Source organism: Hydrogenispora ethanolica (assembly GCF_004340685.1).
Classification (GTDB): domain Bacteria; phylum Bacillota; class UBA4882; order UBA8346; family UBA8346; genus Hydrogenispora; species Hydrogenispora ethanolica.
In genome coordinates this window covers 1-57,671 of sequence record NZ_SLUN01000036.1, presented here as the reverse complement: position 1 = coordinate 57,671, position 57,671 = coordinate 1, and the positions used below count along the sequence as shown (strand labels likewise).

General features: G+C 45.9%; 57 protein-coding genes, 1 other RNA gene and 1 other annotated feature (1 of these 59 running past the window's edge). Of the genes, 36 read left to right on the top strand and 22 right to left on the bottom strand.

Annotation, left to right across the window (positions count from 1 at the left end; all coding sequences use genetic code 11):
* The 3 genes from EDC14_RS21720 to queF form a co-directional block, all read left to right on the top strand.
* On the top strand, positions 1 to 26 hold the 3' portion of the coding sequence (locus EDC14_RS21720) for a DegV family protein (RefSeq protein ID WP_132016422.1). Its footprint begins 826 nt before the window's first position; the window shows 26 of its 852 coding nt (coding positions 827-852); its start codon lies beyond the left edge, outside the window; its stop codon occupies positions 24 to 26.
* Positions 27 to 190: 164 nt separating this feature from the next.
* Positions 191 to 892: a queuosine precursor transporter gene (locus EDC14_RS21715; protein ID WP_132016421.1), complete on the top strand. Its 702-nt coding sequence runs from the start codon at positions 191 to 193 to the stop codon at positions 890 to 892.
* The gene (gene queF, locus EDC14_RS21710) at positions 882 to 1,283 is read left to right on the top strand and encodes a preQ(1) synthase (protein WP_132016420.1); all 402 of its coding nucleotides are present in this window, start codon (positions 882 to 884) and stop codon (positions 1,281 to 1,283) included. The genes EDC14_RS21715 and queF overlap by 11 nt, the downstream gene beginning before the upstream one ends.
* A gap of 185 nt (positions 1,284 to 1,468) precedes the next feature.
* Here the strand turns inward: queF and EDC14_RS21705 are convergent, their stop codons facing one another.
* Both EDC14_RS21705 and EDC14_RS21700 read right to left on the bottom strand, forming a co-directional pair.
* Complete coding sequence (locus tag EDC14_RS21705) at positions 1,469 to 1,807, bottom strand: thioredoxin family protein (RefSeq protein ID WP_132016419.1); 339 nt, start codon at positions 1,805 to 1,807, stop codon at positions 1,469 to 1,471.
* Between the two features lie 240 nt (positions 1,808 to 2,047).
* Positions 2,048 to 2,647: a cell wall hydrolase gene (locus tag EDC14_RS21700; RefSeq protein WP_132016418.1), complete on the bottom strand. Its 600-nt coding sequence runs from the start codon at positions 2,645 to 2,647 to the stop codon at positions 2,048 to 2,050.
* A gap of 381 nt (positions 2,648 to 3,028) precedes the next feature.
* Here EDC14_RS21700 and ssrS point away from each other — a divergent pair.
* Both ssrS and EDC14_RS21690 read left to right on the top strand, forming a co-directional pair.
* A non-coding RNA gene (gene ssrS / locus EDC14_RS21695) (6S RNA) lies at positions 3,029 to 3,205 on the top strand.
* A gap of 260 nt (positions 3,206 to 3,465) precedes the next feature.
* The gene (locus tag EDC14_RS21690) at positions 3,466 to 4,527 is read left to right on the top strand and encodes an acyltransferase family protein (RefSeq protein WP_132016417.1); all 1,062 of its coding nucleotides are present in this window, start codon (positions 3,466 to 3,468) and stop codon (positions 4,525 to 4,527) included.
* 187 nt (positions 4,528 to 4,714) lie between these two features.
* Here the strand turns inward: EDC14_RS21690 and EDC14_RS21685 are convergent, their stop codons facing one another.
* Positions 4,715 to 5,614 (bottom strand): outer membrane protein, encoded by a 900-nt coding sequence (locus EDC14_RS21685; RefSeq protein WP_132016416.1) that lies wholly within the window; start codon positions 5,612 to 5,614, stop codon positions 4,715 to 4,717.
* A gap of 382 nt (positions 5,615 to 5,996) precedes the next feature.
* Here EDC14_RS21685 and EDC14_RS21680 point away from each other — a divergent pair, with 382 nt between their 5' ends.
* Positions 5,997 to 6,554, top strand: a complete 558-nt coding sequence (locus tag EDC14_RS21680) for a hypothetical protein (protein ID WP_132016415.1) — start codon at positions 5,997 to 5,999, stop codon at positions 6,552 to 6,554.
* A 15-nt stretch (positions 6,555 to 6,569) separates the two neighbouring features.
* Positions 6,570 to 6,704, top strand: coding sequence for a hypothetical protein (locus EDC14_RS27600; RefSeq protein WP_279388787.1), 135 nt, complete (start codon positions 6,570 to 6,572; stop codon positions 6,702 to 6,704).
* Positions 6,705 to 6,785: 81 nt separating this feature from the next.
* Here the strand turns inward: EDC14_RS27600 and EDC14_RS21675 are convergent, their stop codons facing one another.
* The gene (locus EDC14_RS21675) at positions 6,786 to 7,511 is read right to left on the bottom strand and encodes a PilZ domain-containing protein (RefSeq protein ID WP_132016414.1); all 726 of its coding nucleotides are present in this window, start codon (positions 7,509 to 7,511) and stop codon (positions 6,786 to 6,788) included.
* Between the two features lie 68 nt (positions 7,512 to 7,579).
* Between EDC14_RS21675 and EDC14_RS21670 the strand changes: the two genes are divergently transcribed.
* The 7 genes from EDC14_RS21670 (at position 7,580) to EDC14_RS21640 (ending at position 13,773) form a co-directional block, all read left to right on the top strand.
* Complete coding sequence (locus tag EDC14_RS21670; RefSeq protein WP_132016413.1) at positions 7,580 to 7,903, top strand: hypothetical protein; 324 nt, start codon at positions 7,580 to 7,582, stop codon at positions 7,901 to 7,903.
* 67 nt (positions 7,904 to 7,970) lie between these two features.
* Positions 7,971 to 8,333, top strand: coding sequence for a hypothetical protein (locus tag EDC14_RS21665; RefSeq protein ID WP_132016412.1), 363 nt, complete (start codon positions 7,971 to 7,973; stop codon positions 8,331 to 8,333).
* Positions 8,326 to 8,730 carry an acyl-CoA thioesterase gene (locus EDC14_RS21660; protein ID WP_132016411.1) on the top strand — a complete coding sequence of 135 codons (405 nt, stop codon included), beginning with the start codon at positions 8,326 to 8,328 and terminating at the stop codon, positions 8,728 to 8,730. The genes EDC14_RS21665 and EDC14_RS21660 overlap by 8 nt, the downstream gene beginning before the upstream one ends.
* Positions 8,731 to 8,907: 177 nt before the next feature.
* Positions 8,908 to 9,165: a response regulator transcription factor gene (locus EDC14_RS21655; RefSeq protein WP_132016410.1), complete on the top strand. Its 258-nt coding sequence runs from the start codon at positions 8,908 to 8,910 to the stop codon at positions 9,163 to 9,165.
* A gap of 221 nt (positions 9,166 to 9,386) precedes the next feature.
* A complete protein-coding gene (locus EDC14_RS21650) occupies positions 9,387 to 9,998 on the top strand; it encodes a CAP domain-containing protein (RefSeq protein WP_132016409.1) in 612 nt (203 codons plus the stop codon).
* Between the two features lie 164 nt (positions 9,999 to 10,162).
* Positions 10,163 to 12,688, top strand: coding sequence for a DUF3794 domain-containing protein (locus EDC14_RS21645; protein ID WP_132016408.1), 2,526 nt, complete (start codon positions 10,163 to 10,165; stop codon positions 12,686 to 12,688).
* A 140-nt stretch (positions 12,689 to 12,828) separates the two neighbouring features.
* The gene (locus EDC14_RS21640) at positions 12,829 to 13,773 is read left to right on the top strand and encodes an NAD-dependent epimerase/dehydratase family protein (protein WP_132016407.1); all 945 of its coding nucleotides are present in this window, start codon (positions 12,829 to 12,831) and stop codon (positions 13,771 to 13,773) included.
* Positions 13,774 to 14,444: 671 nt separating this feature from the next.
* Here the strand turns inward: EDC14_RS21640 and EDC14_RS21635 are convergent.
* From EDC14_RS21635 to EDC14_RS21620, 4 genes are all read right to left on the bottom strand, one after another.
* Positions 14,445 to 15,161 (bottom strand): glycosyltransferase, encoded by a 717-nt coding sequence (locus tag EDC14_RS21635; protein ID WP_132016406.1) that lies wholly within the window; start codon positions 15,159 to 15,161, stop codon positions 14,445 to 14,447.
* A 142-nt stretch (positions 15,162 to 15,303) separates the two neighbouring features.
* The gene (locus tag EDC14_RS21630) at positions 15,304 to 15,645 is read right to left on the bottom strand and encodes a polysaccharide biosynthesis C-terminal domain-containing protein (protein ID WP_165908216.1); all 342 of its coding nucleotides are present in this window, start codon (positions 15,643 to 15,645) and stop codon (positions 15,304 to 15,306) included.
* Positions 15,611 to 16,549 (bottom strand): SDR family oxidoreductase, encoded by a 939-nt coding sequence (locus EDC14_RS21625; RefSeq protein WP_132016404.1) that lies wholly within the window; start codon positions 16,547 to 16,549, stop codon positions 15,611 to 15,613. Before EDC14_RS21625 ends, EDC14_RS21630 begins: the two co-directional genes overlap by 35 nt.
* Positions 16,524 to 17,537: a polysaccharide biosynthesis protein gene (locus EDC14_RS21620; protein WP_165908215.1), complete on the bottom strand. Its 1,014-nt coding sequence runs from the start codon at positions 17,535 to 17,537 to the stop codon at positions 16,524 to 16,526. Before EDC14_RS21620 ends, EDC14_RS21625 begins: the two co-directional genes overlap by 26 nt.
* Positions 17,538 to 17,711: 174 nt before the next feature.
* On the opposite strand from EDC14_RS21620, the gene EDC14_RS21615 reads away from it, so the two are divergent.
* Both EDC14_RS21615 and EDC14_RS21610 read left to right on the top strand, forming a co-directional pair.
* Positions 17,712 to 18,590: a glycosyltransferase family protein gene (locus EDC14_RS21615; RefSeq protein ID WP_132016402.1), complete on the top strand. Its 879-nt coding sequence runs from the start codon at positions 17,712 to 17,714 to the stop codon at positions 18,588 to 18,590.
* An 80-nt stretch (positions 18,591 to 18,670) separates the two neighbouring features.
* Positions 18,671 to 19,531 (top strand): glycosyltransferase family protein, encoded by an 861-nt coding sequence (locus EDC14_RS21610; RefSeq protein ID WP_132016401.1) that lies wholly within the window; start codon positions 18,671 to 18,673, stop codon positions 19,529 to 19,531.
* Here EDC14_RS21610 and EDC14_RS21605 read toward each other — a convergent pair.
* The 4 genes from EDC14_RS21605 to EDC14_RS21590 all read right to left on the bottom strand — a co-directional run bounded on the left by EDC14_RS21605 (position 19,520) and on the right by EDC14_RS21590 (position 23,116).
* On the bottom strand, positions 19,520 to 20,422 hold the full coding sequence (locus tag EDC14_RS21605; protein WP_132016400.1) for a glycosyltransferase family protein: 903 nt from the start codon (positions 20,420 to 20,422) through the stop codon (positions 19,520 to 19,522). The two genes, EDC14_RS21610 and EDC14_RS21605, sit on opposite strands and share 12 nt — an antisense overlap.
* 47 nt (positions 20,423 to 20,469) lie before the next feature.
* Positions 20,470 to 21,219, bottom strand: coding sequence for a glycosyltransferase (locus EDC14_RS21600; protein ID WP_132016399.1), 750 nt, complete (start codon positions 21,217 to 21,219; stop codon positions 20,470 to 20,472).
* Positions 21,220 to 21,222: 3 nt separating this feature from the next.
* Positions 21,223 to 22,428 (bottom strand): glycosyltransferase family 4 protein, encoded by a 1,206-nt coding sequence (locus EDC14_RS21595; protein WP_132016398.1) that lies wholly within the window; start codon positions 22,426 to 22,428, stop codon positions 21,223 to 21,225.
* A 130-nt stretch (positions 22,429 to 22,558) separates the two neighbouring features.
* Positions 22,559 to 23,116, bottom strand: a complete 558-nt coding sequence (locus tag EDC14_RS21590) for a GNAT family N-acetyltransferase (protein WP_132016397.1) — start codon at positions 23,114 to 23,116, stop codon at positions 22,559 to 22,561.
* Between the two features lie 218 nt (positions 23,117 to 23,334).
* Between EDC14_RS21590 and EDC14_RS21585 the strand changes: the two genes are divergently transcribed.
* Positions 23,335 to 23,973 (top strand): acetyltransferase, encoded by a 639-nt coding sequence (locus EDC14_RS21585; protein WP_132016396.1) that lies wholly within the window; start codon positions 23,335 to 23,337, stop codon positions 23,971 to 23,973.
* 60 nt (positions 23,974 to 24,033) lie between these two features.
* Complete coding sequence (gene neuC, locus EDC14_RS21580; RefSeq protein ID WP_132016395.1) at positions 24,034 to 25,167, top strand: UDP-N-acetylglucosamine 2-epimerase; 1,134 nt, start codon at positions 24,034 to 24,036, stop codon at positions 25,165 to 25,167.
* A 143-nt stretch (positions 25,168 to 25,310) separates the two neighbouring features.
* Here the strand turns inward: neuC and EDC14_RS21575 are convergent, their stop codons facing one another.
* Together EDC14_RS21575 and EDC14_RS21570 are read right to left on the bottom strand one after the other, a co-directional pair.
* Complete coding sequence (locus EDC14_RS21575; protein WP_132016394.1) at positions 25,311 to 26,435, bottom strand: DegT/DnrJ/EryC1/StrS family aminotransferase; 1,125 nt, start codon at positions 26,433 to 26,435, stop codon at positions 25,311 to 25,313.
* 51 nt (positions 26,436 to 26,486) lie between these two features.
* Entirely contained in the window at positions 26,487 to 27,611 is a 1,125-nt protein-coding gene (locus EDC14_RS21570; RefSeq protein WP_132016393.1) for a DegT/DnrJ/EryC1/StrS family aminotransferase, read from the bottom strand.
* Positions 27,612 to 28,120: 509 nt separating this feature from the next.
* Here EDC14_RS21570 and EDC14_RS21565 point away from each other — a divergent pair.
* Entirely contained in the window at positions 28,121 to 28,858 is a 738-nt protein-coding gene (locus tag EDC14_RS21565) for a 3D domain-containing protein (RefSeq protein WP_243663065.1), read from the top strand.
* 33 nt (positions 28,859 to 28,891) lie between these two features.
* Here EDC14_RS21565 and EDC14_RS21560 read toward each other — a convergent pair whose 3' ends face one another.
* From EDC14_RS21560 to EDC14_RS21545, 4 genes are all read right to left on the bottom strand, one after another.
* Positions 28,892 to 29,857, bottom strand: a complete 966-nt coding sequence (locus EDC14_RS21560; RefSeq protein WP_165908214.1) for a glycosyltransferase family protein — start codon at positions 29,855 to 29,857, stop codon at positions 28,892 to 28,894.
* Between the two features lie 138 nt (positions 29,858 to 29,995).
* Entirely contained in the window at positions 29,996 to 30,970 is a 975-nt protein-coding gene (locus EDC14_RS21555) for a glycosyltransferase family protein (protein WP_132016390.1), read from the bottom strand.
* A 538-nt stretch (positions 30,971 to 31,508) separates the two neighbouring features.
* Complete coding sequence (locus EDC14_RS21550; protein WP_243663067.1) at positions 31,509 to 32,183, bottom strand: GT-D fold domain-containing protein; 675 nt, start codon at positions 32,181 to 32,183, stop codon at positions 31,509 to 31,511.
* Between the two features lie 30 nt (positions 32,184 to 32,213).
* The gene (locus tag EDC14_RS21545) at positions 32,214 to 33,218 is read right to left on the bottom strand and encodes a glycosyltransferase (RefSeq protein ID WP_132016388.1); all 1,005 of its coding nucleotides are present in this window, start codon (positions 33,216 to 33,218) and stop codon (positions 32,214 to 32,216) included.
* A gap of 261 nt (positions 33,219 to 33,479) precedes the next feature.
* Here EDC14_RS21545 and EDC14_RS21540 point away from each other — a divergent pair, with 261 nt between their 5' ends.
* From EDC14_RS21540 to EDC14_RS21530, 4 genes are all read left to right on the top strand, one after another.
* Positions 33,480 to 33,683 carry a hypothetical protein gene (locus EDC14_RS21540; protein WP_132016387.1) on the top strand — a complete coding sequence of 68 codons (204 nt, stop codon included), beginning with the start codon at positions 33,480 to 33,482 and terminating at the stop codon, positions 33,681 to 33,683.
* A 93-nt stretch (positions 33,684 to 33,776) separates the two neighbouring features.
* Positions 33,777 to 35,027 carry a DUF3794 domain-containing protein gene (locus tag EDC14_RS21535; protein WP_165908213.1) on the top strand — a complete coding sequence of 417 codons (1,251 nt, stop codon included), beginning with the start codon at positions 33,777 to 33,779 and terminating at the stop codon, positions 35,025 to 35,027.
* A 230-nt stretch (positions 35,028 to 35,257) separates the two neighbouring features.
* Entirely contained in the window at positions 35,258 to 37,492 is a 2,235-nt protein-coding gene (locus tag EDC14_RS26905; protein ID WP_165908212.1) for a hypothetical protein, read from the top strand.
* 13 nt (positions 37,493 to 37,505) lie between these two features.
* On the top strand, positions 37,506 to 38,387 hold the full coding sequence (locus EDC14_RS21530; RefSeq protein WP_165908211.1) for a glycosyltransferase family 4 protein: 882 nt from the start codon (positions 37,506 to 37,508) through the stop codon (positions 38,385 to 38,387).
* 48 nt (positions 38,388 to 38,435) lie between these two features.
* Here EDC14_RS21530 and EDC14_RS21525 read toward each other — a convergent pair whose 3' ends face one another.
* Positions 38,436 to 38,879, bottom strand: coding sequence for a hypothetical protein (locus EDC14_RS21525; RefSeq protein WP_132016384.1), 444 nt, complete (start codon positions 38,877 to 38,879; stop codon positions 38,436 to 38,438).
* 507 nt (positions 38,880 to 39,386) lie between these two features.
* Here EDC14_RS21525 and EDC14_RS21520 point away from each other — a divergent pair.
* The 3 genes from EDC14_RS21520 (at position 39,387) to EDC14_RS21515 (ending at position 43,901) form a co-directional block, all read left to right on the top strand.
* Positions 39,387 to 40,223: an HAD family hydrolase gene (locus EDC14_RS21520; protein WP_132016383.1), complete on the top strand. Its 837-nt coding sequence runs from the start codon at positions 39,387 to 39,389 to the stop codon at positions 40,221 to 40,223.
* 462 nt (positions 40,224 to 40,685) lie between these two features.
* Complete coding sequence (locus tag EDC14_RS26900) at positions 40,686 to 40,853, top strand: hypothetical protein (RefSeq protein ID WP_165908210.1); 168 nt, start codon at positions 40,686 to 40,688, stop codon at positions 40,851 to 40,853.
* A 104-nt stretch (positions 40,854 to 40,957) separates the two neighbouring features.
* Positions 40,958 to 41,163: a binding site (T-box leader), on the top strand.
* 32 nt (positions 41,164 to 41,195) lie between these two features.
* On the top strand, positions 41,196 to 43,901 hold the full coding sequence (locus tag EDC14_RS21515) for a valine--tRNA ligase (RefSeq protein WP_424337425.1): 2,706 nt from the start codon (positions 41,196 to 41,198) through the stop codon (positions 43,899 to 43,901).
* A 463-nt stretch (positions 43,902 to 44,364) separates the two neighbouring features.
* Here EDC14_RS21515 and EDC14_RS21510 read toward each other — a convergent pair whose 3' ends face one another.
* Positions 44,365 to 45,357 (bottom strand): inorganic phosphate transporter, encoded by a 993-nt coding sequence (locus EDC14_RS21510; RefSeq protein ID WP_132016381.1) that lies wholly within the window; start codon positions 45,355 to 45,357, stop codon positions 44,365 to 44,367.
* Between the two features lie 15 nt (positions 45,358 to 45,372).
* The gene (locus EDC14_RS21505) at positions 45,373 to 45,990 is read right to left on the bottom strand and encodes a DUF47 domain-containing protein (RefSeq protein WP_132016380.1); all 618 of its coding nucleotides are present in this window, start codon (positions 45,988 to 45,990) and stop codon (positions 45,373 to 45,375) included.
* Between the two features lie 373 nt (positions 45,991 to 46,363).
* Here EDC14_RS21505 and mutS point away from each other — a divergent pair, with 373 nt between their 5' ends.
* The 10 genes from mutS (at position 46,364) to EDC14_RS21455 (ending at position 57,364) form a co-directional block, all read left to right on the top strand.
* The gene (gene mutS, locus EDC14_RS21500) at positions 46,364 to 48,988 is read left to right on the top strand and encodes a DNA mismatch repair protein MutS (protein WP_132016379.1); all 2,625 of its coding nucleotides are present in this window, start codon (positions 46,364 to 46,366) and stop codon (positions 48,986 to 48,988) included.
* Between the two features lie 49 nt (positions 48,989 to 49,037).
* Positions 49,038 to 50,840, top strand: a complete 1,803-nt coding sequence (gene mutL / locus EDC14_RS21495) for a DNA mismatch repair endonuclease MutL (RefSeq protein ID WP_165908209.1) — start codon at positions 49,038 to 49,040, stop codon at positions 50,838 to 50,840.
* Between the two features lie 2 nt (positions 50,841 to 50,842).
* The gene (gene miaA, locus EDC14_RS21490) at positions 50,843 to 51,769 is read left to right on the top strand and encodes a tRNA (adenosine(37)-N6)-dimethylallyltransferase MiaA (RefSeq protein WP_243663064.1); all 927 of its coding nucleotides are present in this window, start codon (positions 50,843 to 50,845) and stop codon (positions 51,767 to 51,769) included.
* A 47-nt stretch (positions 51,770 to 51,816) separates the two neighbouring features.
* A complete protein-coding gene (hfq, locus tag EDC14_RS21485; RefSeq protein ID WP_132016425.1) occupies positions 51,817 to 52,062 on the top strand; it encodes an RNA chaperone Hfq in 246 nt (81 codons plus the stop codon).
* Between the two features lie 189 nt (positions 52,063 to 52,251).
* Entirely contained in the window at positions 52,252 to 53,124 is an 873-nt protein-coding gene (locus tag EDC14_RS21480) for a prephenate dehydratase (protein ID WP_165908208.1), read from the top strand.
* A complete protein-coding gene (locus tag EDC14_RS21475) occupies positions 53,105 to 54,367 on the top strand; it encodes a methionine gamma-lyase family protein (protein WP_132016375.1) in 1,263 nt (420 codons plus the stop codon). Before EDC14_RS21480 ends, EDC14_RS21475 begins: the two co-directional genes overlap by 20 nt.
* Before the next feature lie 149 nt (positions 54,368 to 54,516).
* Positions 54,517 to 54,897 carry a hypothetical protein gene (locus EDC14_RS21470; RefSeq protein ID WP_132016374.1) on the top strand — a complete coding sequence of 127 codons (381 nt, stop codon included), beginning with the start codon at positions 54,517 to 54,519 and terminating at the stop codon, positions 54,895 to 54,897.
* Positions 54,898 to 54,929: 32 nt separating this feature from the next.
* Positions 54,930 to 55,817 (top strand): HEAT repeat domain-containing protein, encoded by an 888-nt coding sequence (locus EDC14_RS21465; RefSeq protein WP_207930770.1) that lies wholly within the window; start codon positions 54,930 to 54,932, stop codon positions 55,815 to 55,817.
* A 172-nt stretch (positions 55,818 to 55,989) separates the two neighbouring features.
* Positions 55,990 to 56,754 carry a 5'/3'-nucleotidase SurE gene (gene surE, locus EDC14_RS21460; RefSeq protein ID WP_132016372.1) on the top strand — a complete coding sequence of 255 codons (765 nt, stop codon included), beginning with the start codon at positions 55,990 to 55,992 and terminating at the stop codon, positions 56,752 to 56,754.
* A 205-nt stretch (positions 56,755 to 56,959) separates the two neighbouring features.
* A complete protein-coding gene (locus EDC14_RS21455) occupies positions 56,960 to 57,364 on the top strand; it encodes a hypothetical protein (RefSeq protein WP_132016371.1) in 405 nt (134 codons plus the stop codon).
* 124 nt (positions 57,365 to 57,488) lie between these two features.
* Here EDC14_RS21455 and EDC14_RS21450 read toward each other — a convergent pair.
* Positions 57,489 to 57,671: transposase domain-containing protein (locus EDC14_RS21450; RefSeq protein WP_132016370.1), on the bottom strand; the 183-nt coding region annotated here is incomplete at its 5' end.

Below are 57,671 nucleotides of genomic sequence, written 5' to 3'. Positions count from 1 at the left end.
GAATGGCTTATTATACCTTGAAATAACCAGCAAGCCTGGGTATTTAAAATTACGAAGACCGTTTTTCAATCCTGCTGATAATTTGAACGTTATCCGCGTAGAATGATCTTATCCCATCCGAAGAGTCTCGAAAGGATATCTGGCGGTTGCTGCAGTTAACCCGCCTTAACAAAACTGGAGGAATGTAATCATGAGCACTCGAAAGATTCCCGCGATCTCCCCGTTATTTCTTTTATTGACAAGTACCTTTGTGACCTGCCTGATCCTCTCCAACATTATCGCCGGAAAACTGATTACTGTTTTTGGCATCCCATTGCCTGCCGCGGTGATTCTGTTCCCGATCACCTATATTTTCGGTGACATTTTGACCGAAGTGTATGGTTTCGAACGGGCACGCCTCGCGATTTGGTGCGGCTTCTTCGCCAATTTATTGATGGCGGCCGTCTTCATGCTGACCGTCGTACTGCCGCATCCGGCCTTTTGGAAGGATCAAGCCGCCTACCAAACAGTTTTAGGTTTTGCACCGCGACTGGTGCTGGCGTCCCTGCTCGGTTATTGGGGAGGGGAATTTGCCAACTCGGTTGTCTTATCAAAAATGAAGCGACTGACCCGCGGGCGCCGGCTTTGGATGCGGACTCTCGGATCAACGGCAGTGGGCGAAGGTATCGATACTTTGGTCTTTATTACCATTGCTTTTTGGGGATTGATGCCGCCACCGGTTTTGGGCACAATGATTTTAGCCCAATATCTCTGGAAAGTCTGCTATGAAGCGTTAGCAACGCCTTTGACTTACTGGGCCGTCAATCGAGTAAAGCGCCACGAAGGTTTGGATGTTTTCGATGACAGCGTCAGCTATAACCCTTTTTCGTTGGAGGTGCGCCATGAACCCTAATGATTTGACATTTGAGGCTTTGGGAAAAGTAGTCCGTGAACCTTCGCGTCGCCTGGAGACTTTCCCTAAACCGCCCGGGGTCCAAACAGTGATCCTTGAAAGCGATGAGGTGACCAGCCTCTGCCCGATTACCGGCCAGCCCGACTGGGAAACAGTAACCATCGAGTTCGAGCCGGATCAGTTTTGTATCGAGAGCAAAAGCCTCAAGCTTTATCTCTGGAGTTTCCGGCAGGATGGAGCATTCTGCGAGGCACTGGCCGGACAGATCGCCCAGGACGTTTATGAAGCCTGTAAACCTCATTGGTGCCGGGTTACGGTCAGCCAAAAACCGCGCGGCGGAATCACTATTAAGGCCGTGGCGGCTGCCGGGGATGTTCTTGAGGGTAAGTAAAACAAGCTTTCTTTCAGAGTAGTCAAATTTCGAAACCACCGTAGAAAGAACGCGGTGGTTTTTTGGTCGTAAAAAATACAATTTTATGACAGGGAGGAAGAATCTTTTCGAAAACGCGCAGCATGGTTGTATCTCAAAAAGAATTGAAACTAGCACCATGGCTCCTCTCACATCCGGGCATTCCCCTATCCCAAGCTGCTCATAAAATTCTGCAACTGGCTTTCGGTCAGCCCGACTCCGAGACGGCCATCGAGACGTTTGGTTAGTTTTCCTTTGACAAAATAAAGGACGGACGGGACGACCGTTACGTCATAGTGGCCCATTAGAATCTCCCGGTCGTCAATGAGTACACAAGGAAAAACCTGCTCGTTCGCGCCGCAATGTCTATCAAAGACTGGGAAAAAGGCGATGCAAAACGGGCACCAAGTGGCGGAAAAAAGCACGGCTACTCGTTCATGGGCCGCGAGGACTTCGTTGAGTTGGGCTTCATGATGGATTTGGGTACAAGTGTGAACGGCATTCATCGGTGAATCTCCTTTTTAATCTTTTCATTGGCAGGTGAGCGGCAAGGATTTATCAAGGGAATATTCTTTATCCAACCGGTTTTTCCTCTTCCTAAAGTACAGTGTGAAGCCGGGTTCATTTCACCAACGGATGATTTAATTTACCCGTATTCCCATGAAAACATGAACCTGTATCCAAAAGATACAAGCAAGTTGAGCCATAACAGCCCAACTCGCCTGATAGAGAGGAGTGAAAAATGCCTAGATTGCAAAAACATGATTCCCGATGCGATCGACGATGGTCCGGGTCCAAACCCATGAAGGACCATTCAGTTTGGCCGGATTAAAGAAAAACTTCGCTCCGCCCGTCGGGTCCCAGCCACGCAGTGCCACTTGGGCCGCATGATACGAATCGGCGACCGGCTCAGCCCAGATCAGGCCATTGGAAACTGATTCAAACTGTAGCGGTTTAAAAACATTTCCGGTGATGCTGTCCGGGAATCTGGCATCGTGGATACGATTCAGGATCACTGACGCCACGGCGACTTTTCCTTCAAAAGGCTCGCCACCCGCCTCGGCTGTAATGAGTCTGGCCAACAAGGTCAGGTCACGAGTGTCAATTGCGGTTGGTGAAACTTTCGATTTCTGCACCGGAATGAGCAATCTCTCTCCGGGGTAAATCAGGTCGCCTTTGAGTCCATTGGCCTGTTTCAATTCATAGACCGTGATTCGGTTTCTAAGGGCAATCCAATATAAGGATTCCCCGCCTTGGATCTGATGGTGCGCTATCGCTTGAACAGAAGCAGCGCCGGATGATAACATGAGGAGCGTTGCTCCGATGATGAGCATCGCTTTTTTCATTGTTATAGCTCCTTTCCGTATGAAAATCTTCTTTTTTACACTTATCAATTTAAGTTAAGGAGATAGGTTTTAAATTATCCAAAAACATCATTGCAACACATACGACCGTAACGCTTAACCTAAAAGATTCCCTGGTTGTTAAACAGGCCGGTTTTTCCCAAAAAGTTGTAGAAAAGTGCCGTATTCAACCGCGAAGGTCATTATAGCAAGGGAAATAAGTTGCGTCAAAGTACAAGTTTTGGCAAATGCCCGTTATCCATTCTGATAGGATGGGAACCTTAGCCCAAAGGCATCCCTGATCGCAAGCAAGTTTGATGGCATAATTTTCCGGTTGCCAGTTGGCTGATCATTATGTAATATATTAAGAGTCGAACGGAAATGAATTTTCTGAGGTATTCGTCAGCTTCAATTTTGAACCTACATTATAAAAACGGGAGATTTATATTTAATTACGGATTCCGGGCTCTACAACCGAGGAGAGGGAAGAAGTAATTGTGCGATCACCCACCTATCGAGAGATAGGTGTCAAAACTGAGGCAACGGTGTCTTGGATACAAGAAAAAACTTAAGTAATTGCTACTTAAGTTTTTTTTGTGGCAAAATGAAGCACGTTATGATTCCGATCCGACTGTGACGTTTCTTCCGTCGTTGACTGCCGGCACGGTCCGTCCCAATGGGGCTAGAGGCGGGCATTGAAAATTAAAGATATGTAACACTTCAGGCATTGGGTTTGACAGGTCAAATTCTCCGGTTTATGATGAAACCATACTTGGAATCGGAGGATATATTCTATTCTTTTTTGAATGTGATAGCAGGCCATGAACAATTCTAACGTGAGTCAAACGAAGAATACTCATTTTGACTTCGTCGATCTATTAAAAGGGTTCGGCATTTTCCTGGTGGTGTGGGGGCATACGATGACCCCGCGGTCAATTTACATTTACTCTTTTCACATGCCCTTGTTCTTCTTCCTATCGGGATTCGTTCATAAGGATAAACCTTTCCGGCAATTCGTCCTCTCTAAAATCAATGCTTTATACATTCCGTACCTGACGTTTTCGGCATTGTCCTGGATGTTCTATTTGGTTCAAATGCTGCTGGACCGGCGCCTGGAAAGTGTCTCTACCCATTTGCCGAAGCTTCAGTCGCTCCTGACAGGTTCCGCGGACAACGGGGGAAATAATCCGATCTGGTTTCTAACCTGCATCTTAGTGGTCAGCATCATTTTTTTGGTGCTGGATCGCTACCTGAAACACCCCGCGGTTCAATGCGGGGTCATCCTGGGTCTGTCGCTGATCGGTTATCGCTTAAGCCTGGCCCGCTTCGATTTGCTCTTTCAGTCGGATATCGCCCTTTCGGGCTTGGTCTTTTACTGGCTGGGATATTCGATAAAAAAATGCAATTTTCTGCAGCATCTCAACGACGTGAAACGCAGAAAACTCGTTTGGGTCATCGTAGCCTGCGAGATCATTCATATTGCTACGGCCTATTTAAATACCCGGCTGGCCGAGATTCAACGGGTGAATATGGCCGGCAATTTACTGGGCAATTACTTTTTATTTTATATTTCAGCATTGACGGGGATCGCGGTTTTTTTGATAATCGGATACAAATTGCAATATATTCACGTCTTCAACCACCTCGGCATGAATACCCTGATCATTTTGGCGACTCACAAGCCGCTGTTGCAGGTATTCAACAACCTGCTGGACGGCTATGTGAATACCGATACCCGGTTGTATGGCTTTTTATCGAGCATTTTGGCGATCGCCCTCTCGTTGCTGCTGGGCATCTATCTCAATAAAAAATTCCCGTATATCATCGGGAAAAAGCCTTTTTACCAATTATTCCACAAGACCACTCCACCCATTTCCCATTGAGCGCATCACCGTGTTCCGCCGGAGAAACGGGGGTTATCATTCCCTCGCCCAAAGAGGGATGGCCTTCTTCGCGTTACAGCCCCCAGGCCAAAACAAGCATTTCTGCTCATCCGGAGAGCGGAAGCGGCTTGTTTTTTTATTTTTTCGGACGAAAGCAGAAAACTTACATTTCAAAGGAACGTTTCAATTAAAACCGGTAATTCATGCCCAGTCGGAAGCCGTGTTGCGCAAATTCCAGATCGACCTTTTCCGGAATGGAGCTGCCGTTGAGCGTTTCATTACAGCCGGTGGCTTTGGCGTATTGATCGGAGTAGCCTAATTCGGCGGTAAAATTAGGGTTGATGGCGTAGGTTAGACCGGCATTCATTTCAACCCCCAAGGTGTTACCGGTGTCGATCCAGTCCCAGGCCGGGGTGTGATTGGCCCAATGGCCATAGGCTTTGGCCGAAAGATATGCAACGCTGACCCCTGCCGACATCGCCAGCTTCGAGTTGAAACGGATGGTATTGTCAATTCCGATGCGCGGGCCGCTGAGCTTGCCATTGAGATAACTTCCATCGTCGGGTTGGGTCAGATTACCGACGGGAATGCCGTCCGAAAGATGATAAACCACATCATTCAGCTTGTTGCTGGTGTCTTGCCGGCCCCAACCGGCAAAAACAGCGCTCGAAAAACGCTCGTTTTCCACCAGCGTCCTGCCGATATCGACCGACAGCACCTTCTGGCGGCCATAGGCTGTCATATCGCCGTAATCCGTCAATATATCCAGGCCGGGAATGGTCCAATCCTTATCATAACCTCTGCCTTTATTGCCGAGGCCGGTCTGGCCGTATTGTCCCCGGATGAAGTTTTTACCGTTGCCAAAATTGTATTGGAGTCCGAAGAGTGTCATCTGTTGTTTTTGAGGCAGGCTGACTTTGGATAGCAATTGTGATGAGTCCTCATAATGTAGATCATAATTAAAAGAGCCGTCAACCTTCCATTGCTGGGCGGAGAGTTGCCATGAGGGTCCGGGAGCCGCTAGGGTTGCAGTGGCGAACGTCATGAAAATGAAGACCGAGGTAAACGTCGTTACGATCGTTTTCATCAAAAAACCCCTCCCAATGGTCTGTATTATAACATACTTCATCAAATATTGAATATCCATTATATGTATTGTAAAGCCTCATAAAATAAAAAATCATTCATAAATCCGTTTTCGAGATTACAAATATAAATAATGATATAAATCTTAGCAATTTCCATATTTTCATTGAAAAATTAATGTTCTTCCTAGCAATGAAAAATTTAGAATTTCCAAAATGAATTGCCCAGGCTCAAAATGACTTTGTTCGATTTGTTATATAAAACAAAAAAGAAACCCCATTTATTACATTTTTAAATAGTGACAATGGTTTCATTGCCGGTATCCGGGGTTGAAATGTAGAGCGGAGCGAGCCCCAAAAACCCGGAACGGGAGTGGAGCGGTAGTGCGGACGTCGTCCCACGCTGAGAATATTTATGGAATTGACTCGGTCTCGCCGAATGGCTATAATGATTCTGATCGCCTGTGGTTCGAGTTGATTTTTTCGCCACACGCGGGTCCCAAACTTTTGAACCCGGAGGAAAACTTGCTCTCTGCCCGGATTTGCTCCTATAAAACTTTTTTTATCGTTTTCGCCATCGCGATGTTGTTCCTGAACATGGCCTTTATTGGGCTATTCGCGAGCAGGGAGCTGACTTCCGACTCCGATGTCATCCGCCTATATGCGGATCTGGTTGAGAGCATTCAGACCATAACCCATGGTCATGAGCGTTCGAGTTTATACGCATTATTAAGTTCGCTGAAGAATATTGTCGGCAAAATCAAAAAATTATGCCCAATTGAAAGCAACTCCGATCTGGCGAAAGGTTCCGCCGCTCAAAACGACGGAGTTGCGATTCTGGTTATTTTGTTATTTGCCATTTTTTATCTTTTGTCGCGTACTTGCTCAGAAAAGCCTGCAGCCTCCCATCGTTTCACGAAATTTTTTGTTGTGGAAAAATAAGGAGGCGTTTGAATCATGATAGTTGGCATCATTGTCGGAGTATTTTTCCTTGCTGCTGCCGGTGTTGTGGTTTTTCTGGCCATTGACGACTTGAAACATTCCAAGGCCGTTAAGGAAGAAAAACAGCTGGAAAAGAAGAAGGAGAAGTAAACCGAGCGGTTGTCCGTTCGAAGTAAAAAAAGGGTTGCCAGGTTCAAAACTTGACAACCCTTTTTTCGCTCAAGGACTGCGTTACTGAATCGCATGGAAGAGGAGACTGCGCAGTTTGGTAAAGTTATCCGAGTCTAACGATTGAAAGGAGACGCCGATAAGGGCTTGATCCGAGTCCCGCTCCTCCAGAGAGCTCCTGCACCAAACGCAGATCCCTTTCAATTCGATGGTGAGCTCGGCATGGTGTATCGTCACCTTGACCTCCTCGGCTTCGGAAAATTCTTCGGGCACAGTCGCTTTAATTCCGCCGTAACTTAAATCCTCGACCATCCCTGACACCGGCGCTTTTCCATTTCTAAAAAAATCGGCCGGAATTTGAACCGCGATTCGAAAATCTTTTCTTTCCTGATGAAAAGCGGTCTCCGGGAGCGGAGAATTCCATTCGGAACGGTTTTTACCTTTCGAATAATCATAAATATAATTCCATTGTTCGGGGGAAAGGTTCAAAAAACGAATTTCGTAATAGACAACCCGGTTCAAATCAGTATCGATCCCCAATCGTAACTGGTGGATCTCTCCGCTGACGCGGATCTGTCCGATCAAAGGCAGGTTAAATACAGTCTCCAGCCTCTCCGAATCTCCTGCCAGGTCTACGCCCCAGGGCAGATGAAATTGAATGCCTTGAGCATTGATCGTGGTGATTTGAGCGGTAATCATCTCCCGATTTTTCTTTTCGAAGCGCATCGTCAGCTCGGTTTTGAAGCGATCGTGGTGAGACGACCGCCGTTCGACAGTCCCGGTTAACATGGCGTCGTTTAGCCCCCCATAGTTTTTATTTTGATCATCGTCGTTATTTTAGGAAGCCAATATGGTCAGTGAAAAAATTGGAAATTTTCGCAAGGAAGGGTCAAAAATTTCAGCAAAAAGAATCGAATTTGCGGTTGATGGAATTGATAAGTCTTCCGTTTTTAAGCTTTCTTTACCAAAATTATATACTTGAACGTATATTTTCTCAAGTCCAATGGAAGGAAAGTGAAAATCCGCAATCTTATTTTCTGAAAAACTGCGGCGATAAAAACGGTAGAGGACGATTACTTCCAGAGGCGAATGTTTTATTTCTGAGTTTGCGGAATTACCATTCTCATTTTATAATAGAATATGAGATCTTTTTTGGAAAAGGTTATCATGACGTTGGGTAGGATAAATATCGAACCAGGCGGAATGAATAATTACCCGATTAAAATTTGCATTTGAAGGAGTTTTCCAATGTGGAAGCCGCGTATTAAACCTCGAGAATTTCGGTTTCGGGCCGGCGCCCGGACCGAATTGGATCAAGCCTTTCTTAAAATCGTCGGCAATTTGTCGCCGGAAGCCAATTTGAGTGAATTTATCAAATCGGCCGTGGTTGAAAATGAATTGCGAAAGAGCGAGCAGTCCCCGGCGGACCGGATGCTAAGGGAGAGCAGTGAGCTCCTGGAGAAAGTGCAGTTTCTAAAAGGGCGAATGCAACAGCTGGATTTTACGGCGCTTCCTCCACAAAAGGCCGGAATAATAAAGAAGGTTCTATTCTGTCTCGAACAGTTTGAAGTTGGAATGAATACAGTAATTGGAGAAAACCACCATGAATGAGGCAAGTTGTAAAACGAGTTTTCGGGTACGATATCAAGAGACTGATAATATGGGTTTTGTGCATCATTCGGTCTATCTCATCTGGTTTGAAGTGGGAAGGACCGAGTGGATGCGCCAGAAAGGTTTGACATATCGGGATTGTGAAGCAAAAGGTTGGCTGCTTCCTCTGGTGGAAGCCGGCGCTCAATATCACCACCCAGCTCATTACGATGACTTGGTGGAGATAGAAACCACCCTACGCCGTGAGAAGGGAGTTTCTTTTCGTTTCGATTATATTGTCAAAAACATGGCGGATGGCCTAATCTTGGCCACCGGATTCACCAAGCATGTTTGTATAGGACTCGATCACAAAATTAACCGCGCTGCAACGAAGAGACTTCAACAACTTTTCATGTGAAAATACTTAGTCCATAGGTTGTTTCACAGGTTAATAACCAGCGACATATCATGTAGCAGAAAGTATACCCACTTCGACGGGATAATTGCAGATTCGTTATTGTTTCTCTAAGTAAACATTTTTCTGTTTTATATATTTTTTTGTTCCTGGAGAAGTGCTGGTTGGAGGAGGAGTGGCATGTCACCGTTAACGAATGGTAACTGCCGTCCTGATCCAGTCGAGAGGTTGAGTCCACGGGAAAAAGAAATTTTACCCTTGGTAGCCCAAGGTTTAGATAATCGGCAGATCGGTAAATTACTTTTTATCAGCGAAAAAACAGCAAAAAACTATATTACCAGCATCCGCAAGAAACTGGGTTTAGCCAATCGGACTCAAATCGCTCTCTACGCAATCAGGGAAGGGCTAATTGAGGTGAAACCTAAGGAAGAGCAATAAGGTTAAGAGCGAAAATTATTAAAAAAATATGGGCTGAGAATGGCCCATATTTCTTTTTGGAATACCGTGCCGCGTTTTCCCTATTTTACATAAAGGTTTTTTGCCGATTTAGGTGAAATACTCTATCAACCGAAATAGTTAAGCTGATTTTCGGAGAACATTCAAAAAAACATTCAACCAATCAACGCAGCAACTTACCGACCAATTTAAAGGAGCAAGCCATGTCGCAACCGAACACTGCAAAATCACTTAAACCAACCACGCTTATTTATCCAGCATTCATCGCACTCACATTCGTACTCACTTACTCATCCATCGTTCGAGCACAAACAGCAGTTTTGGTACGTACCAACGATCCAAGCCCGAAATCTACCACCCAAGGTTCTCCACCAGCTTCGAGTTTGGCGGCTTCATCCGGAAAGAGGGTAACCAGTTTTCATGAAGTGTCAGTTTTAACCCGTGAGGAGCAAGAACTGGTTCTTCTGATTAACCAGGAAAGATCGCACACTGGTTTGCCGGAACTGGAGATTGATCCGATTTTGGTGAAGTTGGCTCAAGCCAAGAGCCGGGATATGGTCAGCGAAAACTATTTCGGCCATATTTCCGAACGACTGGGTACCGTATATGATCAATTGAAACGAGCGGGTTATGTTTATCAGGCGGTCGCCGAAAACCTGACCGGCGCTCCGAATTATCGGAAAGCGCACGCCCGGCTGATGTCCAGTTCCTCTCATCGCGGCAATCTATTGAATCCCCGTTTTACCCGAATCGGAGTTGGGATCGTCAAGGGCGGCCCCTTCGGTGAAATGATTACCGAGATCCTGGTCGATTGAGCAAATATCCAATATTTTATATGGCATATAGGACCGCGGCATTAGTGCCGCGGTTTTTCTTTACCGGATAGCACACACTTGGACATTTGCATATAATGAATTAGAATTTGAAACCTTTCAAATATTCGGCCCCAACAGCCGAAGTCACGAAAGGAGGTAATCAAGTGGAAACGGATGACCTTAAAAACGACGTTAGTTTGAAAAAGGAGACTAAAAAAACAAAGTCCAGTAAAAAGAGTAAAAAAACGATAGCAAAAGCCGAAGAAACCAAAGAAGAGCTTACCCAGCCGCAACCCCCCAAAAAGGCAGAAGAGACAAAAAAGAAAAAAAAGCCTTCCAAGAAAAAGAAGAAAACTCAAGCAACCGCTGAACAGTTAACCGTCTCTCAGGCAGAGAAAAAAATAGATACAGACTTGGAGCCTCAATCCATGGGTCAGATTGAGGTCGGCAAAATTCCAGATATCGCTCTTGATCCTCGGCCGTTAGGTCCGGTTGAGGTCAGTAAGATAAAGGTACAATTTCTTTCCAAAGAGAAGACAGCAGCACGTTCCCAACAGACAGCCAGTACTTCAAGCGAAACAAGCGAAGAGGCAACTGATCAAAGTCAGTCACTCCAATCCGAAGATCAGGACGAACCAGCGGTAAAAAATATGCAAGGCGGAACAGTTACGGTTCAACCAACGTCGGCAAACGTGGTGACCAATACCAATGCACCGGCAGCGGTTGAATCTCTGCAGGCGCTGCACCAGGTCCAACTGGCCCAAACGGTGAATCTGCCTTTAAGCGCGATAAAGATTCGAAACGTAGTAGGTAAAATCTGTGATTTGACAACCGAAATTATCTCAAACAAAGTTATCGTCCAAGGGATCGTCCACGAACAATTATTCTTTGTCGGCACGGACGGCATTGTCCATCATTTAGCCGGCGATGACCACTTCAGTACGTTTATTGACGTTCCCGGCGCCCAGCCTTGCATGAACGCCGATGTGTCGGCGGTTATCGAGGAGATCATCACCGAGCTGGCTCCGAACGGTTTATCGGTGACCAAAAAAATAATCATCCAGGTATTCGTCAAGGTTACCGAGACAGTCCAAGCTAACCTGCAAACCGGAGATGGGCCATTACTCTTTGTGAAGCAGGTGGTCGGGGAGAATACAAACCAGACATTGGTCGAAGCCGACATAACACTGGGCGCCCCGGCGATTAAAGTCGATGAGATTGTCGGAAAAATCTGCAATCTTGAGACAGAAATCATCAAAGACAAGGTCATTATTCAAGGGATTCTTCACAAGCAGATCTTCTTTGTGGACACCGCCAACTTGGGCCGCCATCAGGGAGAAGACTTACCATTCAGCTTGTTTGTCGATGTCCCAGGCGTAACCCCGGGAATGGATGTGCAAGTCCATTCAACCATCGAAGGAATCTTCTTCGAACTGATTACTCCAACCCTCTTGAGGCAAAAAGCGGTCCTGGAGTTCTTTGTCAAAGTGACGGAGAACATTACGCTCCCGGTATTGCTGGGAGACGGCCCGCTCTTCAAAGTCGAAGAGTTCGTCGGCGAAAACCGGGTTCAGGATCTAAGCGACACCACGCTAACTCTGTTCAAACCGGCGTTGAAGATCCGGGAGATCGTTTCCAAGCTCTGCGATCTGGAGACCCACGTCATCAAAGATAAGGTTATCGTCCAAGGGATAATCCACAAACAGATCTTTTTCATTGGGACAGATAATATTGAATACCATCAGGCTGAAGACGTTCCGTTTTCCGTCTTCCTGGATATCCTTGGCGCTACATCCTCTGATTCGGTTCACCTGACCACGGAGATCGAAGCGGTCTTCTTTGAGTTGCTTACTACAACCCAGTTAAGACAGAAAGTAATCATTGCAATACAGGCTGTAGTAACCAGAGAAGTACAGTTGAATTTAGTAATCGGTACGGGTCCCCTCTTCAAGTTGGAGCAAGTAATCGGGGAGAATACCACCCAGGTTTTGGTAGTTGCCGAGGAAGCGATTACACCCGTCTCACCGATTACGCCGGTGACTCCGGTGACCCCGGTCAGTCCCGTCACAATCAGCACCGAAACGATTGTCATTCCAGGACAGATCGTCACCAATGTTCTGGTTGAACTACCGGAAGCTGCGATTAAAATAAAAGAGATCATCGCAAACGTTACCAATCTTTCGGCCCAAGTCATTCCCGACGGTGTTCTGGTGGAAGGGATCGTCGACAAAACCGTGGTTTTCGTCAATGCCGACAATGTAGTACGGAGCATTTCCGAACAGATTCCTTTCTCAATCCTGGTCAGTATCCCGGGGATCTCGCAAGATCAGGTCATCCGAGTTACGGTCAACATCGAAGATATCTCCTTTAAGCTGGTGAATTCCGGTTCTGCGGCGAATCAACTGATCGTGCTTGAAGCCGTTGTAGAATCAACCACTCAAAGTCCACAGCAATTTACGGTGGTCACCAATGTGAGCGGACCGGGAATCGTCCAAACGAAGTTGCGGGTCATCGCGAACGTCCTGGTCTCCGGCGGTGGCACTGTGACTCAAGAAATCGATGTAGTGACGGATGTCAGCGGTCCAGGCATCGGCAATGTAACGAAACAAGTGATACCCTTAATTGTCGTAGGGAGCGGGAATCCAAATCCAGTGCCCGTGGAAGTCGTAACCGACGTTCAGCTGGTATAAACAAGATATAGAGGTTAATCTCTCTGGTTAACCTCTTTTTTTTGCCCTACCATGGCGAAATCATCGCATGCCTCATAGGATAATATGTCTGGGTCCTTATTTATTTTCGGGGTTAACTGTTGAAGGAGGAGAGAAGGACGATGGCTAAGATTTTGATTACCGGAAGCCGAGGAACGATCGGAACACCGTTGACGAAAGAGCTGATAAAGCGGGGCCACGATGTATGGCAGGTAGATCTTCAACACTGTAATGAGGCAAATTACATCCGGGCTGACATCAGCGAATACCGCCAACTGGAAAGGGTATTCAAACAGAATTATGACTATGTTTATCATTTAGCCGCTGAATTTGGCAGAATTAACGGCGAAGAATATTATGAGCAAGTCTGGAAGACCAATGTCATTGGAACCCGCAATATTCTTGAATTTCAACAACGACTGGGATTCAAGCTGATATTCACCAGTTCCTCTGAAATTTACGGTGAACCAGGCAATTTGTATCTCAATGAAGAGCTGCCGGAAACATTACCATTGTTCCAACATAATGATTACGCCATCTCAAAATGGGTAAACGAACTCCAAATCGTTAATTTTCAAAAAAAATTCCATACCAGCACCATCCGGGTGAGACTCTTCAACGCATATGGGCCGGGAGAATTATATCACCCGTACCGCAGCGTGGTCTGCCTCTTTTGCTATCGCGCTTTGCATAATCAACCATTTCAGGTTTATAAAAACTATCACCGGGTGTTTATGTATATTGACGACTTGATTCCAACCCTCGCCAACATCGTTGACCGGTTTATGCCAGGACGGGTCTATAACATCGGCGGAAACGAGTATCGGAGCGTTGAAGAACTGGCGGAACTCGTATTACAATATACGGGAGCCAGCCGTGATCTCGTTCAAATTTTACCCGAAGACACCCATAATACGGTGAATAAACGTCCGGATATCACCAAAGCAGTCACCGAACTAGGACATTCACCCCGCATTCCGTTGGAAGAGGGCATTCCTAATACCATCCGTTGGTTGCAGTCGATTTATGAGCCCGTTCGTGTACCGGTGGTTTTAGAAGAGCTGTAAAAAACCTTTCTTCTCCTTTTTTCGTAGTCAAACCCAACCGGTAGAGCCGGAATATGCGGTTGAATGTCAGGGATGGGAACCCGGGAAGCTTCCCCAAACCTTGGGGAAGCTTTCTCAAGGCTTGTAGATGCTTCCCGAAGCCTCCGTCTTCTTTCCCGGAGGTTTGGGGAAGCTTCCCGAAGGTTTGGTCCTTTATCCCGGAACCTTGGGGATGGTTCCCGAAGGCTCCGGGAAGTTAGGATGACGTTTCGGGAAGAAAGGATCCGAAGATCCTATGAAAGGATCACCGGATCCCTTACAAGGATGAAGACCATCCCTTACACGGACGGAGGGATACCTTACAAGGATCGAAAGATCCTTTGAAAGGATCGAGGCATCCCTAACACGGATCATGACATCCCTTACAAGGATGAAGAATATCCTAGTTGGACGAAAGACCATACCTTACATGAGGGATGATCGACTGATATATTAGCAGGGCCGGGATGGAGGACGGAACTGGGGTACGGCAGGATTTTGCGACGGAAAATTTGTGAGAACCCTCGCCTCCTCAAGGGAGAAGGAGCGAGCTTTGGATTTTGGAAGAGGATTCGTCGGATAAAGCTCAATATAATTGGGCAAACGAGCGAATTTTTATGCTTGAATCAAAAAAGACCATCGCGATGATGGTCTTAAACTCTTTCCTTCCATTCTTCCAAGATCATCCCTTTTTCCGCGTTGCCGTTAATAAGATTCAGGTAGCTTGGTTTCTTCTCTGTCCTGAGATAAAATTCGGCTTTTTGCTTCCGTTGCCAAAAATAAACATAACCATAATGCTTCACCCAAACATCGATATCTTTGCGATTGCCGACGATTCCTTTGGGAATACGACCGCAATGATGGTTTTCTGCAAATCCTGACGGCAAAAACTGGAGCGTGTTTAAGTTCTGACCCCACGTGGTCCATAAAGCGTCCTTCCAAAACTGGCCCCACTTGGAATTTTCATTGCGATAATGGTTGAGATCATTCCAAAAATAAAGTAACCGCAGACGAAAAATAGTGTGTTGAGGGTTTTGCGGATCGATTTCGGCTATTTCATCCAAAATTTTGGAGGCGGCTTTTTTCTCCAGAACCTCGTCGCCATCAAGGGCGAGCACCCAATCTGGGTTGAGCGCTAAGGTATATTTTAAAAGTTTGTTCTTATCACGCACTTGATCCGATATGGAACAAAACTGTCGATAATAACGAACCTTGGGAAACTTACGACAGATGCTGGGCGTATTATCCGTTGAACCATCATCGAGAATGACGATATGGTCAGCCAGCTTCGAGGTTTCGGATAATGAATCTCCGATCCACATCGCAACGTTTTTGATTCTCATACTACAAGCAATGACGGGTTTTGACAATAAAATTCCTCCTAAAAGCCATGTGATAAAGTCCTCAAATTCGGAAATCACTCTTTCAAAGGATTAAAAATCGACTTTATCCCTTGCTTCTCTGAGCTTTTGTGTTCACCCTGGCCTTCGGACAGGGTTTATCACAACGCTCCTAAATGACTTCTAAATGGTAGGTATCCGGCTGAGCGGGGTCAAATTCTTTGTCAATATAGGCAATGAGAATCGCCGTTTCGGAATGAGTATTTACCAAAGCATGAGCCACACCTGCTGGAATTGAAACAACTTCAGGAGTGTTTGCCGAAAGATGTTTAGTAGCTTGCTCTAAGCTATGAGTATCTCTAACAACCAGATCCACTTCACCCTGGGCCAGAAAGAACCATTCATTCTTGTTAAGATGGTAATGGTTACCGCGTTTTGCACCAGAATTCATTGTAAATAGATAGATTAAACCCCAATCGTCACGTCCGAATTGTGTTCCCGGAAAAACCTCCAACAATCGTCCCCGAGGATCCGATTTTTCGTCCAACAATCGACTTTTGATATTCACTCTCTTGTTCCTCCTTGAAGCATTTTAAGCTTTCGGCCACCGTTGGCGGAGGGTGGCCAAAGGTGGCGGAAATTTTTGTTGTATTTAGGCTGACATCGCGAGGTCTTGGCGCCTCAAACTGAAAGTCATTTACGGAAATGGGAATGATTAAATTAGGGTTCAAACCATAAACTTCAGCAAGTTTTAGACCCATCTCATATTTTGATACCCTTTGTGCACCCGCTAAATTCCAAATGCCGGTCAAATTCCGTTCCACTGCCTGCAAGACAAGCTTTGTCAAACAGCCGGTATAAAGTGGAGTGGAGAAGAGATCGGAAAATAGCGATACGGGTTGATTTTTTTGAAGTTTTTTAACGATCTTTTCTGGGAGGCTTTCTTTATTGCTCTGCAAATTGTTTCCAAAGATACAGGTGCGGACAATCAGGCTATTATCCGGTAAAAGCTGTTCCGCCGCATATTTAGATTTTGCATAAACATTGATGGGATGGGGAAGAGCATTTTCGGAATAATTACCGGAAACTCCGTCAAAAACGAAATCAGTTGAGATATAGACGAATCTGGCCTCGGGAAAAGCTTTCAAAAGGTTTTTGGTACCATCGAAATTAACAAGCCATGCTTCTTCCCAATGTTTCTGGCAATAATCAACATCGGTCAAAGCCGCGGTGTGAACCACCAAATCGACTTGGAATGATGGAATAATCGGCTTGGTAATGTCAATAAAAAGATCCCGGCAGCCCGGAATATATGTAGGTTCTCCATATTGCGTGACAAGAGTATCGAACCTAGCAGCGAACTCCAGTGCCATGCGGTGACCTAGCATACCGTTAGCACCAGTGATTAAGGTTCTCATTCAACCATCCTTCTTCTTGAAGAACTTTGCGTATTTCTGCTTTCGAAAGAGGAGTAGTCTTGTCGGAGCTATACTCCCCGGAGATCATTTTATTAAGATGATTGTAGATTTGATACGATATCGGCAACGAAACCTTGGGCAGGATCACGAAATAATCCTCGTCTTCTACGGTCCGGAGTGATTCTTCTTCCGAAACTAATACCTCATGAATTTTCTCGCCCGGTCTGACACCCATTTTTTCCACACGTAACTGTTTGGAAGTGTCAAGTTCCTCAAGCATGGTCTCAGCCAAATCGATAATCTTTATGCCCGGTAACTTTTTGACAAAAATTTCACCTCCGATACTCAATTCCAGCGCTTTAAAGACAAGATCGATCGCTTCATCGAGTTTAATCACAAACCGCGTCATTTGATAGTCTGTAATGGTCAGATTTTCATGGTTCCGGATTAAGTGGATAAAGTGTGGTATAACCGACCCGCGGGAACCGATGACATTCCCATAGCGAACACAAGCAAAAACCGTTCGTTGTTGCCCTTGATTCGCGATGGTCATAATTTTTTCTTGCAATGCTTTTGTCATTCCCATGACATTGACGGGTTTGACAGCTTTGTCAGTGCTTATTGCGATAACTTTTTCGACACCGTTTTCAATGGCTGCCTCAACCAAGTTTTGAGCTCCTTCAACGTTTGTCAGTATCGCCTGACGAACATTGTATTCACACGAAGGAACTTGTTTAAGGGCCGCAGCATGAAATACATAATGAACTCCATTGAGACTTTCTTTTAAGGAGGAGCGATCCCGAACATCCCCGATAATGAATTTCACAAATGGAAACTCACTATACAATTTTCTTAAGTCGTCTTGCTTTTTTTCATCGCGGCTAAAGACCCGGATTTCATCCGGATGCAAATCAACCAGGCGTTGTAGGATTTGGTGGCCGAAGGAACCGGTTCCTCCTGTAATAAGAATCTTTTTACCGTTAAACAATGAGGTCACCTCTTTGGGCTTTATGTATTACGGTTAGTACAGTATATTCTTTAAAACAAGACCCGAACCAGGCAATAGTCAAATGAAAACTCGCGATAACCAATTTATACGGGAGTCCTGTAAATCCAGCTGATTCTATGTCATATGATATAAGAAAAAAACCTTGGAGCGATCATGAAGAGAAATATTTTAATCGTTCATCCTTTTACACCGTATGAACCGGGACGATTTTTTGAAGATGCATTGCGCGCAATTGGCTTTCAGTATACTTTGTGCGATCATGGGGTGGATTTTAATTTTATAAACCAAAATCTATATGATGCTGTATTATTTATTGAAAGCCCTTGGAAAGCGCCAAATCCAGTTCTGAATATTCAAAAAGTGAGAATTCCCAAGTTTTATTGGATAGTTCATGGAGAAAGCCGGCTTGATTTCAATATTCAAAAGTCACGGGAATATCAGATTAACGTGATGCTGTTATCCAACTCTTATCATTTAGCTCCTCGTTATGGCGGAATTTTATGCTATCCGTTGCCGATGGCGGTTGATTTGCGATATTTTGCTCCATATCATCGTCCATTGATCAAGCGGAGTTTTGATATATCCTTCGTTGGCAGTTTTGGACCTGCTACGTTTTATGCGGAGCGAAACCGTTTATTAAAATTGATCCAAACTCATTTTCCTAATTTGCGGTTGAAATTTAGCCAAGGACTCTATCTTGACCAGCTTGGTAGCGTTTATGGTAACAGTAAGATTGTTTTCAATTGGAACTATATGAATATCATGACAGCCAGGCCTTTTGAAGCTATGGCGGGAGGGGCTTTATTACTTACGAATTATGCAAATGGAATCGAATATCTTGGGCAAAACCGGTTACATTATGTCATTTATCGGAATGATCAAGACATTATAAACAAAATTAATTTTTATTTGACGAATCCTTCAAAGCTTCTAAAAGTTTGTACGCACGGCTATCAAATGATTCAGTCCGGACACACCTATATCCACCGAGCCCGTGAATTTGAACGGATATTAAGTAAGCATGTGAGATGATAGCCGGTTTCAGTTGATAGAGTTTCTTTTTTGGTCTATTCGAAAAACTTCATTGACATCTTTAAACGTGGGAGAAAAAAGTGAAAAAAAGCTTACTCATTATTCATCCATACGTAGAGTTTGATCCAGGCCGTTTTTTAGAGGATGCCCTTCGATCCATTGGTTTTAAAATCGATTTATATACGGAATATATCGACTTTAATACGATTAACCAGAATTTATACGATGTCGTATTATTTATCGAAAGCCCTTATCGTCCTGCCGTTAAAATACTGAATATCAATCGAGTAAAAATTCCCCGTTTATATTGGATTTTACATGGGGAAAGCAGACTTGTTTATAATTTAAATTTTACCCGTGTGAATAAAATTGATTATTTATTGTTCGCCACTTCATTACATTTAGCCAAACAGTATCATCTCCCTTATCAGTTATTTCCGATGGCAGTCGATCCTACCAATATACCGAATCGACTGCCATTGGCAGAACGAAAATACGACATTTCTTTTGTAGGATCATTTATTAAAATTTATCAAGAACGCAATGATCTCTTAAATTTAATACAACAGAGCTTTCCCAAGCAAAGATTACGGTTTGAAACCGGCGTTTTTCTGAGAAAGATGGGGGAAATATATGCTGACAGTAGGATCGTTTTCAATTGGAATTATGGCAATGTATTAACGATGCGGTTGTTCGAAGGGATGGCGGCTGGTTCGCTAATGCTGACAAATTATGCGCATAATATCGAGTTGTTAGGTCAAAACGGACGCCATTATGTGATATACGATGATCCCAGAGATTTAATTAACAAAATTGCTTTTTATCTTTCGAATTTGGGACTGACACAAGAGATAGCAAAAAATGGTTATCAAAAAGTGATGACTGAACATACTTATATCCATCGGGCTCGATTGCTAGAAAGAATTATTCTACAACTGTAGCTTTAGAATTTTTAACAATTGACTCGCTCTAATAGCAAAAGTATGATGTTTCATCGCCCAATGAAAACCATTATTTGCAATCAATTGGGCCTCCGCAATTTCATGAAGATAGTAACGAATTTTTCGTAATTTATCTGCTTCATTAAAGTACCGTACATAATGTTTGTCGGGAATTAACAATTGTTCTTGTTCAGGTAACGAATCACTAACCACCAAAGATTTTGCTCCGATTCCTTCAAAAATTCTTAGTGTCAAGGTTTGATTGACGGAATCATTATAAACAATCTTGCTTTTCTGGTACAACGCAGCCAGATCTTGTAGAAAAACCCCTTGCGTAAAAATCAGATTATGATCTGAAAAATACTGGCGTATGAGTTTCAAACTCTCTTTTCGTTGCGCATAAAGCATACCTTTGGTGTTTCCTACGAAACTAATATCATACTCCCGAGAATTAAGCGGAGGACCACCATTAAAAAAATTAACCGGGATCGCCAGTGGGAAAAACTCCACCGGTGCCGGAATTTTTTTAGAGAGATTCAAGCAACTGGACATAAGAACCAAATCGGTTTGATACATCTTAATTAGCTGAATATTTTGGTTTAAAATATGCTTTCCATGATAGGTCCAGTATATCTTGGGAAGTTTCTTGGCAAGATTTAAGTTTTTTACTTTTACCGGGGGGCGGGACGGACAATCGATAATAATGATTCCAGCGCACCGAGTCAGGTCAATTTTGGCTAAATCGATACTACTATGAAAAACTTTAATCCATTGGTGAATTGCCCGCAAGCCATCTGCTAAAAATCTTCCCGGAGTCGCAGGATTATCACCGTATCCTAGAAGCAGAAATTTTTTTTCGTTAGGCTCGGTTACGACCGGGGTATTTATCATTAATACTCACCTTTTATTGATTTTGTCCAGTCAATCGGCGTAGGCAATTAAAACCTAAAAAACGCCTTGGCTTCTTGATACATTTCAAAATGGTGCCGTTCGTGATCTGGATCCGGTTGTAAACTTAAGTTTTTATGATGACGTCGGTATAACAACAATGGTTCGTGAATATGACCGAAACGGTAATACCGGCATAACCGCAACCACATTTCATGATCATGGGCTTGAATATAATTCTCTTTAAAATAGCCGACTTTTTTAAAACACTCGGCTTTAACCATAATGGTCGAGCCATTAATGCAGTTACCTTTCAATAAGGTAAGCGCTGCTTCTCTTCGAGTCAACAACTCCGGAGAACGATAAAGCTTAGTAATATTTGCATTTTCATCAGTTTCATACCAATCCGTATAAATCATTCCGAGACCTGAATGGATTTGAAACATCCTAATCTGTTTTTGTACTTTGGTTTGTAGAAACAAGTCATCTGAACTCAACCAACAGATGTAGTTCCCACGGGCAGATTTGATGCCAACATTGAGTGCACTGGAAGTACCACCATTATTCTTGTAAATATAGCGAATATGGCTACCGAAACTTTGTACTATCTTTCGGGTATTATCGGTAGATCCATCATCAACTACCAATATCTCGATCGGATTATAATTCTGGGATAAAACACTTTGGATTGCTTGCCCGACGAATTCTTCATGATTATAAACAGGAATTATCACACTCACTAAAGAGCGACTGGTAGATGTAAAGCCATATTGATTCGAATTATATGTTACTATACCCATCAATTACCTCCTCAGTTGTAAAAGCTTAGAAAAAGCATTAAGCATCAATGGTAGGACTTGGGCCGTGGAATAATGGTTTTCAACCATTTGACGACCAGAATTTCCCATTAATTGACGAAGTTCTGGGTTGACAATCAACATCGAACAAAAGTTACATAAACCCATGATATCTCCTTTTGAAACCAAAAACCCAGTAACGTCCTGTCGGACTAATTCACTAATCGCTCCACTATTATAGGCTACAATCGGCTTGCGAAAGCTCATGGCATCCAATGCTGTGCGCGAAAAAGTTTCATTAAATCGACTCGGATGAACTACAATATCCATCCCTGGCAAGAAATATTGGGAACATGGGAAAAATCCAACAAAAAACAGCTCATTTTCGAGTCCTAATGCTTTACTTTGGGCGATTGCTTGTTGTAAATAAAGATCTTGACTGGCAGAGCCCGCCACAAAAAATTTTATATTTTGGCTGTGTTGTTCTCTCAATCGGTGTGCCATCTGGATAAAATCAGAAATTCCTTTGAGAGGAGAAATTGAGCTCCAATAACAAATTGCAGTTTGGTTAGGTGAAAGTCCGTAGCGATTCCTAAGTGTTTGGCGTTGGTTGGCCCACTGAGATTCCTCTAGGTTGGCTAAATCGATGAAATTAGGGACTCTTAGAAGTTTTACCGATAATTGTGCTGAAGAATGCAACAAATTTTCCATCGCCGCCGACGCCACCCAGATTTGATCACTAAACTGATTGAGAACTTGAAATGTTTCTGCAAAATCCTCCCGGAAATATTCCCTTGGAAACCAGACGGTTTGAATGCCTAACCGTTTTCCAATTATTGCCGGTAAAACATTGACTCCGGTATTTATGAAAAGCAATTGAGGCTGAATGGACATTAGAAAACGTTTAAAACGAAAAATTTCGGCATTCTCGGCCGACAATAAGTATTTTATGTGCTGTTGAATACCTGAATAACGTCCCTTATTATATTTAGAAATTCCACCCATTGACCATACCAAGCTAAGAGGGGAAACATGAACCGTGACGCCAAGTTTCTGGGCTAACTGGGGCATTTCTCCCATTGTAGGGGTGACCAAAATTTTTTCAAATTGATTGGCTGGAAGCGCACTTATAATCTGCAACAAACTGACTTCGGCACCGTCCAACCAACCAGGGCGGGCATAATGATTACAGAATACGATTTTAACTTTCATACGGGACCCCGCTTATTTATGGAATGATACTGTTGACGAATCAGCACATTCATCACTAGTATGTAACCCATTAATGATTTTGCTTTGTAAGTAGGCTAAATGGCCGGTACTTTGATGTTTAAAAAAACAATTATTTTTTTTCATCTTGATTGATTGAAATCATGAATTCTTCTTTTAAAATACTCATTACCAGAGAATCATGAAATCCACCATTTCGATAAACTTCGTCCCGGAAGATACCGTCAGTCCGGAAACCGTTTTTTTGATAACAATGGATAGCAGCCACATTTTCTGAATCAACTCGCAGCCAAATTCGATGGAGGCCCAAAGTCAAAAAACCGTATTGAAGGAGCAATTGAGTTGCTTCTGTCGCCACTCCTTTTCCCCACTCACTTATTTCGCCGATAAAAACGCCCAATTCAGCGCCGCGGTTCCTCCAGTCAATGGCTTTTAACTGGGCGCCACCAATATGTTTACCATGATTGGTCCAGATCGCTAAATGAATTTCTTCTTGAGACCGGGTGACTGTGGTGTTGAACCATTGTACCATCTCTGTTTGAGAGAGTGGGAAGGAGCCTTGATTGGTAAAAAACCGGGTCACTTCTGGGTTATTTAGCCAACGATGTCGATCGGTCAAGTCTTCTAGCTCTAAATTTTTTAAAATGATTCTTTCGCCCCGAAGCTCCATGCATTTTCCTCATTTCCACAAAATTTCAGCTCTTCTATGGCATCGTTGCTTTCCCGAATGGACAAGTGATGCCATTATCAAGCCTCTAGCGGGAAAAACTTTTATCGTCCATAAAAAGATATTAATCATCACGAGTTTTTGACACAATTTTTCGCTATCACTACGATGACTGAAAACTCATACAATACATTGACTGAATACGATGGAGTTGCGAAACGATGCGAACTGCAATTATTGGCGCTGGTGGACAGGGAAAAGTAATTCTCGATCTGCTTAAGGCTTTGCAAGGCACTACCGTTATTGGATTTTTTGACCAAAACGTTGCCCAGGGACCGGTTTTGGGAATCTCAGTTTTAGGTACACTCGATGAACTTTTCCGCAGCTGGAAAACATTATCCATCGATCAGGTCGTCATTGCGATTGGCGACAACCAGACACGGCGAGCGATTTATCAACGTCTGGTGGATGCCGAAATTCCTACCGTATCTCTTGTGCATCCTAGGGCATATATCAGCTCTTTTGCGAAATTAGGCCGAGCGATTACGGTTTGCGGTCATGCCTTCATCGGACCGGGAACGGAGATCGGAAATAACTGTCTGGTAAACACTGCGGCTTCTATTGATCACGATTGCAAAATTGGCGATCATGTCCATATCTGTCCCGGTGTACGGTTAGCTGGAGGAGTTTGTATCGATTCCGAAAGCATGATAGGTATTGGCGCCAATGTCCTCCCTGGAATCCACGTTGGAGAGCATTGTCTCGTGGGGGCCGGCAGTACTGTAATTGATGATGTCCCTGCATATACAACAGTTGCTGGCGTTCCCGCCCGTGTCCTACACAAACGTCAGCAATGGTAATCCGATTCATAACAATGGCAGTCTTAATTTGCTCATGAGATGGGGAAGGAAGAGTGATGCTTGAAACGAAAAATAGCAATTCTGACAGGAACACGGGCTGATTATGGTCTTTTCCGGCCAATTTTGGCGGAGTTAAAATCCCGATCTGAGTTTGAACTGCAGTTAATTGTCACCGGAATGCATCTGGCCGCGGAATTCGGCAGAACGGTTACAGATATTGAACAGGATAACTACCCCATCGCCGCAAGAATCGATATGTTATTCCGGAATGATTCTCGGGGTGCAATGGCTAAATCATTGGCCATTGGGTTGTTAGGAATTACCCAAGCATTGGAAACGTTAGCGCCCCAGTTTCTTTTGGTTTTAGGGGATAGAGGGGAGATGTTGGCGGGCGCTATCGCCGGAGCTCATCTGGGCGTGGTAGTTGCTCATATCCATGGCGGAGAGCATTCCGGATCGATCGACGATTCGTTGCGTCATGCCATTACGAAGCTAGCTCATATTCATTTTCCAGTCACTCCGGAGGCCGCGGCTTGTTTGCAAAATCACGGGGAAGTCGCAGAGCGAATCTTCCTGATCGGAGCTCCCGGACTCGATGATCTCGAGCAGGGTTATCAGGTAACCCGGGAAGAGTTATCCCGGGCTTTGAATACCACTTTATCCCCGGAGTATATCTTGGCGGTTTTTCATCCGGTGGTCGGGGAAGAGTCAGAGAGCAAATCTCAGTTACAAGCCATGTTAACGACAATACTGGCTACCGGTCGCCAATGTGTGCTCCTTTCACCGAACTCCGATGCCGGACGGGATTCGCTGTTGGGAGTCATCAGCCACTATACGAATGCCCCGAACTTATTACTCGTGCCCCATGTGCCGCGCCGATTGTATCTGGGCTTAATGGCCGGAGCCCGTTTGATGATCGGCAATTCAAGCAGCGGAATTATTGAGGCTCCATCTTTTGGGTTGCCGGTAATTAATATCGGGAATCGACAGAAAGGGAGAACCCGCTCTGATTCGGTCATCGATGTCTCCGGTGATGAAACCGAACTTCAAATTGTATTGTCCAAAATTCTCAGTGAGCAATCAAAATCAGCTGTGGCTACGCCGTACTGCAAGGGAGCGGCACGAATCATTGCAGATACCTTGGAGAAGATTGTCATCACGCCCCAACTGCTTACCAAGGATTTTTCCCAATAGCTTGTAAAGGCCTATCATTGGCCGTCTATAGACAGAATACATTCACCAAAATAAGAAAAAATGCCGCAATCGTTCTCCTCATGATAGAACGGTTACGTCATTTTTCGCTGTTTCAAACAATTATTTTACCGGATTCCTCTACTTCAACTCCTAAAAGCATGAATAGCATCGATGATCTGATCTTGCTCTATTAAACTGAGATCGGGGAATAAGGGTAGAGTCACCAAGCGTAGCCATTCCACATCCGCAACCGGGCAAGTTGCTTTCACTCCCCGATAACAAGGGTGGCGGTGACTCGGGATATAATGTACGCCTGGAGTAATTCCTCGTTCAATCAGATGCGTTACAAAGCGGTCCCGCCGTTCTTCATCGGGAAGTCTGACTTGATATAAATGCCAAGCAGAACGCGCATAGGTTCGTTCCAGCGGAGTGGTCAACCAGGTCAAATCTTTCAAAGCTTCATTATAGCGGCTAACAAGCCGGCGGCGGATGGCATTCAGTTCGGGTAAACGTTCCAATTGAACCAGGCCGATCGCGGCAGCAATATCATTCATGTGACATTTGAAACCGATCTCTTGGACCCAATACCGCCATTGGTAGGTTAGATTATTCTCGGTGCGGGACCAGGTATCTTTGGAAATTCCCAACCAGCGCATTTCCCGAAACCATCGGTCCCGCCACTCCTCTTGACAAGTAATTGCGCCGCCTTCCCCGCAAGTCAGATTTTTCACCGCATGAAAGCTGAAGCAGGTGATAGGTGCAATCGAGCCGATCTTGCGGTTTTTGTAGGTAGCCCCACAAGAATGAGCCGCATCCTCTACGAGTGTTAATCCATGCAATCGCGCGAGATCCAGCAACTCGTCAAGTTCGGCCGGATGTCCGGCCATATCCACCGCCAGTATCGCCCGGGTATGTTTGGTAATTTTTGCGGCCACATCTTCCGGAGCGATCGTAAGAGTATCCGGAAGGATGTCGGCAAAGACCGGTTTCGCCCCGCAATAGCGGATGGCATGCACGGTGGAGACAAAGGTCATCGGCGTCACAATCACCTCGTCATCCGGCTGAAGATCGAGCGATGCCAGGGCAAGATGGATCGCAGCGGTACACGAGTTTAAACCGGTGCAGTATTGCGAGCCCATGCTTTGGGCAAATGTCTTTTCGAAAAGCTCGGTTTTGGGTCCCAGCCCAATCCAACCCGAACGCATCACTTCGCAAACCGCCTGAACTTCCTTTTCGGTAATCGACGGTTTCAATACAGGAATCGTCATTGTCTTTCATCCTTCCTAACATATCCTTGAAAACCGCTGTATTCTCACGGGTTAATCCTGTTGCGGCCCTTTTGCATGGAGGAATTTTTTGAGGATGGCGGCAACCGTATTGATCATAGATTGAGTCATGCGAGTGAAGAAGGGCAACGCAAGGCCCGTGTCCGCTGCCTTTTCCGTCTCCGGAAAGTCGCCTTCGGCGTAACCAAAACTTCGGTAAAAGGGTTGCAAATGAATGGCAGGAAAATAGGGACGGCATTCAACTCCTTGATTCTGCAGTTCCTCGGCGATCATTTCCCGCAGCCGATGAGAGTGAAACCGGACCACATAAACAAACCAACTCGTTTGGGTATTCGGCGATTCCAGAGGGTTGGGCAGTGTGAGGAGCGGCTCATCGCGTAACGCCTCTTGATACCATCCGGCAACTCTTGAGCGGGCAGCCAAAATCGCTTCCAACCGTTCGAGTTGAGCGCAGCCTAACGCGGCTGATAGTTCATTCAGACGGTAATTATAACCCATTCTTTCATGAAGGAGCCATTGACGGTCATGAGAACGGCCTTGATTGGCGAGGCTACGAGTTAACTCCGCGATGTACGGATCATTGGTGGTAATTACGCCGCCTTCTCCGGTAGTGATCTGCTTGTTCGGATAAAATGCGAAAGTCCCGGCAACTCCCAGCCCCCCAACGGGTTTTCCGTCAATTCGGGCGCCAATTGCTTCGCAGGCATCCTCGATCACCGGAATTCCATGTTCCGAGGCTATTTTTAAAATCTCGTCCATGGCCGCGGGGAAGCCGAAAACATGAACCACTAAAATCGCTTTGGTTTTCGATGTTATCTTGGCGGCAATCGCTTGAGGATCGATATTGAATCCTCCCGGTACGATATCACAAAAGACGGGCTTGGCTCCCACATATAAAATGCAATTGGCCGATGAGATAAAACTATACGGAGTGGTGATGACTTCGTCCCCGGGACCGATGCCCAAAGCAAGCATTAATAAATGGAGAGCAGTTGTTCCCGAACTAACTGCTACCGCGTATCGGGTACCGGCTACTGTGGCCAATTTGGTTTCAAATTCCCGGATGACCGGTCCGCAGCTGAGATGATCGGAGCGTAATACGGCGGTGACCCGCTCAATTTCACGTTCGGTGATATCCGGTTTTGATAACGGAATCATCTATCAGTCCTTCTTTCAATCCAATTCTTAAAGATGCAGTTCTGGACCTAACGGCTACTAATCAAAAACCAAATCATTATTATAAGTTATGCGCCTGACGATTGAGATGGAAAGGAAACAGGTTCGATTGTGCCATTTAACAGAAATACTTTAAACAAGGTGCCTCTGACGGATAACAAATGGAGGATTTTATCCCGAAAAGTAACCCGATGGCATTGTTATTCATACACTGAATTTGACTCTGTGGTTTCTTACTACGGTCCTTTTCGATCAGCGGTGGCAAATCGGAACAGCGGGCGCTAAATGCTGCAGGTTTGGTGTGGTGAATAATGGGGAATTATAACGAAAGTCATAACTTTCACCGTTTTTTTATAACATTGGGCTTTGGAATCGGGTTGTCGCTAAGTAGCCTGTTGCTGGTCGGACTGCCCAAATCACGCATCCAGCTTAAAGTCGATGGCGTCGAATCAAGTTGGCGACCGACTATGGGAAACCCCGGAAATCAATGGTTGCTTGAACAACCCGCTGAGTCTGCCAATCCGGTGCCTTTTCAACGAGTGGCCAATTCCATCTCGGCATTTCCTTTTCATCTGCGATTCAATCATTTGCTGATTCAGAGCTTCCCGGTGAATCAATCATTCCAAAGTTTCCGGTTCCATACCAACCAAAATGTTCAGGGAACCACGCCACTCCTGGATCTTTCGCCATTGGTCAATCCGGAGCAGGGTATCGCCATGCTGGAGATTAATTATCTGCCGGTCAAGATATTCCAGTCCGCGCCGCATATTGCCGGTTCGATTTTACAGGTTTACCGTTTGAAACTGGCGGATCATTTGCTGCATTCAAGAGAGTGGGTTCTCGTCGTCCGTTACTTTCCCAAAACCAACGAAGCCAAAATTGTAAAGATTCTGCCGATATCCCGGTTGCTCATCACCGGAAGAGGCAATTTCCTGTATCGTTATGCCAAGATCATGGAAGCGACCGCGTATTACCCGGGACCCGAATGTACCGGGAAATATTCGACCGGCTTCACCTTTACCGGTAAAAAAGCCACTCGCGGCATCGTCGCGGTTGATCCGCGAGTCATTGCCCTGGGGACCATGCTGTATATCGAAGGCTACGGTCATGCGGAAGCGGCGGATATCGGCGGCGCAATTCGCGGCAACCGGATCGATCTTTGTTTTGTGACCTATCGCGAGGCCAAGAATTATGGCAGGAAAAATGTCAAAGTTTATATTCTGGAATGAACCGATGCCTGTGTTTTACCCGACTGAATCGTCTCAGCCGTTTTCAGGAATCGGAGCATAAATCTGCTCCTGAAAGACCCGCCGCAATACTTGATCGACCCGGTGATAAAAAGTGTGTTTCAGCCAAGCTTTATAATGGCCTTGCTGGGCAATTTTCAGCCGTTTATCCGGCTGGCGGAGAAAATGGCGGATCAAAGCGGCCAAATGGTTTAAATTATCATAAAATACCAGATGAACATGGTCGGCGAATACTCCTTGCAGCGACTGGGTGCGGTTGGTCAACAAGAGTTTTCCGTAGCTTAAGGCTTCATAAATCCGAGGGTTGACACCATTTAGGAGGCCCAGATTAAAGATCATTCTCGACTGCGCATATAATTCGGCTGCTTGATGACCCCAGAAACCTTCGCCAATCTTCAGCGAAAACACCTTTTGCAGGGCAGTCAGATAATCGATGCGGCGTTGATAAGCGCGCGGATAGCACCAGGCCGATCCGGCAAAAGCCAGATCATAGATCTCTGCCTGATTTTTCAAAGGCTGGTGAACTTCAGGATCGCAGCCGTATTGCAGCCAATAGGTCTTCGCCCCGCAGTTCTTATAAAAATAATCCAAATAATCTTGCTGCGAAATGAATACCATATCGAAATCATTGCCAAAGATGGCGTGCTCGCGATGGCGCAGGGCCGTGTCAAACGATAAAAAAACCATCGGCGCATGGAGCCATTTCCGTAACTCCTGATAGTTGGCCCAATAACAAGGAGGGCTTTCAGCGGCTATAACCAGGTCCGGGACGAAGCCGTTCACCTGAAGTAGCGGCAGGATCGTCTTGCGAAAACTAAAGACCCCATTTACCGGAATGTTGCCGGTCGGGCAGACTGTCATGAGCTGGTGACCCATTCGGGTGAAGAACTTGTAATAATGATAGGAATAGTATTTATCATAAATGTCGCCGATGAAAAGAATGCGGCGGCTGCGATGCGGGCGGATATTGCTGGGTAACATAATGGCACCTCTGAATACTCCAAAGTATACTCGAATAATACAGTATATGGCCATCGTTTCGAAAAGCCATGGTGAGATCGGCCCGATTTTTGGGACTGGGGTTCCCGGATGACAGCCTTTTTTTTCGCAGAGCCGCTGTTAACGGCCGCGGTTATTGGCGTAAATCGTCGTTCCAAAGACCTTGAGCAGCAGGTAAACAACCCGGTGATAAAAAGTATGTTTCTTCCAAACCTGGCTTTGGCCGCGGGCGGCAATCTGGCGCCGTTCGAGCGGGTGATTCAGGAAAAACCGGGTTAAACGGATGGCATCAGGCAGGTCGCGATAAAAGACCAGATGGATCAGATCTTCGAAATATCCCTTCAATGAATTGGTCCGATTGGTCAATAGAAGCTTCCCGTAGCTCATGGCCTCGAAGATTCGGGCGTTGACGCCGTTGAATGGGCCGAAGTTAAAGATGATTTTGGCCTTGGAATAGATCTGGACGGCTTCCGCTTCGGTGGTTGTCTCATGAAAGTCGCAGTGAAACAGTTTTTGAAATTCATTCAGGTATTGAATCCGGTCCTGATAGTAGATGGGACGGGACCAGGCGGTGCCGATAAAAGCCAGATCGGTGATTTCGTTTGCAAACTGGCTGCGGTGGACATCCGGATCGCAGGCATAAGGCAGACAAAAAGTTTTCGAGCGACAATTCTGCCGAAAATACCCTAGAAAGTCTCGATCGCTGATAAAGACAAAATCAAAGTAGTTCCCGATCCGGGCATGTTCCCGGTGGCGGAACAAGGTGTCGATGGAGATAAAGACAGTGGGAACCCGGATGGACTGCCGCAAGCTCTGATACTGGAAATACTGAGAAAAGGGATAGCTTTCACCAAAGATGATCAGATCCGGCTGGAAACCCTTCAAATAGGGCAGAATGTGCTGCTGATACGTACATGGACCGTTGATCCGGATATCCCCCAGGGAGCAGACGCTCAGCACACGATGGCCCAACTCCTTAAAGTATTTATAGTAAAAAGCGAGATACGGCCTGTACATGCCGGGGATAAAATTGTGAATCTCGCCCAACAAAAGAATGTTCAAGACGCGCTGAGGCTTGGCATTGCTAGGAATCATCGGAAGCTCCTTTCAGGTTTGCTACTATTGTATGAGCGGGATCCCTGAATCGGTTTCCAAGATCCATCATTTGCGGGATTGCAGGGGAGTTCTTGCAGGACGCAACGGAAGCACTCTAGCCAGATGTGAGGGAGGGGGTGAAAAAACTTGATTCATGGAAATGGCATAAAAACTAGCGGTTCGTTAAGTTTAATCATAAAAATGCGAATGAATCAAAAATTATCAGAAAATCCAAATTTCAACCCGGAAAATGAAAATTCAAGCTGCCAAATCCCCATTGTGATCCGGCTCGTCGGATTTGCCCGATGACAAAATGAAATTGCCATCAGGCAAATTGGTTTTTTACTCATCCAAATTGAATTTGGCATCATGTAAAATCAATTTGCGACCGTCCGAATGGATAAACGAACATGCAAATGTATTTTGCAAGGTAACAAAACGAAAACGTCCACCCTAGAAATATAATTTTCGAATAAAAAGCGAGGTTGAGAAACAAAAAAGGTGTCTTATTAGATTTTAATATTGATTGAACGAATTTCTATAAATACTCCTCAATGATCCGGTCCGCCAGATGGCCGAGATCCAAAGCCACCTTCCCCAGGTGGGAAGCGATCTTCACGCAAAGTGTAACCGCGGGGATTCCCGCCGCGACAAACGCGATATCGAACTGATAATTCCGGCAGAGTTGAAGGATCTGAGGTACCTGCCGGTAATTGTCAATAATCAGCCGGCCCACGGTCCGGATCTGGTAATATTGCTGAAGTATCCCAGCCAGTTCCCGGGAACGGCGGCCGATGAGCAGGATGCGGCGGCCCGCTAGGAGCGGCAACAGCAGGCCGGCTTGATGGAGCGCGTAATTGATGCAGCAGTCGCAGACATTCCGTAATGCCAGGTTATGGCGCTCCAGGATCTGCTCGACCAGCGGAGCGAAGTAGGGGAGATCCCAACGCTGGGGCAGTCCCACCAGATCAGCCCGGGGAAGCATGGTTAACAGTTCGTCGCGGGCCTTCAGATCGGGCACCGAGATTCCGGCATAGCGTAAAAACCCCTGTTTTTTGATCTCATCCAGAGGCAACACCGTATCCTGAGCCATCGCCAAGGCTTCGCCATCGCCGACCCGCACCAGAGCGAAAGGTCTTTTCAGTTCCAAAGCCTCCCGAATATTCCTCGCGACGCTTTCCGGGGATAGAAAATGGCTGGGATCGATACGCATCACACTTCTGCCTCATTGATACCAGATTTGTTACAAGCCGTGTTGGCGAATCAGGCTAATGATGGTCCGGGCTCTTTGTTGCCAATCATTCTGCCGGGCCAGTTTCATCCGTTGCGCTTTCGCCGCCTGGTCCTGCCCGGTGGCCAAAGCGGCTTGAATCGCCTCGATAAACTCTGCCGCGCCATCGGCGATCCCAACCCCCTCAAAGGCGGCGACCTCGGGAAGAGAGGTGCTGACAATCGGTATGCCGGTCGCCAGGTACTCCCAGAATTTAATCGGATTACATGCCCGGGTCATGGATGATATCCGGAACGGAATCATCAGCACGTCACAATGGTGTAAATAGGAAGGGAGAACCGCGTAGGGCTTGATTCCCAAATAATAAAGGTTCGGTGCAGCCGGCAGTTTCAGCGCGCCAAGACTGGGCCCCACAAACACAAACGAAATTTTTGGAGCTTGACGGGCAGCATCGGCCACCATCTCCCAGTCAACCCATTGGGCCAATGCCCCGGAATAACAGACCCGCGGCCGGGGAATCCGCCTCAGATCAAACGGAACGGCAGCGGTCTTATTTTGGGAAAAATGTTCGTAGTCCACGCCGTTTGGCACCAAATAAACCGGCCGGCCGAACCCTGCGTAATATTCGACGATCTTTCCGGAACTGGCGAATACCAGAACGCTGCGGTCCACAATCTCCGCCGCGCTCGCTTGCCAATGGCTGAATTCTTCGGTCGGTTCATCCACGGCATCGAAGAGCACCGCGCGATGGGGATAGCGGTCCAAAGTCCGGACGTGCGGCGGATAAGTGATCCAAAGTAGCGGCTCCTCATCCCTGGGGACCAAGTTGGGATCGGCGCGATTGACCAAAAAAAGCCCGGGCGCCAGGAGCTGCACTCCGGAGTCCTGCGGAATATAGTGCGGATAGTTACAGAAGATGGCCTTGCATCCCAACCGGGCGAATGCCGCAAAAAGCTGTTGGGGGCGCTGATAAAGATAGAACCAGTCAATGGTCGGGGGGTATAAAAAGGTCAGCATGGGACACCTCGCTGTACAACGTATGAAAGTTGCCGGGAAAATAGACTACGGGTGCCCTGGGAATGAGTGGACTCTAAATTATTTTCGAAAGGCGGGCTTCCCGGCCAAGTCGGCCGTTAAAATGTTTCAAGCCGGATGGCATTGTAAAAAAATGAACTTCATTGAAATAAAAACCTCTTCCATGCGCACAACGGCTTATCGGCACATATATTATATTAGCAAAAAGCCGGAGATTGGCAGCGATCATTTTGGAGGATTTTGATGGTGGGTTTGTCATTATTGCTGGGATTGATCGTTTACGCGCTGATCATGATTGTTCTAACGGCATGGCTGGTCAAACACCACAATCGGCGCATGGTTCAAGAAAGTGAGATCAATGAGGGAGACTCGCTTGTTTCCCCCGGCAACTATGATCAATTAACCCAACCCAATCGTAGAACCGGTCATCAGAAATCCGATAAGTGAGGTGTTGGAGTAGGGTAATCAATCTTTCTTTTTGGGTCAGTAGAAGATTAAGATTAGATAGAAATGATAGAAATATATCGAGGAGGGAAATTTATGGACCCTTTGATTCGCGCAGAAGTGGTTATCGGCGAAAATACCAAACAAATCTTGATTGAGAAAAATGTAACTTTGGAGATTCCTGCGATTAAAGTTCGGAACATCAACGCCAAAGTCTGCGATTTAACCACTGATGTAATTGCCGATAAAGTGGTCATCCAAGGGATTTTACACAAACAAATCTTCTTTGTAGGAGAAGATAACATCGTCCACCACCAAGCAGAGGATATACCGTTCAGTACTTTTGTCGACGTTCCCGGCGCAGAACCCTGTATGAATGTACAGATCGATCCGGTTATCGAAACCGTTATCTTTAGCCTGCTTTCCCCAACTGTTATTCACCAGAAAGTGGTCATTGAATTCTTTGTCAAGGTAACGGAGAGCCGGCAGCTGAATGTACTCACCGGCGAAGGTCCTCTGGTACGGGTCGATCAAGTCATTGGCGAAAATACCAAACAAGAGCTGTTTGAGAATTTTGTCACTCTAGCGAACGCGTCGATCAAAATCGATGATATCACCGTGAGCATCCGCGATCTGACCACCCATGTCATCGCCGATAAAGTCATCATCCAAGGAGTCATCCATAAGCAGATCTTCTATGTCAGCACGGATAACATCGAACTGCATCAGGCCGAGGATGTAAACTTCTCAACTTTCGTCGATGTCCCGGGCGCCGTTCCAGGCATGGATGTGGAAGTGGTCCCGACGGTCGAATTTGTCCACTTTGAATTGCGGGATCCGGTGACCTTACTCCAAAAAGTGGTCATCGAGTTCTTCGCCAAAGTGACGGAGAGCGTCCAAATCCCGGTGGTCTTGGGCCCCGGCGCTCTGTTGAAGTTGGAGACGGTCATCGGCGAGAATACCCGTCAAATCTTGCTTGAGAATGTATTCCAGCTGCCGATCGAGACCATCAAGATCCGTGAGATTGTGGCATGCATCCGCGATATTAGCACCGAAGTCATTAAAGACAAAGTTATTATTCAAGGAACATTGCATAAGCAGATCTTCTTCATTGGGATCGATAATCTGGAACATCATCAAGCCGAAGACATCCCCTTCAGCACCTTCGTGGATATCATCGGTGCTACACCGGGCATGAACGTTCATGTCGCCTCGCAAATCGAAACCATCCTCTTTGAGCTGGAGAACAGCACCAGCCTGCGACAGAAAGTGGTTATCGAGTTCTTTGTGAAAGTGACCGAAACTCAACAACTATCGGTACAAATTGTCGGGCCTTACTATTTCTGATCGGTCTATCCATCCATCCCGTTCAGGTTGTTCCCCTTGGAACAGCCTGTTTCTTTTTTTACGGCGAAATATTTGTAAGCTCGTAAGTACAGTATCTAAACTGATTTCTCACTTTCGATTCATTCTAAATCCTCAAAAATCCGCTATCGAACCGTTCCCCGAGGATCCAGGCAGATTTAACCGTTATCCGGCATATATATGTAATGGGCGACCGAATTGGAGGTTGACGGATGGCAGCCACATTGACCAGCTCATTCAAGATTACCACCTGCTGGCCGGAATTGAGCGACAAACAAATCCTGCGGATCGACAGTTTCCTGCAGACGGTTCACTATGCGAATCGGACCGGGTCATTGATTGCTTCCGGATTGATCAAACGAAGAATCCGCTATCTCGAGCATAATGGACGAGCAAGAAAAGTGGAGGACCGGGTCCAGTTCGAAATACTGGTCGGCAATGAGCTTCCGGAGCCCCTACCAGTCCTGAACGCTGATTTGCGTCAGGATTATTTCATATTTCAGCCGCGTCGGCCTGGTGACAATCAGGCGGTTCTGGAACACGGACTTAGACTAATCACCAGGCAATCGGAACGACTCAACGAAGATTCGCTTTGTTATTCTCCGGTATGGCTCGAAACCATTATCAATTCCGGCACAAGCGAAGCGCTGTTGCAACTGCAGATCTTTTTCCCCGAGCGAATTCAGCAGCCGAAACAGCTGGAGGGTCTGATCATCTTTCAAGACGAACAACGATTGCCTTTGGCGGCAGGAGAGATTTTCGGCACAATTAGCTATCGTTCTTCCCAAAACATTCTCCAAGAATTGGAGTACCATCAGCCCTTCAACTTCCTGGTAAAAGTCCAGCAGCTTCAGAACGGTCAACGAATCCGATTCCATGGGGAAATCGTCGATCAGCTTTGGATACCAACTGATTCTGCGCAGGAATGGCTGCTGAATCTGCAGCTTGCCTATCGCTGGACTGTCTTGGAAAAACGTGAGCTCTGTTGTAAGCCTCCCGGCCGCCATGAACCCGTGGTGAAAGGCAAAACAACGGTACTGCGACAAAAGAAGCAAATGAGGTTCTCCAAGGAATTAACTCTCGAATGTGAACTGCCACTAAATGAGGTTGTACTTGAGACATACTCCTGGGAAAGTCAACCAATGGGAGCCGGGGTGTTGGTTTCGGCGCGCCTGGAGCTGGAGTTGGTAGGAGTTCGTTCTGGCCAAGAAATCTCCTTTAAAAGGGTTATTACTTTTGAGGAACTCATAATCTTCACTGAGAGCGACGACCAACAGTCTCTGAATCAGCATTTCGAGATCCGGGATGAACTGAGGTTGCGAATATCACGTTTTGACTCCGATTGCAGCCTGCTTCGTCTGTGGGTTACCGGAGAATACCAGTGTAACGTATTTGAAAAAAAGCTGGTAGAAATCGCCCGAATCGCTCGGGACGGCCAATGGGTCGCCATGCCGATCTTCGTCGAGGATAGTTCTTTCAGTCTTTTTGAGGAAGAATTTATGGCGCTGCGGATGATCCCGCAATCGGTGGAACGTGTAAAAGTGCTTACCTTATCGGCTGAGCCCCACCCCAGGAACGGCTGGCTCGTGGTAGGAGGTTCCTTGAAAGTTGCCGTTGCCTATACCGACTTGCAAGGCTGCTTCAGAGAAGACCTTTTTGCTCTTACATTTCACAAAAGTCTGCTATGGAAAAAACTGCAACGTTTGGACCAGGTTGATCTTCAGGTGCGGATGGAATATAGCTTTTTCGAGGCGAACCTTTCCACCCTTCGTTTTCAGTATTTAGTCAGGCTGGATGCGGAGTTGTACCGGGAAGAAGAAATTCGCGTTAAAACGCTGGCTTTGGCCGAGCGTCACGCCGCTCCGGAAACATCATTCGAGGATCTTCAGGAAGAAGCCAGCGACGAGGAATATCATCAACCGGAACGAATGAAACTCCAACCAACGTATCGGCTGGAAATGTCCGGCGAAATTCCATTAAGAACAGGCAACCTGCGGGAAATCGCTGAAAGCCGTACTCATATCGCTGATTTTAGCTATCAGATAGCTTTAAACGCGCTTTTGATTCAGGGAAAATTGTGCGGGGAGATTGACTTTTGGGATAAGGACGGGTATTTACGGAGCGAGCCGGTGGATTATTCTTTTTGGAGGTTTCTCCAACCTGAGCAATTGCCGGGACCAACCGAATCCAATCGTTTGACTCCGGAGATTCGCCGTTTCCGTTTTGCACCGCTGGGTTCCTGGCCCTGGCAGCGGCGGAGCGTCCACATGGAGATTGAGATGGAACTGAAATCCATTCCTGTTACACGAAGTGAAGGTGAGAAACATGAAAGTTTTGCTACAGAATCGAGCCAGCTACCGGCATTCGATAGCCGGAGATTCCGTTCAGTTGCAACGTACTCAGGAATATCTGACCAAGCTGGGAGTCTCGGTAGAGATCAGCCATGATCCCCGGCATCATTTGGCCGGCTTCGATCTGGTTCATCTCTTTAACATCATGCCGGTTGAAGAGACCTACCAATTTTATCAGAACGCCCGGCACCAGCATAAAAAAATGGTTCTCTCCACAATTTTTTGGGATCCGGCTGAGTTCCTACAAGCAACCGGAACGGAAGCAAGATTCGGTGAATGGTGGCAGAAAACCATGCCCCAGCGGGTGGAAATTCTAAGCAATGTACAACTGATTCTACCCAATTCCAGAATGGAAGGAGAACTGTTAGAAAAGTCCTTCCCAAAACTGCCGCCCTCATTGATCGTTCCAAACTCGGCGGACCGTTTGTTTGCCAACGCCGGAGCGGAACGTTTCCGTAAAAGGTTTCAGCCACCGCCGGAATTTGTTCTATCCGTCGGTCGAATTTCTCCCCGCAAAAATCAGCTCAGCTTGGTTCAGGCGATCCGTAGCTTGAGATTGCCGGCGGTTTTTATTGGACCGCTAAACGATACGGTCTATTATCAAGAATGCCGTCGGGCAGCCGCCGGGCTCAAGGTTACTTTTATCGATACCTTATCCCAAACGGATTTGGCATCCGCATACGCCGCCGCAAAAGTGCATGCCTTAGTCAGCTGGTACGACACGCCCGGCTTGGTCTCGTTAGAAGCAGGCCTGGCTGGTTGCCGAATCGTTTCAACCAGCCGTGGCTGTACCCGAGAATACCTAAAGGAAATGGCCTTTTATTGTGAGCCGGACGATCTGAATAGTATTTGCCAAGCCTTGCAGGATGCATGGTGTGCGCCGGCGGACCAGCGTTTACGGGAACGGATCCTTCGCCATTATACCTGGGAACAGACAGCCCAAGCCACACTGGATGCCTATCGAATGGCTTTGGACAGCAGTAAATCATAAATTGAGCGAATTTAAGGAGGCAGGACGGCCAACAAGCATAGTTGATCTTTATCGTGGGTGATTATTTAGCCGATTCGATTGCGGCATAAAAAATGAGTACCGCGCCAGCAACGTAACGGCATCCTGATCGTAAACCTCAAAAAAGAGTTTTGATTTGTAGAAATAGCGTTGGGGGACGGTGAAATAATGGTAATTCCCGGGAGCGAACCGGCCGGTCATTGTCATTGTAAAGCCGCGATAGCGAGCATCGCGAATGTTCAAATTCAAGGCCAAAATCGGGAATCCGCCATCGGGCAGATATTCCGGCAAAGTAACTCCGTACTCTTGGGCCAAGACATTCGCCCCGTTTTTAATGTCCATCCCAGTAATCAGAATCGGAGTCGTCGCTTTTGGAGAATTACTGTGAATCGGACCTTGACAAACGGTGGAGATTCCCATGGGAATGTATTGAACAGCTGGAAAAGGAAAAACTTTAGAATTTCCGAAACTCACAAACTATTCGCCTCACTTTACATGTCTCTGAAATCTTGGTTTCACTAGTGAATCAAGCCCTCTCGGCGGTCGCTTTCCTTTCCATTAACAGGTTTGGATTTTCATAACTTAGGATAATGTCATTATATGAAAGGGGAACGGATCCGGTCACCAAGCAAGAAAATTCCAAATTGCCGGAATCCGTCCTTCATCGCACGATAGAATCATTATAGAGCGTCATCAATCCATTGGGCCGAAGTTATTTCGTTGAGATTAGCAATTCTTTTCAAGCGAGGAAAAAAGATGCCCTTCCGGAGAAGGGCTAAAAAAGGGTATAGAGGGGTTCATTTTTGGAGGATAAATCGAACGAATTAGCGTTTCGCGAGCCAGGAACCATGATGAAATCAGTTCCATCATCTTGAACTAACTGACGAAGCAACTCGCGCAAATGTTCAAAGAATAGTTGACATCCTTCTGAAAATACGATAAAAAAGAGATACGCCCAATATGATATGCGAGGCTTTTTGAATGCTGCTCTATATTTCCGATCTTGACGGTACCTTGTTAACCTCCCGTCAAGTTTTGAGTGAGTATACGGTTCGGACCATTAATGGTCTAATTGAAGAAGGGCTTCATTTTTCGATCGCGACCGCCCGTTCCCATGAATCGGCGGGACCCGTGATTGAACCGTTAAGGTTGCAAATTCCCATTATTTTGAACAACGGCGTCTTTCTTTACGATCCTATCATCCGCAAAAATTTAATAGCCAATTTACTGGATCAAAGGATAGCTTACGAGTTGATCGCCGCCAGTCAAACGTTGAATGTTTCTCCGATTGTTTATGCGACCAACGATGATGGTGACAAGAAAGTCTATTATCAAGGTATCCGGTACAAAGGAGAAGCGGTTTACATTCATGGGCGGCTCGCCAAAGGCGATCGACGTTTTACATTGGTATCGGATTTCAAAGCCTGTTCCATGAGAGAAGTCATGTCCGTCGTCTGGATCGGCGACCGGGATACTCTAGAACCACTCTACGATCAGTTGAAGTCCGATTCCAATTTGATGTGCCACTTTACTCAGGATATTTATTCTAACGCGTTTTGCCTGGAAATCACCAATCCAAAGGCCAACAAACGCTGGGCCGTCGAATACCTGAAAAATTACCTCGGAGTCCAAGAAGTTGCCTGTTTTGGGGATAATTTAAATGACCTGCCAATGTTCGAAATCGCCGATCAAAAATACGCGGTCAGTAATGGCCATCCATCCCTAAAACAAGCTGCCACCCGAATTATCGGGGACCACGATGAGGATGGGGTGGCCCGTTATCTACAGGAACATTATCGCAGAAAACAGCTTGCTTAGTTTGAATTTTGGGATAAAGTATCGAAAGGGAACTCCATGTATCTTTTATTCCTACTGGTAGCGGCCTTTTTAATCATATCGATTCTCGGCTCAAACTGGCCCTTAAAATTGTTTCATTCATGGACGATTCAAAAAATCGCGCGGGAATTCGGCACTGAACCGGTTTACCACGGACTGCTTTCCCCGGTTTTTTCAGAGATTAAGACAATTTATAAAGGGAGCGAATTGCGGATCCGGTTTGTGGAACGTCCGCTGGATTCGTTAAGTAGAACGGATTCGGGCTTGGAAATCCGCATCGCTGGCAGTTCGCGATTCATATTGGAGTGTTATAGGCCTTGGCATCGCAAGCGAGAGTGGGGCAATTTTAAACAGTTCCGGAGCAATGAGGGACGGATTGATTCCGAATGGTTCCTTTTGACGCCGGAACCGGAACGGGTCGCCGCGTTGTGGGATGATTTAAACATGGGAATACTGCTTGATAACAAGGCGCTGGATCAAATCTTATTCAACCGGAAAGAATTGATCGTCCGGGTACGCCGTTCTTTTTCCGGACCGATCATCCGAGAACTGGTGGACCACCTGATGCAAGTTTTTCACGCTGATACGAATGACAAAACCATCGATGTCTAAGTGGTTGTCTCTAACCTGTCACCCAACGGGCGGTAATTTTGTTAACGCGCTTTTGTTCGCTTGACAAAATGCGGTGGGGAACGGTATAATCAATCCAAAATAAAATGTCGACGAGGAACGGGAGGAGTAAACTTTTCGACGGTATAGAGAAAAGCCGGCTGGTGCGAGGCTTTCCGTGGAAAAGTTGAAGGTCGCCCGGGAGTTACCGGTGTGAATGGAACGTAGCATCGGTCGGGTTGCCCGTTACAGCTTTTAAGAGCCCTTCGGGGAATGTGGGTGGTACCGCGGAAGTAAGACTTTCGTCCTGTGACGTAAAGTCTTTTTATTTTTTTAAGGAGGTTTATGATGAGTCTGCCAACTGTTTATAACCCACAGAATGTGGAGGAGAAATGGTATCAATTTTGGCTGGAAGGCCGGTACTTTCACGCCGAGGTCCAAGCGGAGGCTGAACCGTTCTGCATCGTGATCCCGCCACCGAACGTGACCGGAGTTCTACATCTTGGTCATGCCTTGGACAATACCTTACAGGATATTTTGATTCGGTGGCGCCGTATGCAGGGATACAATGCGCTCTGGATGCCCGGCACCGATCATGCCGGAATCGCAACCCAGGCTAAAGTGGAAGAGACTCTCGCCAAAGAAGGCCTATCCAAATACGATCTGGGCCGGGAGGAGTTTCTCAAACGCGTCTGGGCCTGGAAAGAACAGTACGGCGGCACAATTATCAAACAGTTGAAACGGCTCGGCGCATCTTGCGATTGGGAACGGGAACGTTTTACCATGGACGAAGGATGCTCGGCTGCGGTGCGGGAGGTCTTTCTCCGCTTATATGAACGTGGCTTGATTTATCGTGGCAGCTATCTAATTAATTGGTGCCCCAAATGCCATACCACCATCTCGGATATCGAAGTGGAACACGAAGAGAAGGAAGGCCATCTCTGGCATATCCGTTATCCCTTGGCCGACGGCACCGGTTTTATTGAGGTAGCCACCACCCGGCCTGAGACCATGCTGGGCGACACGGCGGTGGCGGTTCACCCCGAGGACTCGCGTTATCATGGTATGGTTGGGAAAGAGGTTATTCTGCCGATCATGAACCGCCGCATCCCGATCATTGCCGATTCGTATGTGGACATGAGTTTTGGAACCGGAGCGGTCAAGGTGACGCCGGCACACGACATCAACGACTTTGAAATGGGTTTGCGCCATAATCTGCCGCAAATTACAGTGATCGGCTTCAACGCCGAGATGACCGCGGAGGCCGGAAAATTCGCCGGTTTGGACCGCTATGAGTGCCGGAAGCGGCTGGTGGAGGAGTTGGAACAAGCGGGATTCCTGGTGGAGGTGGAATCCCATACCCATGCGGTGGGCCAATGTTATCGCTGTGACACAACGATCGAACCGCTCATCTCCAAACAGTGGTTCGTCAAGATGAAACCCCTGGCTGAACCGGCGATTGAAGCGGCGAAAAACGGTGATCTTGAATTTGTCCCGGAGCGGTTCACCAAAATCTATCTCGGCTGGCTCGAAAACATCCGGGATTGGTGCATTTCACGGCAACTTTGGTGGGGACACCGGATCCCGGTATGGTATTGCCAGGATTGCAATGAAGTGATCGCGGCCCGCACCGAACCGCAGACTTGCCCGAAATGCGGCAGTTCCCGGCTGGAACAGGATCCGGATGTGTTGGACACCTGGTTCTCATCCGGGCTTTGGCCGTTCTCCACGTTGGGTTGGCCGCAGCAGACCGCCGAACTTGAACATTTCTATCCCACGTCGGTTCTGGTGACGGGGCGGGACATCATCTTTTTCTGGGTGGCCCGGATGATTTTCATGGGCCTGGAAGTAATGAAAGAAGTGCCTTTCAAACAGGTTCTCATTCATGGACTGGTTTTGGATAAGCACGGCAAAAAAATGAGTAAGTCCCGTCCCGAGACGATCGTCGATCCGATGGACGTAATCAATCAATTCGGCGCCGATACGTTGCGTTTCACGCTGGCGACCGGAACCGCGCTGGGTCAGGATCAACGCTTTCAGATGGAGAAGATCGAAGGCAGCCGGAACTTCTGCAATAAGATCTGGAATGCGGCCCGCTTTGTGTTGATGCATCACGAAAAGGAAGCGGCGATGGAGTTCCCCGATAGTTCTCAAGCGGCCCTCCTGCATTCTTTTGCCGTGGGTGCAACCGCGACTCTGCCCGAAGGCTGGCTGACGCTTGCCGATCAATGGATCCTGACCCGCTTGCAGACCGTAACCGGCGAAGTGACCCGGCTGCTCGAACGGTTTGACCTTGGCGCCGCGGCTTCAACCATTTACGAATTCCTCTGGAATGAATATTGCGACTGGTATATCGAGCTATCCAAGCCCCGCCTCTATCAGCAAGAGAATGCCTTGGACCGCCGGATAACCCAGGCCGTACTGGCTCGCGTGCTACGGCAGACTCTGGAGTTGCTGCATCCTTTCATGCCGTTCCTGACCGAGGAGATCTGGCAAGCCGTGCCGCATCAAGGCGAAAGCATTATGGTTGCCCAATGGCCGCAGGCATCGGAAAACCTTACGTTCCAAACCGCCGAGTCTGAGATGAACCTGGTGATTGAGGTGATTCGGGCGCTGCGCAATATCCGTTCCGAAGCCAATTTGGCGCCGCAAAAGAAAGTCGCGGCTTACTTCAGCGCCTCGGCGGAGCGGAACGCGATATTGGAACGGAATATTCCTTATATCGCCAACCTGGCCGGTCTGGACGAACAGCATTTTCTGGCCGAAACCGCGCCAAAACCGGAACGCTCCGTCAGCTCGGTGGCTGCCGGGATCACTCTTTTCGTGCCATTGGCGGGACTCGTGGATGTCGCCAAAGAAAAGGAGCGCCTGGGAAAAGAGTTGGGGCAACTGGAGAATGAAATCGCCAAAATTGAAGCCCGGATCAGCAGTCCATCCTTCAGCCAGAAAGCCCCGCCCGAAGTCGTAGCCAAAGAAAAAGTGAAATTGGATACCTTCCGGGAAAAAGCCGGCAAGATCAAAGAACGCCTGACCCAATTGGATGAGGCGTGATCATACCAAAAACGCGCAATCTTTATAGCTTAAAAAAGTTGCATGTAATACCACAGAAGCTGTCCCATCCGGGGCAGCTTCTGCGATATGGGAAAAACGCCAGGGGTCCTGAAGTTCGCCTGGAACCCCCGGAAACCCGACTAACTCCTCCGGCGAGTGTGCCAAAGCCCGTGGATGGTTTGCCATGGACTCCGGAAGGTTTGCCGAAGGGCACGGAAGGTCGGCTATTCCTTTCGGAATGAACGCCAAAAGCTTCGGCATGCCGTCTTTTGCTTTTAGAAACCCGACCGGAAGCCCCGGACGAATGGCGATTGGTTTCAGAGTGACGTCCGAGGCCTCTGGTAATGATAATGAGCGGATCAATTCCGTGAAAAAGAGTTCCTGATCCGGTCGGCCGAGGGTAGGGGAGGACGAACAGGAATCCAGAAAGTACCCTTTCGATCCCGTCCCAGAAGAATTCAGCTCATGTGAAAATAAATTTAAAGATAGTGGCCACGATGAAGCCGATCAGAGCGCAGATGGGAAAGGTCATCAGCCAAGTCACCACAATTTCGCGGACAACGCCCCAACGAATCCCCGAAAGACGGGTGGCGGCTCCCACTCCCATAATCGAAGTATTGATGGTGTGCGTGGTGCTTAAGGGGATCCCCAGATGGGAAGCGAAGAGAATGGCGCCGGTAGCCGCGGTTTCAGCGGCAAATCCCTGATAAGGTTCCATCTTTACCATCTTTTCGCCCATGGTCTTGATGATCCGCCATCCGCCGATGGAAGTTCCGATCCCCATCACCAGTGAGCAAAGCATAATCACCCAGCGTTGAACCTCGAAGGTTTGGAGAACACCGCCCAATACCAGAGCCAATGTAAATATGCCGATGAATTTCTGGCCATCATTGCTGCCATGACTTAAGGCCATGCCAGTCGCGGAAATAGTCTGAAGAATAGAAAACAAACGGTTTGTCTTGGCCCGCGCCATCTTATAAAAGAGATGCCGAATGAGAAAAGTCACGAACCATCCGCCCACCAACCCTAAAATGGATGAGAATAAAAGCCCGATAATCACTTTTTCCCACCCGGACCAGAGCAACACCGAAGGACCCGCTGTGGCGAGGCCGGCGCCGGCCAAACCGGCGACCATGGCATGGCTTTTACTAATGGGGAGTCCAAAATACCAGGAAAACATTCCCCAGGTGATGATTCCGACCATTGCGGCTCCGAGCGTAACCAGGTTGATTCCTTCCGGCTTCACGATCCCGGTACCAATCGTTTTGGCAACTTCAGTTCCAAGAAATGCGCCAAATATATTGCCCAAGGGAGCCAGGATCAAAGCATATTTAGGTTTGAGTACCCGGGTGGCGACAACCGTTGCAATTGCGTTAGGAGCATCGGTCCACCCGTTGATAAACTCGGAGACCAAAACTAGAAATAACACGGTGAGTAAACCAATATCGAACGTCATTTTTCTCCCCCGACCTTAAGTGTGTTTCATTGCGATACCTTCAACAATATTGGCTACGTCTTCCAACGCATCGAGGGTACCTTCTAAGTGATCATAGATTTCGCGCCATTTGACCACGGTCAAAGCGTCATAAGCGCCGGAGTAAAGTTCCTTAACCGCCTCACGATAGACGATATCCCCCTCGTTTTCGAGACGATTGATCTCGACCACCAGTTTATTATCGACCACAATATGTTTTATTTTGCGTAACTCGTGCATGATGGAAACCAAAACTTTGGAGGATTCGTTGATAAGCTGTGCTAAACGTTGAGCGGCGGGAGTCGTTTCGCTGATATTAAACATGACAAAACGGTGGGCTGCGGCTTCCATAGAATCAATGATGTTATCGGTTTCTTTCGCAATCAAGAAAATATCTTCACGGTCAATGGGGGTGATGAAAGCATGATGCAATTCAGAGATAATGTCATGGGTCAACTCGTCACCGCAGTGTTCCAATTTCTCCAGTTCTTCCGTTTTAGGGCACCGCTCCTGAGGGCTGGTGGCAATGGCCAATAATACCTGGGACGCATTAGAAACGTTGGTGGCAGCAGTCTCAAACAAGTGGAAAAAACGACTATCCCTTTCTCCGAACATTATAAGCCTCCTACAATCAGAATGTTATCAAGAATGTCGAATGAGTCCAAAACAACCTTTTATTCTATTTTTTATTGAGGAACCCTGCCGGTAGTTTATCTCTAAATAAAGAAAGTATTAAGTTCAATTTAAGAAATTCAAAAAAACCCTTGATAATAAACGGCTTTTTCCCATTATAAATATTTTTTGATTAGGGTTAAATTCATGTTAACTACTTGAATGACGCTTCAAATTCATTAGTTAACTGTCATATTGGGTATATTGTAAAAACAAAATTACTTTTCATTTTGAATTATCGTTTTGATAAGAAAACGAAAAGGATCTAGTTGGATGTTGTCGAAAGTATTTTTTGAAAACACATTTGAGGTGTGGAATGGCAGCAAAGGTAACGAAAACGACACCGATGGTCCAGCAATATATGGACATTAAGCAGGAATATCAAGATTGTTTGCTCTTTTTTCGATTGGGCGATTTCTATGAGATGTTTTACGAAGATGCGGTCGTTGCCTCGAGGGAATTGGAGATCGTTTTGACTTCGAGAGGCGATTCCGGGACGGAGCGGATTCCCATGTGCGGGGTTCCATATCATTCGGTCTCGGGTTATCTGGCCAAGTTGTTGAGCAAAGGTTATAAAGTCGCCATCTGCGAACAGGTGGAAGACCCAAAAACCGCTAAAGGGATCGTAAAACGTGCTGTAGTGCGGGTGGTTACCCCGGGAACCATTATCGAAGAACAATTGCTGCGGGAGAAGGTCAATAACTATCTGGCGGCGATCAGTTATATCGATCAAGCTTGGGGACTGGCCTATGTTGACCTTTCGACCGGCGAATTTAAAGTCACCCAAATCCCGAGTTCCCAGTCACAGTTACTGATGACAGAATTAATCCGAATCAAGCCAGCCGAACTTTATATTACAGAAACAAATTCGGCGGCCATCCCCGGACTAAGCCAACTTTCAGAACTGGTCGTAACGCATGGAGCACCGGGGGATTTCCGCTATGAAACAGCATACGCACGTTTGACGGAACATTTTCAAATTCATAGTTTACGAGCTTTCGGCTGCGAAGAACTTCCCGCGGCGGTCAGCGCCACAGGCGGAGTCCTGGCTTACTTATATGAAACTCAAAAGAATTCTTTAATTCATCTTCGCAAGATTGTGACCTACGAAACGGGACAGTTTATGACCTTAGATCCCGCTACCCGGCGAAATCTCGAATTAACGAGAACATTTCGTGCCGGAGACACTTCCGGCAGCTTATTTGCCATCCTGGATTATACGGTTACATCGATGGGCGGGAGAACATTGCGGACATGGCTGGAGCAACCGCTCGTTCAATTGGCTGCGATTACCCGTCGGCAAGCTGCGGTTGCTGTCCTTACAGTCAATTTGGAGGCTCGGGAGAGCATTCGGGAATTATTAAAAAACACCTATGACATCCAACGTATTCTTAGTAAGCTTGCAAGCAATTCCGCCAATGCCCGGGACTTGCTCGGTCTTAAAAATACGTTGCAAGAACTGCCTAAATTGAAGGAACTTCTAAAGCAATTTTCAGTTGAATATATCAAAGAGATTGAGCAAAATATTTTTTCCTGTACCGAACTCAGTACGTTATTAATTGACGCCTTACTCGAAGATCCGCCGTTAACCATCAAAGAAGGCGGCATCATTAACCCATCCTTTCATCCAGAGTTGGCTCATTTAAAAGACGCAAGTTCTCAAGGACGCCGTTGGGTAGCAGAATTAGAACAGCAAGAACGGGAACGTACCGGTATCAAGTCGCTAAAGATCGGCTTTAATCAGGTCTTCGGGTACTATATCGAGGTAACCAATTCGAATTTGAACATGGTTCCGGCCGATTATATCCGGAAGCAAACATTGACCAATGGAGAACGCTTCATCAATCAGACGTTGAAGGAATACGAGGATTTAATTCTGAATGCGCATGAAAAAAGCGTGGCTCTTGAATATCAAATATTTTTGGAGATCCGGGAGAAAATTCTACAACATATTGACGAGTTGCAGCAAACCGCCACCTCACTTGCTGAGTTAGACTCAATCCTCTCCTTGGCCGAGGTGGCGGTACGCAATCATTACATTAAGCCGGAATTGAACGAAAATGGCAAGATCGTAATTATTGACGGGCGCCACCCGGTAGTGGAACGGATGATTCCTCCGGGAAACTTCGTTCCCAATGATGTGCTGTTGGATTCGAATGACAATCGGACGCACATTATCACCGGCCCCAACATGGCTGGAAAATCTACGTATATGCGACAAGTCGCTCTAATTGTTCTACTCGCGCATATCGGGAGTTTTGTCCCTGCCAAATCAGCCCAGATCGGCCTGGTTGACCGAATCTTTACCCGCGTTGGTGCTTCGGATGATCTAGCAACCGGACAAAGTACTTTTATGGTTGAGATGAATGAAGTAGCCTATATTTTGAATCATGCCACTGCCAAGTCGTTGATCATTCTGGACGAAATCGGCCGCGGAACTAGTACTTTTGATGGCATGAGCATCGCGTGGGCTGTTGTCGAGTTTGTAAATCACCCGAATCGGATTGGCGCCAAAACCTTGGTCGCAACCCACTACCATGAATTGACTGAACTTGCGTCAATACTGGATGGCGTAAAAAACTACCACGTAGCGGTTCAGCGTGACGGGGAAGAAATTGTATTTATTCGAAAAATTATGCCCGGGAAGACCGATCAAAGCTACGGCATTGAAGTCGCTCGATTAGCTGGCTTACCCACGGAAATAACGAATCGGGCCCGGGAAATTCTGAAAATGCTTGAAAAACATCAAACCGCCGATCTTGAAACACCAGTGAAGCCACCAGTCTCTGAGACTGAGCGGCAATTAAGTTTGTTTCCAATGGATTCGGAGGTAGTGCTTGAGGAACTACGGAAAATGGACCTCGTATCAATTACGCCTTTACAAGCATTAAATCTCCTTTACGAATGGCAACAGAAGCTCCGAGGCCAACAAGCGTCGTAAGCGACAAGTTTCAATACAAAATATAGAATGGCGATAGGGGGTGATGACAATGAATATCGTTCATCGATTGGCAGATGAAACAATTAATAAAATCGCCGCCGGCGAAGTTATTGAAAGGCCGGCCTCGGTCGTTAAAGAGCTAGTTGAAAACGCTATTGATTCCGGGGCATCCCGTATTGAGGTCGAAATCCGCAATGGTGGACGCCAGTTTATTCGGGTTACCGACGACGGCTCGGGGATGGAACGAGAAGACGCGATCCTGGCGATTGAGCGCCATACTACCAGTAAAATTATGGATTCTGAGGATTTATGGCGGATCAAGACTCTGGGGTTTCGGGGTGAAGCATTGCCTTCTATCGCAGCAGTTTCATTATTTGATGTCATAACGAAAACGGAGAATAACGACCTAGGAACACAATTAATCGTGAAAGGGGGCAAGTTACAGAAAGTAAAAGATGTGGGAGCTCCTAATGGAACAACCATTCGAGTGCAGGATCTGTTTTTTAATACTCCGGCGCGGTTGAAGTATCTAAAAAGTATTCCCACCGAAACCAGCCACATTAGTGAAATGTTGTCTCGGCTGGCTCTGGGCTACCCTGAGATCAGCTTCAAATTGCTACATCATGAGTATGAAGTGTTATTCACCCCCGGTAACGGCGATCTTTACCAGACCTTAGTTGCAGTTTTTGGAAAAGAAATTGCTAAAGAGATGCTTCCACTTCGCCACGAACTAGGAGATGTAAAAATCTCCGGATATATTGGCAAACCGTCCATTGCCCGGACAAACCGAGTATATGAAATTTTCTTTGTTAACCGTCGTTATTTCCATTGCCGGACATTGAGTTCCGCGGTGGAAAAAGCCTTTCATACTTTACTGCCCATTGCTCGGTACCCTTTCGTATGCCTTTTTGTTGAAATCGCTCCTTCTTTGGTGGACGTTAATTCTCATCCGACCAAAATGGAAGTACGCTTTACCAATGATTCAGAATTGTTTAAAACATGTTACCATGGAATACGCTCAGTATTAAAAGAGCATAGCTTACTAGCGGAATGGGTTGCTCCAGAAGAAGACTTGACATTCAGCCCAAAACAAAAAGTTCCAAACCAGCAACCGATTTCGAATAATTTAAATCTGGGATTCAATGAATATGCCGTTACTGAGCCGGTAGCTCCTCAAATCTTCATCCAAGAAGAGCCGGCTGTGACATTAGGAATGTATCAAAGCAGTCAAAGTACTCAACCCAGTGCGACGGAAGAACCGAAAAAATTCATAGCCGACGGATTTTATATCTACCCCAAAACGGTCCAAAATACATATCTTATCGTTCAGGATGAAAAAGGGCTTTTTTTTATCGACCAGCATGCTGCGCATGAACGTATTCTGTATGAAAGATATTATAAGAAAGCCAATGTTTTTTTAGGGTCTCAGGCATTATTAATGCCCGAAACGGTTAATCTAAATTATAACCAATTTCGAATCGCATCGGAACGTCTCTCCTTATTTGGTGATCTTGGATTTCACTTGGAAGCGTTTGGCGGAAAGACGATGATTATCCGGGCTGTTCCACTATCTTTGCTAGACTATAATTATAAGCAGATCATTTTTGATTTGATTGAACAGTATAGCCAATTTGAAACTTTTAAAAGTCCTGCCGAGATTAAAGAAGCGTTTATTATTACAATGGCTTGCCGAACCGCTATTAAAGCGGGAGATCGACTTAATCCGCCAGAATTAGAGACTCTAGTGAGAGATCTATTCCGTTGCGAGAATCCTTACACTTGTCCGCATGGTAGGCCGACTATCTTCCGGATGACAGTGGACGAACTGGCCAAAAAATTTTTACGTCGATGAGCATGGATACTTTAATTGTATTAGCTGGACCTACAGCGGTGGGGAAAACCGATCTCAGTATTGTTTTAGCTAAAGAGCTAAACGCCGAGATTCTCTCTGCCGATTCAATGCAAATTTATCGTCGGATGGATATTGGAACCGCTAAGCCGTCCCCAAAGCTACAGTCCGAAGTCAAACACCATCTTATTGATCTGGTTAATCCCGATCAAAATTTCTCAGTGGCGGATTATCAAGCTGAATTTTATCGAATCATCACTGACGTTTTACGACGCGGGAAACTCCCATTGATGGTGGGAGGGACTGGTCTCTATATTCGTGCATGCACTCAATCGTACGTTTTTGATCCTGGCGGTCCGAATAATGAACTTCGTAACGAGTTTCGTAAAATTGCAGAGCGGCATGGCGTTACCACTTTACATCAACGCCTGGCAGAAGTGGATCCGCAGGCAGCCATACGCATCCATCCAAATGACTTGGTACGAATTATCCGAGCATTGGAAGTCTTTCATACGACGGGAACTCCTTTGTCTGCTCTGCAACCAAAACGCCATCCGGATTTTCAGTATAAGACCACCTACATTTTCTTAGATCGGGATCGAAATGAGCTTTACCATCGGATCGAAACACGCGTAGATCAGATGATTGAAGATGGATTCATCGAAGAGGTCCAAACGCTCCTGCAAATGGGCTATGACTCCAGTTTAAAGCCGATGCAAAGCTTGGGGTATCGGCACATCAATGAGTATTTACAAGGTAAGCTATCGTTAGCTGAGGCGCTGACTCAGATTAAGCGAGAAACCAGGCATTACGCCAAACGACAATTGACATGGTTCCGGCGGGAACCAATTGATTTATGGTTGAATATTTCGGAGAGAAAACAGGAATTTATTGGAGAAATTTTGCGTTATATTGAAGGTAGATTGGACTAAATGTCGAATAGAGTAAGTTAAATCAGTTTTGGAGGGAAATTTTAATGATGAACAAACCAGCCATCAACCTGCAAGATGCTTTTTTAAATCAGGTTCGAAAAGAGAGTATTCCCGTCACCATATTTTTGGTAAACGGTTTCCAACTTCGTGGGTTGGTTAAAGGCTTCGATAACTTTACCATAATTCTCGATAGTGACGGAAAGCAGCAGATGGTATACAAACATGCAGTTTCAACCATTATTCCGGCCAGACCTATATCCGATTTTTCCAATGTGGAGAGGAAGGAAGAATAAGACCCACGAGGGTCTTTTTCATTTCCACCGTTTAAATAAATGCCCTAAAAAAATAATCAAAATAAAATAAATCCTTTGAATTTCGAATTGGAATTGACAATGATCCTGCTTTTTATTTAATATTAGATAGTGGTAAATCCGCGCTTAAATCTATATTATTTACGTGGTATTAAGTATAAGGAGCGGCCCGTGAAAATTGCGACTCTTGGTCCCAAAGGAACATATGCGGAACAGGCAGCCATTATTTTTGCCAATCGCATGAATGCATCATTAGACAATGAAGATATAATCTTAACTACGGTAAATCACTCGTTACGATTGGTTCAGAATCGCGAGGTTGATTATGCCGTTATACCAGTAGAAAATAAAATTGACGGCTTAATCGGCTCCTCTTTTGACGCTTTAATCGAATACCAAGATTTTGTGAAAGTTTGCGATGAAGTGAACTTGCCTATTTCTCATGTTTTGGCTGCAAAAGCAGGTTCCGACTGGAAAAAACTTCACACTGTGTATTCGCACCCTTCAGCGATCAACCAATGCCTAAATCGGCTGGAAGAATACTTTCCTGGGATTGCGCTTGTTCCGGTACTGTCCACTTCGGAAGCTGCCCAGAAGGCTTTATTAGAAGAAACGGCTGCCGCTATTTGTAGCCGAAAGACCGCTATTGCACACCAAATGATTCTATTTTCAGAAGAAATTCAGGATTACGCCAATAATGAAACTCGGTTTTTTGTATGCTCCTTGACGGATGGTCCTGTCACGCAGGATGATCGCACATTACTGGCGGTCCGCTATGGCATGAATCAACCAGGGCAACTATACGACACTGCCAAATTCTTGGCCGACGCTCAAATTGACCTGACGTTCATTCAGTCTCGTCCCTATAAAATCAGACCGCAAGAATATGTACTCATCTATGAGTTTATCGGCCATAAATCTTCTCCATCAGTTGATGTGGCTTTAAAAAACATAGAGATGCAGGTGAGGGCCTTCAACGGTTGGAAGAAAATATTGGGAAGTTATCCTAAACGGAAAAGAGAAGATGAAGTTGAATTTGCCTGATAATTTGCTCCGTTTTATCAAAGAGACTGAAAACGAGTTAAATGCCCCGTTTGATCATATTGCAAATATTGCATTAAAAAATCAATCGAAAATGTTGGATGCCTTTCAAGAAGCCAAAGTTCGCTCCTATCACTTTCAGAACTCAACCGGGTATGGATATCACGATTTAGGCAGAGAAACTCTAGAGAAGATTTTCTCGCGGGTTTTCGGCGCTGAATCCGCATTGGTCCGACAACAACTGGTATCGGGGACACATGCCATCGCTTGCGCACTGTTGGGCAATTTGCATCATCACGACGAATTGGTGCTGGCATCTGGACAGCCCTATGAAACTTTACTCGGTGTACTTGGAATTTCCGGAACTGATTTCGAATCGACAAGTGAAACCGGCGGTTTTCATGTCAAAATGGTGCCTCTGACGAATGACGGGTCTTTGGACCTTTCAAACATCTTGTCTGCTATTTCAAATCGGACCAAAATTGTGGCGTTCCAAAGATCATGCGGGTATTCAGAACGGCATTCCTTTAGCATTCATGAGTTGGAAAAGGTTTTTACTGCGATCAAAACGAAGTTCCCGGAAATTATAATTTTTGTAGACAATTGTTATGGAGAGTTTGTCGAAGAGAAGGAACCGACAGAGGTTGGAGCAGACTTGATAGCTGGGTCATTAATTAAAAACCCAGGTGGCTGTCTGATTCCAAGTGGAGGCTATATTGTCGGAAAAGAAAAATGTGTGATCAAAGCGGCAGAACGCCTTTATGCTCCCAAAATCGGCGGGGAAATTGGACCGTCTTTATTAAATCTGCAAATCTTTTTTCAAGGGTTTTTTGAAGCTCCGCATCGCGTTGGCGAGATGGTCAAAAGTGCGGTTTTAGCCTCCTGTATGTTCCACAAGTTAGGATTTCGAGTCAATCCCCTTCCCGAGGAAACCCGTACTGATATCATTCAACGCGTTTATTTTGAAACAGCTGAAAGCTTGATTGATTTCTGTCAAGAAGTCCAGAAAAGTTCACCAGTCGAATCGGATGTCCGTCCCGAACCGGCTGAATTACCCGGTTACATTCATCGAGTAATCATGGGTGGCGGAACTTTTATTGCCGGCGCTACCAGTGAGTTTTCCGTTGACGCTCCTTTAAAGCCGCCTTATCTGGCCTATCTCCAGGGAGGTATTTCTTATACACAAGTCAAACTTAGTTTAGCGAGGATTTTTATGAATAAATTTGCTCAAAACGGGCTTTTTTAAATAGGTTGTTTTTGAAATTGATAGCAGGAATCGCCTGATTAAAGGTGAATATAAAGAACGTTTACAATATGTTTAATTCTTTTTTCCACTCAATATCAAATAACGAGAGTTCGTGATAATCATTTTACATGTGAGGAGCGGGATTTAGAATGCCTAAAATCGCGGATATTATTGTTCTTGTCGTCAAACTCGGAATTGCCGGATTGATCGGATTCTGGTTTTATTTAGATGCAAGAGGGCGTGATTACGCCTGGATGTTCTGGACTTTTGTACCAATCATTCTAGTCATAACTGCTCCAGTCGTCGGCGTCGTTGCCATGATCGTTTTGGTAATTGTCTATTTTATGATGCGGCCGCAAGGAACGATGGCGAAGTGCCCTCATTGTAACAAAAAAATAATTGACAATTTATTTATGTGTCCTTTTTGCCAAAAGAATGCTAAAAAAGAATGCCTAGTTTGTCATGAACCGGTTCCTTGGGAAGCTGAGCAATGTCCTCATTGTAAATCCCGCGCGATTACCAAAAGCTGATAAAAATGGTTTATCCTAAGGGAGTTTCAATGATGGGTTTACAAGCACAACGAATTGATAATATTATCGAATACCTAGACAAGATAGATTCCATATCAATCCATCCTCCGTATGGTGCTGGGAAAGATGAGATACTTGAATCTCTGCGCCTTGAAGTGATCGATGTCTTAAAGATGGCTTTCTTGGAAGGAGACCGCACAGTTCGCCGGAGTTCTATTTATGGCTTGAGTAAAATTGGCCTTGATCAAGCGTTGGACATTTTTATTAATGCTTTACAAGATACGGATGAACATGTACGGGGTTGGGCCGCTGAAGCGTTGGGACGCATCCAGAATATTAAATCAATTCAACCCTTGATTCAGGCCTTATCCGATGAGAATAATTACGTTTGTTTTAACGTTGCTACCGCGCTTAAACAATTTCCTCCGAAACAGGTAATCCCGCAATTACTTAAAGCATTGCAGGACCCAAACCCTCTCATCCGTAGAAGAGTCTGCAAGTTATTAGGTGATTTCGGTGATCAGCAGGTGACTGAGGATCTGGCCGACACACTAAAGGATGACGATTATGGGGTAAGATATGAGGCTGCCGAAGCTTTACGAAAATTAAAGAATCCTTCAAGCATTTTGCCGTTAATATCGGCCCTTAGCGATGAAAATCATGATGTTCGTGAAGTTGCCGTGATGGCATTGGGAATTTTTGGAGATGAACGTGCCGTTGAACCGTTAGTAGCCATGTTAATTGAACAAAAAGATCACCGCCACGCCTGCTTGGATTCGTTGCGCAATATTTGTGGCGAGGAAAACTTAGAGCCTTTATTTGAATTGATTCGCTCAAGTAAAAAGCTGATCAATGAAACCTCGGCTCAAATTCTTCATAATATCCGTATAAAGTGTGATGAAACTCTCCAATCGCCTTAAAAGACTTTTTCCTAAACATTAAATGATTCTGATGGATAAAATTTTTTAATAAATGCAAATACTGATTCTGTTGACATCCACGTCGCGATGAAGCGAATGTGGGTTTCATTATTTTTGGACTCTGTCAGGAAGAGTCCAATTGGTAATTTGAAAAAAGGAGATCTGGGGAAGCATGGAAAAGGCTAGGCGATTCCAGGTTCTATTAACAAATGATGATGGTTTTTATGCCGAGGGACTTCAAACTCTCTACCGGGTATTAGCTGATGAAGTAGATGTTACCATCGTCGCTCCTGACCGTGAACGGAGCGCAGTGGGGCATGGTATAACTATGCATCAACCGCTGCGGACTACTCCTGTGAAAATTCACGGTAGAGAACACTGGTTAGTTAACGGAACTCCTGCAGACTGTGTAAAGCTTGCGATAGAGTGCATTTTAAAAACCACTCCTCCAGATTTGGTTATTGCCGGAATCAATCGCGGACCAAACCTGGGCAATGACGTATTGTACTCCGGGACGGTTTCCGCAGCGATTGAAGGGCGTATGAATAATAAGCCAAGTGTCGCTGCATCATTGGCGGGTTATGGAGCATCCAATGACTTTGGACCTGCCGCTGCATTTATTCGCGATAATCTAAATATAATAAAACAAATGGCTGAAGAAGCTATCATGAACATTAATTTTCCGCAAGAGAATTTTAAAGGAGCGGCAATGACCCGATTGGGCAAGCGTATTTACCAAAATGTCTTCGAAGAACGAATTGATCCGCGGGGACAAACCTATTTCTGGTTAGGCGGGGACCCAGTTGGTTTTCAACAACTCAATGACTCCGATATCCTGGCTGTAGAATCAGGCTTTGTATCTCTGACTCCGCTCAAATTCGACCTTACCGATGAGAGTCTAATTGAACGGTTTTGTGCCATAACATTTAAGGTCTAGAGAAAAGATAGGTATTTTCTCTGATAATTTTCTCAAATACGGTTATAATAGAACTAAAGTCATTTGTCAAATACAGCTCAGTTTAAAAATTTCTTGGTAAACTCATATTAAATTTTTTACTTAAGAGGATTTCACCCAAATAAAGCGAATATTTAATATATATTTAACCCAAAACAAAATAATATCGTTAGGGAGGGATGCCCCCATGGTTTTGATTGGCCAAGATGATATCTTGTTGGCGCTCAAAAGGTTCAAGGGCATAGCCAAGCAGGACTTGTTAGCAAGTGAAACAATCCCGCAAGCGGAATTCCGCAGAACACACGCTGCAGCTCGCCGAGAGATTTACGCTCAACTCATCAATATGATTGAGCAATCAGGCCTGGAAAAAGCGTGTGTTTTTGCTTTTAATGAGTATCAAAATTTATTAGATACTCAAGACGAAATTGATCCAATGAAAAAAGGTCATTTACAAGCCTTGGAAATTTTCTTTCAGATCATCGGAGTGAAAAAGGAGCAGCTTAAAAAGTTTAAAATGGAACAGATCCATCCCGATCAGGTGATCGATACCTTAATTGGCGCCAGTAGTTTAACCTATACTCAAACCCAATGATGATTTTGCTTTTTTAATTCGCATATATCATATAATTAAGAAATTGTATAATAAAGGGGTTATTCAATGGTAGACCTTGAATTGAATAACCCCTTTGGTTTTTTCGTAACCGTCAATCCAGGGGTCACACCCTCCAGGGCAAGAGATTTTCGAGGCGCGCGCCGTTTGGAGCCTGGGTGAAAACTTTTGTCAGGTATTCAAAAGGCACAAGACCATTTTCCTTGGCGGAAACAATGAGGCTGTAATAGACCGCACTAGCCCTCGCACCGTTGGGCGTGTTGGAAAACAGCCAGTTCTTACGGCCCAT

Coding starts and splice junctions, on each gene's coding strand:
- EDC14_RS26905 (WP_165908212.1), top strand. CDS start 35,258: ATGGCAGCCACATTGACCAGCTCATTCAAGATTACCACCTGCTGGCCG.
- EDC14_RS21455 (WP_132016371.1), top strand. CDS start 56,960: ATGGTTTTGATTGGCCAAGATGATATCTTGTTGGCGCTCAAAAGGTTC.
- EDC14_RS21685 (WP_132016416.1), bottom strand. CDS start 5,614: ATGAAAACGATCGTAACGACGTTTACCTCGGTCTTCATTTTCATGACG.
- EDC14_RS21585 (WP_132016396.1), top strand. CDS start 23,335: ATGCGAACTGCAATTATTGGCGCTGGTGGACAGGGAAAAGTAATTCTC.
- EDC14_RS21570 (WP_132016393.1), bottom strand. CDS start 27,611: ATGATTCCGTTATCAAAACCGGATATCACCGAACGTGAAATTGAGCGG.
- EDC14_RS21555 (WP_132016390.1), bottom strand. CDS start 30,970: ATGATTCCTAGCAATGCCAAGCCTCAGCGCGTCTTGAACATTCTTTTG.
- EDC14_RS21605 (WP_132016400.1), bottom strand. CDS start 20,422: ATGATAAATACCCCGGTCGTAACCGAGCCTAACGAAAAAAAATTTCTG.
- mutL (WP_165908209.1), top strand. CDS start 49,038: ATGAATATCGTTCATCGATTGGCAGATGAAACAATTAATAAAATCGCC.
- EDC14_RS21550 (WP_243663067.1), bottom strand. CDS start 32,183: ATGCGTATCGATCCCAGCCATTTTCTATCCCCGGAAAGCGTCGCGAGG.
- EDC14_RS21700 (WP_132016418.1), bottom strand. CDS start 2,647: ATGAAAAAAGCGATGCTCATCATCGGAGCAACGCTCCTCATGTTATCA.
- EDC14_RS21515 (WP_424337425.1), top strand. CDS start 41,196: ATGATGAGTCTGCCAACTGTTTATAACCCACAGAATGTGGAGGAGAAA.
- hfq (WP_132016425.1), top strand. CDS start 51,817: ATGAACAAACCAGCCATCAACCTGCAAGATGCTTTTTTAAATCAGGTT.
- EDC14_RS21625 (WP_132016404.1), bottom strand. CDS start 16,549: ATGAGAACCTTAATCACTGGTGCTAACGGTATGCTAGGTCACCGCATG.
- EDC14_RS21640 (WP_132016407.1), top strand. CDS start 12,829: ATGGCTAAGATTTTGATTACCGGAAGCCGAGGAACGATCGGAACACCG.
- mutS (WP_132016379.1), top strand. CDS start 46,364: ATGGCAGCAAAGGTAACGAAAACGACACCGATGGTCCAGCAATATATG.
- surE (WP_132016372.1), top strand. CDS start 55,990: ATGGAAAAGGCTAGGCGATTCCAGGTTCTATTAACAAATGATGATGGT.
- EDC14_RS21510 (WP_132016381.1), bottom strand. CDS start 45,357: ATGACGTTCGATATTGGTTTACTCACCGTGTTATTTCTAGTTTTGGTC.
- EDC14_RS21470 (WP_132016374.1), top strand. CDS start 54,517: ATGCCTAAAATCGCGGATATTATTGTTCTTGTCGTCAAACTCGGAATT.
- EDC14_RS21575 (WP_132016394.1), bottom strand. CDS start 26,435: ATGACGATTCCTGTATTGAAACCGTCGATTACCGAAAAGGAAGTTCAG.
- EDC14_RS21675 (WP_132016414.1), bottom strand. CDS start 7,511: ATGTTAACCGGGACTGTCGAACGGCGGTCGTCTCACCACGATCGCTTC.
- EDC14_RS21590 (WP_132016397.1), bottom strand. CDS start 23,116: ATGGAGCTTCGGGGCGAAAGAATCATTTTAAAAAATTTAGAGCTAGAA.
- EDC14_RS21665 (WP_132016412.1), top strand. CDS start 7,971: ATGTGGAAGCCGCGTATTAAACCTCGAGAATTTCGGTTTCGGGCCGGC.
- EDC14_RS26900 (WP_165908210.1), top strand. CDS start 40,686: ATGGGAATACTGCTTGATAACAAGGCGCTGGATCAAATCTTATTCAAC.
- EDC14_RS21560 (WP_165908214.1), bottom strand. CDS start 29,857: ATGTTACCCAGCAATATCCGCCCGCATCGCAGCCGCCGCATTCTTTTC.
- EDC14_RS21660 (WP_132016411.1), top strand. CDS start 8,326: ATGAATGAGGCAAGTTGTAAAACGAGTTTTCGGGTACGATATCAAGAG.
- EDC14_RS21600 (WP_132016399.1), bottom strand. CDS start 21,219: ATGGGTATAGTAACATATAATTCGAATCAATATGGCTTTACATCTACC.
- queF (WP_132016420.1), top strand. CDS start 882: ATGAACCCTAATGATTTGACATTTGAGGCTTTGGGAAAAGTAGTCCGT.
- EDC14_RS21475 (WP_132016375.1), top strand. CDS start 53,105: ATGAAGTTGAATTTGCCTGATAATTTGCTCCGTTTTATCAAAGAGACT.
- EDC14_RS21595 (WP_132016398.1), bottom strand. CDS start 22,428: ATGAAAGTTAAAATCGTATTCTGTAATCATTATGCCCGCCCTGGTTGG.
- EDC14_RS21650 (WP_132016409.1), top strand. CDS start 9,387: ATGTCGCAACCGAACACTGCAAAATCACTTAAACCAACCACGCTTATT.
- EDC14_RS21690 (WP_132016417.1), top strand. CDS start 3,466: ATGAACAATTCTAACGTGAGTCAAACGAAGAATACTCATTTTGACTTC.
- EDC14_RS21705 (WP_132016419.1), bottom strand. CDS start 1,807: ATGAATGCCGTTCACACTTGTACCCAAATCCATCATGAAGCCCAACTC.
- EDC14_RS21535 (WP_165908213.1), top strand. CDS start 33,777: ATGGACCCTTTGATTCGCGCAGAAGTGGTTATCGGCGAAAATACCAAA.
- EDC14_RS21715 (WP_132016421.1), top strand. CDS start 191: ATGAGCACTCGAAAGATTCCCGCGATCTCCCCGTTATTTCTTTTATTG.
- miaA (WP_243663064.1), top strand. CDS start 50,843: ATGGATACTTTAATTGTATTAGCTGGACCTACAGCGGTGGGGAAAACC.
- EDC14_RS21505 (WP_132016380.1), bottom strand. CDS start 45,990: ATGTTCGGAGAAAGGGATAGTCGTTTTTTCCACTTGTTTGAGACTGCT.
- EDC14_RS21540 (WP_132016387.1), top strand. CDS start 33,480: ATGGTGGGTTTGTCATTATTGCTGGGATTGATCGTTTACGCGCTGATC.
- EDC14_RS27600 (WP_279388787.1), top strand. CDS start 6,570: ATGATAGTTGGCATCATTGTCGGAGTATTTTTCCTTGCTGCTGCCGGT.
- EDC14_RS21520 (WP_132016383.1), top strand. CDS start 39,387: ATGCTGCTCTATATTTCCGATCTTGACGGTACCTTGTTAACCTCCCGT.
- EDC14_RS21545 (WP_132016388.1), bottom strand. CDS start 33,218: ATGCTGACCTTTTTATACCCCCCGACCATTGACTGGTTCTATCTTTAT.
- EDC14_RS21655 (WP_132016410.1), top strand. CDS start 8,908: ATGTCACCGTTAACGAATGGTAACTGCCGTCCTGATCCAGTCGAGAGG.
- EDC14_RS21465 (WP_207930770.1), top strand. CDS start 54,930: ATGGGTTTACAAGCACAACGAATTGATAATATTATCGAATACCTAGAC.
- EDC14_RS21615 (WP_132016402.1), top strand. CDS start 17,712: ATGAAGAGAAATATTTTAATCGTTCATCCTTTTACACCGTATGAACCG.